We start from the raw sequence: 57671 nt of genomic DNA, 5'->3' as shown, positions 1-57671 counted from the left end.
TGCTCAGCCGGTGCCGGTCAGCGGTTGAACGTGTACACCGAATGTGCCTGTGCTATACATCGACGGCCGTAATCTTCGTCCATGCGTACGGGCACACCGGTGGAGCTGGCCGAGATCGCCGTGCTGCGCGACGGCCTCTCACCGCGTCTGTGCGGCACCAGCCCGGCACACACCAGGCAGCTCGCCGACCTGGCCGACGAGGTTCCACCCATCGTGGTGCATCGTTCATCGCTGCGCGTCGTCGATGGCATGCATCGGCTGGAGGCGGCGCGCGCACGCGGGGAACGCCTGATCGCCGTCGTCTACTTCGACGGGACGGACGAGGAGGCATTCGTCGCGGCGGTACGGCTCAACGCCGTACACGGAATGCCGTTGTCGGCCCGGGACCGTGTCGCGGCGATGGAGCGCATCCTGGCCGCGCACCCGCACTGGTCGGACCGGCGCATCGCGACCGTGTGCGGGCTCGCCCCGAAGACCGTTGCCGCGCAGCGGCGGCGGTCGGGCAACGACCGGAGCCGGCTGGGCATCCGGATCGGCCAGGACGGCCGCCGGCACCCGCTCTCCGCGCAGGAGGGCCGCCGGATCGCGACGGAGATCATGCGAAGCCGGCCCGGAGCGAGCCTGCGCGAGGTCGCCCGCGAGGCGGGAATCTCCGTGGGCACCGCCATGGACGTGCGGCGCAAGCTCGCCGCGCAGAATGCGGCGAGCCCGGCCGAGCCGCCGGCTGGGCCGGGCTCCGAACTGGACGTCGGGGCGCGGTTGGAGCGTCTGGTCCACGATCCGTCGCTGCGGTACTCCGAGCGGGGTCGGGCACTGCTGAGGCTGGCATCGACCACGCTGGCCTTCATCACCCAGTCCGACGGCGTCGCGGAGAACGTCCCGGGCCACTGCCGGGACTCGCTGCGCGCTATCGCGGAGACCTGCGCGGGCGGCTGGCGGGAGTTCGGCGAACGGCTGGCGGAGTAGGTGTCAGCAGTTCTCGATGTACCAGATCGGGTCCCAGTTGTACACATACTTGATGTTGTCCGGCTTGATCTTCTCCCAGACGACGTAGTAGTCGTCAAGGAAGTACGTCGTCACCCCGCCGGTCTGGTTGTCCAGGAAGTAGCCGGTGCCGTTCCAGTTGGAGAGCGCGTAGTCGGTGCAGATGGTGAAGTTGAACTTCTTCCACTTGGACTTCGTGGGGTCCCACGCGAGCGCGCAGAAGGTCCCGAGCGAGCAGCTCCAGGCGGCGTTGGGCGTCACGAGGGAAGTCGTGACGGACGGAATGGTGGTCGGCGAGACCGCGGCGAGAGCCTGAGCCGGCGCGCCGGCCGGTGCCGGCGGCGCCTGCTGGACGGTCCCGGCGGCGCCTGCCGCGGCGGGCTGGGCGGGTGCGGCGGCGTGGGCGGGCGTGACGGCGAGGACCGCGACAACAATCCCCGTGACAACACCGGCCACGCCGAGGGTCGGGCGCTTGGCCACGAGATTCCTCCTGCATGGACATCGATGAACATTGTCAGTCCATAGTAGACATTGCCGAAGTCCGGCGCCGGCCGATTCGCCGCAGGTTTCGGCTGGAGTGGATTCTGGTCGGCTGTGCCACGGTGCTACCCGTTCTACGGTGAGCTGGTGCGCGTACTCATCGTGGCGGCGCCGATGCTCGGGCATGTCTTCCCGCTCGTACCGCTCGGCCGGGCGCTCGAGGAGGCAGGCCACGACGTGCTGGTGGCGACCGCCGCCGAGGCGCTGCGAGTGCGGGGTGCTGACGATCGCACCGGCCAGCGTGGCCGGTACGCGCGACGGCTGGCCGATGCGCGCCGAGCCGTACGGTGCCGACCAGCCGTTGCCCGGCTGGCTCACCGAGCGGCCGCCGCGCGCCCGCGTCCTGGTCAGCCGCAGCACCGTGCCGCAGCCCGGACCGGACCGGCTGATGAGCCGGGTGATCGACGCGGCCGGCCCGGTCGACGCGGACTTCGTGCTGATCCGGCCCGATCGGCGGGCCGCCGCCCGGCGGCACCCGCCCAACGTCCGCGCCACCGACTGGCTGCCGTTGCCCGCCGCCCTCGCGGTCAGCACCGCGATCGTGCATCACGGTGGCGCCGGCTCCACCCTCGCCGCCCTGCACGCCGGCGTCCCGCAACTTGTCGTCCGCGGCGCCGGCGACCGCAGGCACAACGCCGACCTCGTCGCGGCGCGTGGCGCCGGCCTGGCGGTCGACGACCGGGAGATCAGCACGGCGGTGCTCGACCGGTTGCTCAACGATGCGGCGCTGGCGCAGGCGGCGCGGCAGGTCAGCGCCGAGGTGGCCGCCATGCCGGACCCCGCGGACCTCGTACCGCGCCTGATCGGGCTGGTGCCCGGCCAGGGCTGATCTTCTCCGAGCGGGTTCAACCCGAGACCCGCTCGAACCGCACGCGGCTCAGCCATCCCGGGTAGTCGCTGAGCACGTACAGCTCGCCGTGCACGTCGGCGGCGATCGCGGTCGGCTGGGTGGGGAAGTTGCCGATCGTGGCGGTCTCGTAGCTGCCGTCGCGGTTGGGGCGCACGGCGTACACCCGGGGCGCGCAGTAGTCGCTCGCGATGTACGTACCCCACGCCTCGGGGGTCCGGGACCCTCGGTACACCACGCCGCCGATCACCGAGCAGCTCTCCGTGAGGTAGTGCTCGTACTCGAAGACCGGGTCGACGTACCGCACGCCCGGCCGGCATTGCGCCTGGTCGAACACCGGGGTGCCCTCCTTGCAGGACCAGCCGAGGTTCGCGCCGCCCTGCCACGGGCGGATGTGGTTGATCTCTTCGACCAGGCCCTGGCCGACGTCACCGATCCACAGCGAGTTGTCGGCCTGGTCGACGGAGAACCGCCACGGGTTGCGCAGCCCGTAGAGCCAGATCTCCGGCCGCGCGCCCGGCGTCCGGACGAACGGGTTGGTGGAAGGAACGCAGTAGGGCTTCGCACCGCAGGCGCGGTTGACGTCGATCCGCACGATCTTGCCGAGCAGGGTGCGGAGGTCCTGGCCGGACTTGAACGGGTCGTTCGCGTGGCCGCCGTCGCCGGTGGACCAGTAGAGGTAGCCGTCGCTGCCGAACGCCACCTGCCCGCCGTTGTGGTTGCCGTACTCGGCGTGCTCCTGGGTCAGCAGCACCTGTAGCCGTTCCGGTGCGCCGAGGGGCAGGCGGGCCAGGGTCAGCGCGCCGGCCGGCAGGCTGGTGTAGGCCACGTAGACGATCCCGGTCCGGGCGAAGTTCGGCGCGGGTGTGATGCCGAGCAGCCCCCGCTCGTTGTCCGACGATTCGATGCGGGCGGTCAGGTCGAGCACCGGCTCGGCCGCCAGGCCGGTGTCGGGGTGGTAGACGCGGACGGTGCCGCTCTTCTCCGCGATCAGCATCCGGCCGTCCGGCAGCCCGGTGATCGCGATCGGACGCTGCAGACCGTAAGCCACCTGTTCGGTCACCACGGTCAGCTCGCTGAGTGGCACCGCGCGGCTGCCGGGTGTCCCGGCCGCGGCGGTGCCGGCCGCCGACACCGAGGCCAACAGCAGCGCGGACAGGGCCAGAACTCGCAGGCCGGCCAGCATGGCGGCCGGGCGACGACGACGTCGCGACATGTTCAGCTCCTTGAGCAGAGTGGCGGACGCGAGATGGGAGCGCTCCCACAGTACATCGATTCCTGCCAATGTTTAACCTTCGATGTCACTCCGCCGGGTGATACGGGTGAGCCGGTCGCCGACATAACTTGTGGAGTGGTCAAAGCTCCCATATCGACATTACGGCGACCACCGCCGATCGACCCCGAAATGGTGCGTCCCCCGCGCTGCGGTGATCTGAGAGGCTGAACTCGTGGCAGAGCCGTTTCATGCACAGCATGCCGGCCTATGCACCATCCGCCGGGACGGCCCGGTTCTGCGGTTGGTCGGCGACATCGAGCAGGAGAACTGGCGAGAGGTCGCCGACCGCATCGCCGCCGAGATCCGCGACGGAGTGTCCCGCCTGGATCTGACGCAGGTGAGGTTCTTCGGCGCGGCCGGCGTCCGGGCGCTGATGAAGGGCTGCGAGGCGCGGCCCGGCGGTGTGACTCTCCACCTCAGCTGCGCGCCGGTGGTGTTCCGGGCGTTGCAGATCTGCGGGCTGCTCACCATGGGCGGACTGGTCGTCGAGGCGCAGGCGGACGAGCAGGCGCCGCCGCCGGAGGCCGGAAGATGACGACGTGGCCGGACCCGCCGGACAGGGAGATAGTCGAACCACTCGACAACGCGTACGAGCACGCCGCGTTGATCATCGACTCGGATGACGCGGTGCGCGCCCGGCTCGTGCCGGTTCTGAACGACCTGCTCACCCGCGGGTCGGTGGTCCTCATGATCGTCAGCGCCAAGGTCGAACTCCTCGTCCGGACCGAGTTCGGCGCGCTGAGCGATCAGCTGGAATGGAGGGAGACGAGCTCGTTCTACCAGCGGCTGGGCTTCGCGTACGAGGAGTTCCGGCGGTACACGGCCGAGCAGCACGCACAGGGCCGGCGCGTGCACATCGTCGCCGAGCCGGACATCGCCACCGAGATCGACCCGAGCAGCCCGGTCGACCGCGCCGCCGAATACCTGTCCTACGAGGTGGTCTACAACGACATCATCGCCCCATACGACTGCCCACTCACCTGCATCTGGGACGCCCGCCGCCACTCGACGCTGATCATCGAGAATGTGCGCCTGCTGCACAACCACGAGATAGTCGACGGGGGAAAGCTGGTGCCCGTCCAGCACGTCCCGGCCCTCGACTACCTCGCCCGCCGCAACGAGATCCCGTTGCCGCCGCCACCGGCCGACACCGACCTGGACTTCGCACTGTCCAGCCTCGATGGGATCGGCGCGGTGCACACCGCCGTGCGGTCCTGGGCTCTGCGGCAGGCATTCTCCGACGCCGCGGCCGTCGACATCGTCACCGCGGTGGCCGAGGTGGCGACCAACGGCATCGTCCACGGCGACGCCCCCGTCAACCTACGCGCCTGGCGGCACACGAACACCCTGGTCGTGCAGGTCGACGACGCGGGCGGGCGTCCACTGCCGCCCCTCGCCGGATACCTCGCACCCGACGAGCATCCCGACACCGGACGGGGCATGTGGCTTGCCCGGCAGCTCTCGGACGTCGTCAAGGTCCACACCGGCGGCGGCATCACCTCGGTCCGGCTGCATTTCCCGTACGACGTGACGCACCACACTCCCGTCTACTGACCGCCCGCCCGCGCCGCTGAACCACTTGAGCCGCCTGTGCGTGAACCTGGAGTGAACCGGAAACGGGTGGCCGGTCTTGACGGTCTGCGCGGCCTTTGCGCCCTCTACGTGATGTTGTTCCACTGCTGGGCCTACACCTTCCGCGGTTTTCCCCGCTATCGCGGCCCCGACTGGCTGAGCTGGCTCGGCTTCGGCCGGCTCTCCGTGGTGCTGTTCCTGGTCCTGTCGGGGTTCTCGCTGGCGCTGGCGGCCGCCGGCAACGACTGGCGGCTGGGCAGCCTGGCCCGGTACGCCCGGCGGCGGGCCTGGCGAATCCTCCCCGCCTACTGGGCCGCCCTGGCGTTCAGCCTGGCCATCGCGTGGACCGTGGTGCGCCAGCCACACTCCGCGGAGCCGACCGCCGGGTCGGTCGTGGTCTACACGCTGCTGCTCCAGGACCTGTTCGCGGTACCCACCCCGAACGGCGCGTTCTGGTCGATCGGCGTGGAGGCGCTTCTGTACGGCGTACTCCCGCTGCTTCTGGTCCTGTGTCGCCGGTTCGGCCCGGCGGCGATGCTGGCCGTAGTCACCCTGCCGGTGATCGTGATCGGCTTCGTGGTCTTCGACGGCTCACCGCCGAAGAGCGAGAACTGGATGGCCCCGCATCTCGTGCCGGCCTTCGCGGCCGGCGTCGTGGCGGCGGGCGTGGTCGCGGCCGGCGACCGTCTCCGCCGCCTGCCGTGGGCCGTGCTGTCGCTGCTGGCCGCGATCCCCGCCGGAGCCCTCATCCTGCATCAGGGCTCGCGCTGGATGGTGAACCACTACTACTGGGTCGATCTGGCGGTCGTCCCGGCGATGACCATGCTTCTGCTGGCAGTCGCGAGCGGCCGGCCCGCCGCGCTGATCCGGTTGCTCGACTCGTCGCCGTTGCGGCGGCTTGGCTCGTTCTCGTACAGCCTCTATCTGATCCACCTGCCGATCGTGGTCGCGATCGCCCTGAAACTGGTGGCACCGCGGCTGGGTCACGGAGTCGCCGCGTTCACGGTCACGACCGTGCTCGCCGGCGGCCTTTCGCTGATCGGCGCGTGGTTCTTCGCCAGGGTCTTCGAGGTGCCGTTCCGCTCCTGGGCGGACGTCAGGACGCGATCCGGGAGCGGGCACCTTCCCGTCGCCCCGATACGCCCGGAAGTTGCGGTCGGCGGGCCCCGACCTGGTTCTCGACCGCCCGGTCGGGGCCCGCTGCTCTACAGGGAACGCTGATACGAGCGGTAGGCGCGTGCCGCCAGCCAGGCCATCAGGATCGCCAGCGCCGACAGCAGCGCCATGCGCTCGAGCACGATGCCCCAGTCCGGGGTGGCCTTCAACGCCTCGCGGCCGGCCACCGCGGCCCAGTCCACCGGGTTGAAGCGGGCCACCCTCGCCACCCAGTCGGGCATGAGGGCGGGCGCCATCATGATCGAGGAGAGGAAGGCCAGGGGCAGGACCAGGAACTGGGAGACGGCGATGAGCGCCTCCTGCTGGTGGACCACCAGCGCGATCGCGTTGGACAGCGCGGCGAACACCACCGCGATCAGGACCGCGCAGGCGAGCACGATCAGCAGCCCGGCGTAGCCGCCCGGGTAGCGGGCGCCGGCCACCAGGCCGGTGGCGAACATGATCAGCGACTGGACGACGGTGACCAGCGCCTGGTGTGTCAGGCCCGCGGTGACCAGTGCGGAGCGGCGGATCGGGGACGTGAGGGTACGGTCCATCACCCCGCGCTCCATGTCCTGCACGATCGAGGTGCCGCTCCACCCGGCCGACATCATCGCGGTCATGATCACGACGCCGGGGGTGAGGTAGTCCAGGTAGTTCCCGCCGCCGAACCCGGGCAGCTCCGCGACGCGGCGGAAGAGCTGGCCGAACAGCAGCAGCCAGATCATCGGCTGGACGAGCGTGAACAACAGGTACGCGGGCTGGCGGGACAGGGTACGCAGGGAGCGGCCGGTCAGCAGCCGGGCGTGGGTCAGATCGAGGGTCACCGCAGCACCGCCTCTCGGTCGTTGCCGAGCCGGTCGGCCTCGACGAAGCTGCGGCCGGCGTGATGCAGGTACACGTCGTCAAGTGACGGCCGGGCGACGCCGACCGAGGCGAGCTCGATCCCGGCGGCCTCCAGCGCGGCCAGCACGCCGGGTAGCACGGCCGCTCCGTCGGCGACGCGAGCCTGAAGTGCCCCGCCCTCGCCGACGACGGCGCCGAGGCCGGGGACCGCCCCGATCACGGCGCGAGCCCGGTCGGCGTCGGATCGCCGGGCCAGGGCCGCCCGGATGGTGTCCCCGCCCAGCGCGCTCTTGAGCTGGTCGGGAGTGCCGGCCGTGACCACCCGTCCGGCGTCGACGATCGCCAGCCGTGAGGCCAGGTGGTCGGCCTCCTCCAGGTAGTGGGTGGTGAGCAGCACGGTCAGCCCGTCCTGCCGGGCCAGCCGCGCGATCTCGGCCCACAACTCCCTGCGCGCCTCCGGGTCCAGGCCGGTGGTGGGCTCGTCCAGGAACAGCATGCGCGGCCGGTGCATGAGGCCCATGGCCACGTCGAGCTTGCGCTGCATGCCGCCGGACCAGGTGCCGGCCAGCCGGCGGCCGGCCTCGGTCAGGCCGAATCGCTCCAGCAGGCCGGTCGCGCGGGAGCGGGCGTCCCTGGCCGACGCGCCGTGGATGCGCCCCTGGAGGACGAGGTTCTCGAGGCCGGTCGCGACCGGGTCGAAGCCCGGCTTCTGGGAGACGTACCCGATGAGCCGCCGGACCTGTTCCGGGTGCTGCACCACGTCGATGCCGTGTACCCGGGCCCGGCCGGTGTCGGGCCGGCTCAACGTGGTGAGAATCCGGACCGTTGTCGATTTGCCGGCGCCGTTGGGGCCGAGCAGTCCGAAGACGGTGCCGGGTTCGACGGTGAAGCTCAGGCCGGCCAGGGCATGGACCGCTTTCGCGCCCTTCCCGTACGTCTTGCCCAGCTCCACCGCCTCGATGGCGGGTGCCGCTGCGGGCATCGTGCTCTCCTTCCGGTGAGGGAGCCGGCCGGGCCGAGAGGGGCGGTGAGCTACCGTGTTGCTGCGGGCACGCACGGTGGCCTCGGCCGTCTCGGTCGACGACTCCGGTGTGTCATTCCGTGGCCGCGGTGTTGGCGCACCGCGGCCACGGTTTTGCGAACTTCAGGATTCGGTCACGAACAACATGCGTGCGACCAGGATCATCATGGCCACCAGGCCGCCGACGATCGCGAGCCACGACCACAGCCAGCCGACCGTCAGGGTCAGCAGGACGAACGCGGCGATAGCGATCAGCCAGACGACCAGGGTGTAGATGCCGAACCTGGCGGCGGCCGAGGGATCGTCGGCGAAGCGGTTGCCGACCTCGGCGTGCGACTCGGCCATGCGCATCACCCACTGCTTGTGCCGGTTCGTCTGTGTCGCTCCGAGGTAACTCAGGAGCCCGATGCCCGCCATCGCCAGCGCCGTTCCGGCGACGACCCAGGCGAGATCGGCTCCGCGCAGGTAGAGCCAGCCGCAGGCCAGCCCGGCCAGCGTCACCGCTGTCCCCACGCCGTACCCGGCGGCGCGGCCGGTGGGCATCGGGTGGTTGCTCGTGGTCTCCTGGCGCAGCGCGTCGGCGGTGATCGCACCGGAGGCCAGCGCGATGACGAGCGCCGCAACGGCCTCACCGGCCGCCGGAACACCGCCGGCCGTCGCGGCGAGCGCCAGCACGGCGAGGCCGGCGACGCCGGCCACCGACAGGAACACGGTCCGGAGCACGAAAGCCGGGCGCGGACGGACGCGGAGGACCGCATTCATCGCGTACGCGGAAGGCTCTGTGCCGTCGATGATCGTGTGGATGTCGCCGAACTCCTCGACGGCGCGGCGCGCGGCGGCGCCGCCGGAGAGCCCGTCGGCCTGCAGTTCGAGGGCCCGGGCGACCAGGTTGGCACGGACCTCCTCCTTCAGGTCCTGCCGTTCGGGGGTCATCTCGATGCCCGCGAATGCCTCGTCGAGCAGGCGGTGAACGTCCGCGGTGTCGTTGGGGTTGGTCACGATGATTGCCTTCCGGCGTTACGGTCCAGCTCGAGCAGGGTGTCGATGAGGTCGCGGGTGAGCGCCCAGGCCGCGACGTTGCGCCGGTGCACAGCACGGCCGGCGTCGGTGATTCGGTAGTACTTGCGCCGGCCGCCCTGGCTCTCGTCGCCCCAGTAGGCCTCGATGAGTCCGTCCTTCAGCAGCCGGCGATACGTGGCGTACAGGGTCGCCTCTTTGATCTCGTGCTTTCCGCCGGTGGCGTCCCGGATCCGCTTGAAGATCTCGAACCCGTAGCGATCGTCGCCTCGCAGCACCGCCAACACGATCGTGTCGGTGTGGCCACGCAGCAGGTCCGCCGCGAGAACGTCCTCCTCTGGCCGTTTTTCTATCACGGCAACTACTGTATCAGGCACAGTAATTGCCGTGATAGAGGTGAGGCTCGTGATGAGCCGGCGGGCCGGACTGGCTGAGCTGGCTCGGGTTCGGCCGGCTCTCCGTGGTGCTGTTCCTGGTCCGGTCGGGGTTTTCATTGGCGCTGGCGGCCGCCCGCAGCGACTGGCGGCTGGGCAGCCTGGCCCGGTACGCCCGGCGGCGGGCCGGGTGAGTCCTCCCCGCCTAGTGGGCCGCCCTGGCGTTCAGCCGCGAAGGCCGGCACGAGATACGGGCGTGGTCGCGGCCGGCGACCGTCTCCGCCGCCTGCCGTGGGCCGTGCTGTCGCTGCTGGCCGCGATCCCCGCCGGAGCCCTCATCCTGCATCAGGGCTCGCGCTGGATGGTGAACCACTACTACTGGGTCGATCTGGCGGTCGTCCCGGCGATGACCATGCTTCTGCTGGCAGTCGCGAGCGGCCGGCCCGCCGCGCCGATCCGGTCGCTCGACTCATCGTCGTTGCGTTGTCGCGTCCGGCGGCAGGCTGAGCCACATCGGTCGGAGCCGGTGCTCGAGTCGGCTGTGATCGGCTTCGACCCGGTTGTTTGGCGTACCGTGCGACATCCACGGCAACGGTACTGCCGGACTAACTTCCTGCGTTTCGCAGCCTATCGGCCACTCGTTCAGCGGCTTTGCGACCAGCCTTTTGCCGGATCAAGCCCTCCTTGGCGACTCCGCGGATCTGCGCAATTGTCGCGGAGGGCCCAGCCTCACTGAGATGTACCGTGACGACGGTTGGGTTCAGATTCATGCCGCCAGCGCCTACCATCGCTCGCAGTCTGTTCCCATCGACGGCCAATTCTTCGTCGACCGGGGTACCGAGTTCGGCGAGAATGCCTCGGGTGAAGGTGATGGCATCTGCGATCGGCAGCGCCAAAGTGATATCCGTCTCGAATATGTCCGCACGCATTCGGCGTGCGGCGAAACCCGCTCCCCGGGCAGTGGACCCGGTGCCGATTGAACCCAAGCCTCGGGCCAGCAGTTCGGATTCTTCTGAGGTCAGATCGTGGGTCATTGTGCGTTCCTAGCGGATGTTGTGCCCTCTCAAGGAGGCGCTGACCAAGTCGCAGTTCGGATCATGAGGGACGTCAGGTACCTCAATCAACGGGTGAGCTCACGACCACCAGCTTGGTTTCCGCCGGCTGGTCGAAAGCCTACAGGTGCTCATTGAGGCGATCTTGATGATGCTCCGCAGTCCGACTGACCGCGCGAAAATACACGCGTTCATTCCGTGGGCGACATCGTACGGGCATTCGGCTGCCTCCGTTGCTGAAATCCTCTTCTGCGTCAAAGAGCCCGGCCGTGGGGTGGATTCGTGACCCGGGCGGTCGCCCTGTCAGTAGGCAAGAACATTTGGCAGAAGGCCGTCGACCGGGCGCCCACATGAGGAGCAGCGCCCGCGGTGTTCGCGCAACCGCGTGCACATAGACCCTGTTTGTACAGGTCAAGCTGCACTGAGGCCAACGCTGGGCCGTCGGGTGGGTGCATGCATGCGGGCTCCCTCGAAGCCGGTCGTTCCGACCTTCAGATGCATGTGATTCACGTCACAGCAATTCGGGCAAGCGACGGCAGTGACGCCGACTGTGGATGAAACTCTGCCGCTTCTGGGCCTCCGCACGATGCTGGATGACCTTTGGTGTTGATCGGCTCAAGATCGACTCATAAGCTCCCCGGGCGCTGGGCTCCATCAGCGCCGTCATCGACGCTTGAACCAATGAGAGGTTTTCCTTGACCATGCCAAGATCTCCCTTGTGGAGGACCCGATCCCAAGGCTGGCTCGGGAAATCTCTGAGCATTCTCGTTTTCAGTGCCACGGTGCCTGTCGTTATCGTCGGCGCGTCTGGTGCGGCATCGGCGGAATGCGCCACGCTGGCCAAGCCGGACGTGAGATCTGCGAGCAAGCTCGCTCGTTCGTGCGGCAAACCCGTGTCGGTGGAATCAGTACGCAATTTCACATATCGCCTGATGGCGAACGTTGACGGTTCGTTTACCAGCACCGAGTGGACAAAGCCTCACTGGATGCGTAAGAGCGACGGTACCTGGCGCGATGTGGATACGACATTGCGTAAGAACGTCGACGGCTCGGTGTCGCCCATCGCTTCGCCGTACCCGGTCACCTTGTCGGGCGGCGGAGACTCGATTCTGGCGAGGCAGGTGAGCAACAAGCAGGAACTCGTCTGGAACTGGACGGCGGGTACGCTGCCCAAGCCCAAGCTGTCTGACTCGACCGCCACCTATGCCGAGGTCCTGCCCGGCGTCGACCTGTTGGTACAGGTCGACGGCTACGGCTTCTCCGAGGTGCTCGTCGTCAAGAATGCGGTAGCTGCGCGCAATCCTGCGCTGTCTCAGGTCAAATTCGCCTTGTCGGGCGATGGCCTTTCCGCGGCGGGTCTTGCCGGTACGGCGGGCAGCGTCAACGCGGCCATCAGCGAGAACTTCACCGTGGGCGAGGCCTACATGTGGGATTCCGCGCGATCCGACGTGCCCATGCCGACCTCCGCTCCCGCCTCGGACGTGAAGGACGCGACGATCAGTGACGCCGGCGGGCCCGGCAACGGCGCAGCTCAAGCGGTGGTCCCGATGCGTATGGACGGCACCACTCTCGTCCTGTCGCCCGACACCGCCATGCTGACTTCGCCGGTCACCAAGTTTCCCGTGTACATCGACCCCAAGTCCAGCGCGCCGGTGCGCTCTTACTGGACGATGATCAATAGTGGTCACACGACGCAGTCGTACTGGAACTACGACCGCAGCAGCCATGCGAAGGTCGGCAACGCCGGCGACGGCACGAACATGTACCGGTCGCTGTTCCAGTTCTCCACCTCGGCGTGGAAGGGCAAGACGGTCACGGCTGCGGAGTTCCACGTCGACCTGGAGCATTCATGGTCGTGCAGCAATACCAGTACCCAGATCCACGTCCTTTCGAATGCCACGATCGGGTCCGGCAACACGTGGTCGAACACCTCCTCGTCGACGATCTGGGGTTCGTCCCTCGACACGGCGTCGAATGAGAACTGCGACGACGCGAGCGGTGTCGACACCGAGTGGCAGTCCGCGGCGCTCACCTCTGCCGTCAACGGCAAGGCGTCGGCAGCCAGCATCGTCGTCGGCCTGCGGGCTGCCGACGAGTCATCGGCCGCCAACGGCTGGAAGAAGTTCGACGAGACGTCCGGAGCCGGCGGCGCGCAGCTGTCGGTGACCTACAACACTGCCCCCAGCGCGACTAACCTGGTCCTGGACGGGGTGGCCTGCAAGACCAGCAGCAGCCCGGCAATCTTGTCGACGCTGGGATCACCCGCTCACAACCCGGTCCCCAAGTTGACCGTCACGGATGCTGAGGGCGACAAGTCGACCGTCACCTTCACCTACCCCAAGGCCGGTGGCGGAACCACGACCTCGTCGGTGGCCAACGTGACGAGCGGGGCCTCTGCGCAATTGGTCGGCGGGATTCCGGCGGCGAACATCCCCTCGGGTACGACCGTGTACTCCTGGTCGGTTTCGGTCACTGATGGCGTCAAGGCGTCTGCGGCAGGGCCGTGTTACTTCAGGATCGACAACACGATTCCCGCACCGCCGACGGTCACCTCCGCCGACGGCGTATACGTCGACGACGATGCGCTGCACGGTGGCGTGGGAAAGCCGGGCAAGTTCACCATCACTGGAACCAAGGGCATCAACAAGTACGTATGGGGCCCAGGCCCTGCCAACCCTGCCAACACGGTGACGACGACCGACGGCGCCCCGGTCACGGTCTCCTACACACCCACCGTAATGGGCAGCAACTCGATCCAGGTCATCGGCTACAACGCGGCCGGTACCGCGTCCGCGATGGGCGGGAAGTCATTCCTGGCCAATGGCCCGGCGGCCCCGACCGACGTGTGGGCGCTCGACGGCGACGGTAGTGACTCGGCGTCCGGTGCTCGTCCGCTGACCACGACCGGGGTCACCTGGACGCCCGATGGCCGCAGCGTCGGCGCGAGCGTCGCGACGTTCAACGGGACGTCCTCTGCCGCGACGGCGGCCACGTCCGTGGTGACCGACACGTCGTTCGCGGTCTCCGCATGGGTACGCCCCCGTGCCATCAACGGCGCGAATGACACGGCCATCGTGTCGCAGGACGGAACAGACGCCACCGGGTTCACCCTCGGCATGCGCTCGGTAAGCGGAGCAGCCCGCTGGTCGTTCCTCATCAAGGACACGTCGGCGCAGACCAGCACCACCCGCGCCGCCTATTCCGCGACGGCGCTGACCAGCGCCGATGTCAACCGCTGGGTGCTGCTGGTGGGTGTGTATGACATCTCCGCCGCGCAGCTGCGGCTGTACGTCAACGGAACGCTTGCGGCCACCACCACCTCTGGCGCGACGCCCTGGAAGGCAACCGGCAAGTTCGTGGTCGGGCGGGGGATGTCCAGCGGCGTTCCGGGGCTGTGGTTCAACGGTGACGTCTCCGGCGTACGTGTCTGGGATCGTGTCGTCTACCAGAGTGATGTCAACGATCTGGGCACGGCTTCGCTGGCCGGTGACTGGACGCTGAGCGATGCCGGCGGCTCCGACAACACCACACGGCACCCCGTGACGTTCTACAACGGACCGACACCTGCCTTCGACGAACTGAACGCCACGCCGGCGCTCGGCTTCGACTCGGCATTGAAGCAGTTCGGTCTCGCATCCGGTCCTGCGGTGCGTACCGATACGTCGTACTCGGTATCGGCGTGGGTGCAGCCCGCCGTGGTGTCCACCACGTCCGCGAACGGCTACATGACCGCGGTTTCCCAGGACGGAACACAGACCTCAGGTCTGCAACTGCAGTTCCGTTGGGACATCGGCACGCCCGACACCGCACAGTGGTGCATCACGGGCCGATCCACGGACGTGAGCAGCCACAGCGTCAGCCCGCCACCACCGGCAACGCCGATGGCATGTGCCCGGATTCTCAACGGCACGACGGTGCTCACTCCTGCGGCGAACACCTGGACACACCTGGTCGGTGTTTATGACGCGAACGCCGGTGCGCTCAAGCTCTACATCAACGGCGCTCTCCAAGCCACTACGCCCTATACGGCGACGTGGAACGCGGCGGGCCAAGTCATGATCGGCGGTCGGCGAGACACCGGTACGACCGGTGGTCGTGGGGATTACTGGCACGGCGCTCTGGACAGCGTGAAGCTCTTCAACGGGTCGCTCACCGACGCTCAGATCACCAACTTGTACCAGTTCGGCGACGCCTTCTACCAGAACAACTGACACACCCCTTTCCGGCTGGGCCGCGTCCGTCAAACGGCGCGGCCCAGTCCATAACCTCCCCACGCGGCCCAAATAAAAGGGCGAACTTGCGGGAGTCTCCAATTCGCTACCCGGGCGGGATTCGTTTCACAGCCCCTCGGTTTTGACGAATCCGCGCTAATCCGCACGTGCAGGCTGTCCTCCCAATGAACGGCGTGCATCTGTCCGCCGTACAAATCCCTCGGATGGAAGAGGAAGTAGTGGACCCAGTGAGTTCGCGCTATCGAACTGTGGCCCGTGGCATTCTCACCGCTGGGCTCAGCGTAGCCCTGAGCGTGTGGGCCGGCGGTGCTGCGCCGGCCTTTGCCGATGTCAGCAAGCCGGCGAAGCTGACCGCGGAAAAGACCCGCAGCGTTTCGCCTGGTAAAGCGAAGAAAGCAAAGAAGGCGCCGGCCGATCCCGCGGCCGCGGCCGCGGTCGAGAGCGCTCCGCCGGTCGACTGGCCGGTCGCCTCAGACGCAACGGTCTCGTTGGCCTCGGCATTGTCGGGCAGCGCCAACTCCGGGGTCCGGGTCGGCGCTACCCCGGTGAGCGTCGGCGTACCTACTACTCCAGGCAAGCGTGGCGCCACGTTGTCGGCGGGTGCCAAGGCGGCTGTCCCGTCGTCGGTGCGCGTCAAAGTCCTTGATCACGCCACGGCTCAGAAGCGCGGGCACGCACTCATGCTCGAGGTGGGCCGCGCCGACGGGAAGGCGGACGCCGGCAAAGTCAATGTGTTCGTGGACTATGGCAAGTTCCGCGAGGCATACGGTGCAGGCTGGGCCGACCGGATACGCCTTGTCGAGTTGCCGGCATGCGCCACAACCACGCCGGCTGACGCGTCCTGCCAGCCGATCACTCTGCCCTCGGCCAACGACACCGCCACCTCCACGGTGACTGCTACCGTCGAGCTCGCCCCCGCCGGCCCGGCCGGAGCGACTGAAGCTGCCCCCACCGCGCGGGCCCTGGCCGCAGGCGGCGCCGTTTCTACGCTGGCGTTGACCGCCGGTCCCTCCGGCTCGGCCGGTGACTTCACCGCTACGCCATTGAAGGCCTCCTCCACCTGGAGCGGCGGCTCGCCGTCCGGCGACTTCACCTGGTCGTACCCGCTGCGCGTGCCGCCGCTCGCCACCGGGCCGCGGCCCGACATGGCGCTGAAGTACTCGTCGCAGTCGGTGGACGGGCAGATGGCTTCGTCGAACAACCAGCCCGGCTGGATCGGTGAGGGCTTCTCCTACCACCCCGGATCGATCACACGCAGCTACAAGGCCTGCGCCGACGACATGGGCGGCACGGCCACCAACAAGACCAAGACCGGCGATCTCTGCTTCGGTAGCTGGAACGCGACACTGTCGATGCCGGGCCACTCGGGCGAACTGATTCGCGACGACACCGACGGGCACTACTCGCTCAAGGACGACGACGGCTCCAAGGTGGAACGGCTGACCGGCGCCACCAACGGCGCCAACGGCGGCGAATACTGGAAGATCACGACGTCGGACGGCACCCAGTACTTCTTCGGACTCAACCGCATCGCCGGTTGGGCAACCGGGAACCCGACCACCAACTCGGCATTCACGGTGCCGGTGTTCGGCAACAACCCCGGCGAACCGTGCTACAACGCCACCTTCGCCTCAGCTGCCTGCAACCAGGCATGGCAATGGAACCTGGACTACGTCGTCGATACGCACGCCGGCACGATGTCGCTGTGGTACACCCAGGAGACCGGCAAGTATGCCAAGAACCTGACCAGCAGCTCGATCGCGTCGTACACGCGCGGCGGTTACCTGACCCGAATCGACTACGGCACCGACCAGCGCACGTCGGGCAAGGACAGCGACCTGTCCACCACCAAGGCTCCCTACAAGGTCGACTTTGCCGTAGCGGACCGCTGCGTGACCCCCGGGTCCACCTGTACCTCGAGCACACCGAACAACTGGCCGGATGTGCCGTGGGATCAGAACTGCACGTCGACCACTTCATGCACTGACTACTCACCGACGTTCTGGTCACAAAAGCGGCTGGACAACGTACAGACTTCTGTCTGGAACGCGTCCACGACCGCCTACGACGCGGTGGAGAAGTGGACGCTGCACCAGACGTATCCCGACCCGGGCGACACGACCCGTGCCGGCCTGTGGTTGTCGTCGATCTCGCATTCGGGCTTGTACGGCAGCACCGTCACACTCCCCGATGTCAAGTTTGCCGGTATCCAGCTGCAGAACCGAGTGGACACCGCAACAGACAACACGCCGAAGATGAACTGGTGGCGGATCTCGTCGATCACCACCGAAACAGGCGACCTGATCGGCGTCAGCTATTCGACCCCGGATTGCACGGCCGGATCCACACCAGCGCCAGACTCGAACAAGTCGCGCTGCTACCCCGGCTACTGGACCCGCGCCGGCGAGACGAAACCCCGGATCGACTGGTTCCACAAGTATGTCGTCACCGCTATCTCAGAGAATGACCAGACCGGCGGCGCTCAGCGCGTCTTCACCTCCTACACCTACGGCACACCAGCTTGGCACTACGACGAGGACAACGGGCTGGTACCGGAATCACGCAAGACCTGGGGTGACTGGCGCGGGTACGACTGGGTCACCACCACCGTCGGTGACACCGGTGACCCGCAGACAAGCACCAAGGTGCACTACTTCCAGGGTATGAACGGCGACAAGACCTCAACCGGAACCCGGTCGGTCCAGGTCACCGACTCGACCGGTACGAAGGTCGACGACGAAGACATGTACGCCGGGATGAAGCGCGAGTCGTTCACCTACAACGGGCCGGGCGGTGCCGAGGTGTCCGGCGTGATCGAAGACCCGTGGAAGTCCGCGGCCATCGCGACTCGGACCGTCAACGGTTTCACCGTGTCGGCCTACCGCACCGGCACCGCGGCCACCCGCTCGCGCGTCGCCCTCGACGGTGGGCGCGGAGCGCGGCGGACCGAGAGCGTCTACACGTTCGACGGCTACGGCATGCCGACGCAGGTGTGGAACAAGGGTGACCTCGCCGTGACCGGCGACGACACCTGCGAGATCACCACCTACAACCGGAACACCACGGCCAACATCCTGGAGACGGTCGGCCGCATCCAGAAGTACGCCAAGCCCTGCGGCACGAACCCGGCCAGCCAGGACGACGTCATCTCCGACGTCGAGAACAGCTTCGACAACCAGGCGTACGGGACCGCGCCCACCAAGGGCAACATCACCAAGGTGCAGACCGCCAAGGTGTGGACCAGCGCCACCAACATCACCTGGCTGACCACCTCCGCCAGCGTCTATGACGCTCTCGGCCGAGTCACGGACGCCACGGATGTGCGGGGTAATCACACCCTGACCGCATATACGCCGGCCACCGGCGGGCCCGTCACCTCCGTGAAGATGACGCAGAACCCGCTCGGCTGGACGACCACCACCGAGCTCGCGCCCGGCTATGGGCTGACCACCGGTGCGGTCGACGAGAACAACAAGCGGACCGACACCACCTTCGACGGGCTTGGCCGTCAGACCGCGGTCTGGTCGCCGACCCGGGCGAAGGCCACCCAGACCGCCAACTCCACCTTCGACTACCAGATCAGCCAGACGGCACCATCGGTCGTCACCACCAAGGTGCTCAACGCGGTCGGCAACTACGTGCCGACCTACAACTTCTACGACGGGTTGCTTCGGCCACGTCAGGTGCAGGAGATCGCGCCCGGCGGCGGTCGCACCGTCACGGACACCTTCTACAACTCGGTCGACGAGACGGTCAAGACCAGCGGTCCTTACTACAACGGGGCGGCGCCGGGCACGACGCTGTTCCCGACACCCATCGACCAGAACGTTCCCATGCAGACGGTCACCGCGTTCGACGGTGCCCGCCGGGAGATCAACACGTCTGTGCTGTCGATGGGGATCACGCAACGGCACACCACCACGGTGTACGGCGGCGATCACACCGATGTCACCCCGGTTGCTGACGTGGAACCCGCGTCAGCGGGAACTCCGACATCGACGATCACCGACGCGCTCGGCCGAACCGTGGAGACTCGCCAGTACCCGGGCACGACCGTCTCGGGAACGCAGTACAACAGCACGAAGTACGGCTTCAACCAGAAGGGAGAGAACACGACGGTCACCGACAGCGCCGGCAACCAGCGGAGCTACAGGTACGACCTGCTCGGCCGGAAGATCAGCTCTGCGGACCCGGACTCCGGCACGACGTCGGCCACCTACAACGACGCCGGTGACGTCACCAGCACCACCGACGCGTTGAATCAGACGCTGTCGTACGACTACACCCTGCCCGCCGGATACGCCGACCCGAGAGGCCGTAAGACCGCGTTGTGGCTTGGGGCGATCGGCACCGGCACCAAGCTCGCCACCTGGACCTACGACACCCTCGCCAAGGGCCGGACCACGTCGTCGAGCCGTTGGGCCGGCGCGAGCGAGTACAAAACCGCGATGCTCGGCTACAACCACCTCTACCAGGCGGCCGGCGCCACCATCACCATCCCCGCTGCCGAGGGAGCGTTGGCCGGCACCTACACATTCAGCGCGACCTACAACCTCGACGGCACGGTCAACAGCGAAAGCATCCCGGCGACCAGCGATCTGCTCGCCGAGACGCTCAACTACGCCTACGACTCGACCACGGGACGCGCCTACAGCCTGAAGACCAACTACGGTGGCGTCACGAAGCAGATCGTGCTGTCCACCCAGTACACCAGCTTCGGCGAGCCGGCGGTCACGACCTTCGCCGACAGCAGCACGGCGCCGTGGGCGCAGCAAGCGCTGACCTACGACCCCGCAACACGCCGTCTGGCCGGGGCCAAGACCCTCAAGTCGACCGCTTCGAACATCGTCGGCGACGTCCATTACACCTACAACGCGGCCGGCGACATCATCTCGTCCGCTGACACACCCAGCGGCGGCACGGCGAACACCCAGTGCTACACCTTCGACGGGCTCCATAGGCTCACCAGCGCCTGGACGCCGAATTCCGGTGAGTGCGCCACGACGCCATCGGTCGCCGGCCTGGGGGGTGCCGCCCCCTACTGGAAGGCGTGGACCTTCGACGGTACGGGGGTCGCGGGCTCGACCGGCAACCGCCTGACGGAGACGACGCACACCGCCGGCGGCGACACCACTGTCACCTCGGCATACAGCCAGCCTGGTCACCCACATGGTGTCAGCGCGACCACGACCACGACCGGTGGCACTCAGACCGGGACGGCGAGCTACGTCTATGACGCCAACGGCAACACGACCAGCCGCCCGGGCAGCCGGGGTCAGCAGGCCCTGCGCTGGGATGCCGAGAACCACCTCAGCTCCTTGACCGACAGCAGTGGCACGCATTCATACGTCTACAACGCCGATGGCAGCCGTCTGCTCGCGCGCGATCCATCAGGCGCGACGCTGTACGTCGGATCGGTGCAGCTGCGGTTGACCACCAGCACGGCGGCCAAGACGGCGCAGCGGTACTACACCTTCAACGAACGGGCCGTCGCTCAGCGCACCGCCGCAGGCGTGCAATTCCTCACCGGCGACCCGCACGGAACCAGCCTCATCGCAATCGACAATACCGCCACTCAGGCAGTGACCAAGCGATACCAGGACCCGTACGGCAACAGTGTCGGCACCGCGGTCGCCTGGATCGGCACCAAGACCTTCGTCGGCGGAGATCAAGATCCGACGGGGTTGGAACACATGGGTGCCCGCGAATACGACGCAGGTCTCGGCCGATTCATCAGCCGTGACCCCGTCTTCGATGCCACCGACTCCCAGCAGATCAACGGGTACGCCTATGCCAATAACAACCCCATCACCAAGAGTGACCCCTCAGGCTTGATGCCGATCATCGATGCATACGGGTCGACGCCCTACATCAAGCCGGCAACTCAGTACGAGAAGCCAAAGGGATCCGTCAGCGGAGGCTCCAGCAACTACGCGCGACCGAAGCCGCCGTTTATCGGACCCGTGCGGCCGGCGCCGACGTTCCGCGCGAAACCCCCGCTTCCCGGACAGCTGTTCTACAGCTGCGCTACCAATCCCTGGGTCAGCGACGGAGCTTCCGGCGTCGGTAAGGTCACCGACGCCATGACCGGCCTCGAGAAAACCCGAGAGAATCTGGAGAAGGGGCTCAAGGACCTTCCGACGAAGCAGCAGCGCTCGGCCGCACTGCAGGGCCGTAACTGGATGCGAGACGAGAAGGGCGCGCTCTGGACCCTGTCAAAGGGCAAGTGGGCGAAGTACGGCAGCAATATCGGCCATGGTGCGATGATCATCGGTGCCGTCTCCACCTACGCCGAAGAGATCGAGGAAGGCAAATCGCAAGGGCAGGCCATCACGGCTGGTGCTGCTTCAGGCCTTGGTGGTTGGGCTGGTGCTGAGGTCGGTGCCGTCTGGGGTGCATCGCTGGGCACGATGGTCTGCCCGGGCGTGGGCACAGTGATCGGCGGCGTCATCGGTGGCGTGGCCGGTGGCATCGCCGGCGGTTACTTCGGCCAAAAGCTGGTTGACCTGTCCTGGAAGCACCTATTCTGATGCGCTGGAAATTAACTTGCCCCTGGCGGGCAGAGGGGAATGCGTTCCATGAATGTTGCTGAGTCCGCAGATTCCCAGGTGCCGATGATCGTTTCGACTGCCATCCTGGTGTTCATTCTGCTCGGGAATCTCTACATCCTTCCCGGATGGTGGGCCGGCACCCGGTCGGTTTTCCTGGGAAAGCATCACGAGCGGACGCTTGTCGCGGCGATTCTGGTCATTTCTTCGATGCTTGCCATCGGCGCCATCGCAACCCTGGCAGATAACGGTTTCATCGGTGAGACCCTGACGCGAATATTGATCGGTGTGCTGGCCGCAGTGGTTGTGCTGTCAGCCATCAGCGCCCTATCACTCTATTGGTTCAACCAGCCGAAATTCCTCGTCCCCCCGCGTTTGCGGAGGGAGCGGGGAAGGTGGCGACAGAACCGCAAGGGTTAGGGTAAACAGCAATTCCGGGCCGTGTCACTGGAACTTCAGTGGCACGGCCCGGTGCCGTCCCGTAGTACTGAAACGGCGCAAAACCAAAATTCCGACGGATTGAACGACGGCCGTGCTTTTGCTTGCTGAGGTGATCTCAGCGACTTTGCGGTAGGTATTTGTCTACCACCGCTGGATCCGCCGGCATCGTGGGTGTGTGCGCGCCGGAGCCCGGAATGGGCAGTCGGCAGATCACTCGGGTGCCGGTCGGCGCGTGCGGGGTGATCGTGGCGGTGCCGCCGAGTTCGGCGCAGCGTTCCCTGATGCTCGTCAGGCCCATGCCGGGGCGGTAGTCCGGCGGCAGCCCGCGGCCGTTGTCGCATACCTCGACGTGGATGTCCTCGGCGCACCAGATGCGCACGTCGCAGACCGATGCCTCGGCGTGGCGTACGACGTTCGTGAGGGCCTCGGAGACGATGCGGTAGGCGGCGACCTCGACCGACGCCGGCAGGCGGTCGGCGCCGAGGGCGCAGTCCAGGTTCGTGCGCACGCCGCCGCCGAGGCTGGCCACCATCTCGCGCACCGCGGCGTCCAGGCCGAGGTGGTCCAGGATGATCGGGCGCAGCCCGTCGACGAGCCGGCGGATGTCCTGGATGACCGAGCGGTGGATCTCGGCGAGCTCGGCGAGGATGCGGTCGGTCGCGCCGGGGTCGGTGCGGATCAGTGAACGGCTGAGTTCTAGGCGCATCGACGCGGAGGCGATGGTGGGGCCGAGGCCGTCGTGGATCTCCCGGCGCATGCGGCGGCGTTCCTCTTCGAGCGTGGTCACCTTGCCTTCCAGCGAGCGCTGCAGGCGTGCCGCGAGCAGCAGGCTGTGCGCGGTGGCGCTGACCTGTTGGGCCAGCCCCTGGAGCAGGCGGCGGTCGGAGGTCCCGAACGGCTCCCGGTCGGGCCCGGGATCGAGCACGAGGCGCCCGATCCGCTCGCCCTCGTGGACGAGATCGATCGAGGTCGGCGTCGGCCCGGGCCGGCCGTGGCCGCTGGAGACCAGGTCCAGGCCGGGCATCTCGACGGCGGCGTGGGAGAGCCGCAGGGTCCGTACCAGGGTCGCGACGAGCTGGTTCAGCACCACCTCGGCGGATTCCGCCGACCCGAGGCGTTGCCCGAGCTGTCGCAGCACCTCGTACGGATCCTCGCGCTCGCCGTAGACGAGCCGGCTGACCACGCGGCGCAACGAGGTGCGCGCCGCCGAGAACGACAGCGCCATCACGAGGGCGATGAGCACGGGCACGGGGTGAAGCTCGGCGTCGAGGCTCGCGCTGATGCCGGCGGCGGCTCCTAAGTAGACGATTATGAGGCCGGCGGTCACCAGCCCGTATATCAGCGAGCGGCGCGGGATGATCTGGATGTCCCACAACCGGTAGCGCAGGATCGTCACGCCCTGTAGCAGCTGCACCGGCACATACATCAGGGTGAAGTAGTCCCAGCTGACCAGCGGGCGCCCGGTGATGAGCTCCGGGATCCGGCCGAGCAGCAGGTACCCGGTGGCGAGCGCGGCCACGCCGTAGCTGATCAGCCGCATGCGCTGCCGCTCGACCGGGTCGCGGGTGAGCACGTAGCTCACCACGAGCGCCGCCAGCACCAGCACCGGGAAGAGTGCGGCGGCCGGCACCGATACCGACACGAGCAACCAGGACCGCCGCAGGCCGGCCGATCCGGGCAGCATCACCGCGACCGCGCCGGCATAGGCGAGGAACGGCAGGGCGAACCCGCCCGCGACCAGCCACGGCCGCCGGCGCAGCACGGGCCACGGCCGGGGGAACGAGGCGACGAACAGCAGCATGCACGCCCACACCAGGCAGTTCGCCACCTCCGCGACGGTGGTGACCCACAACCGGCCCGTCGCGACATCGATGACCTGGGTTCCGTACCAGAGCGAGGACGAGTAGCCGATGAACTGGAGCACTCCGAGGCTGTACAGCGCGATCGCGGCCGGGTCGCGGGGGCGCCGCGCGATGAGCAGCGACCCGAGCAGCATCGCCATGCCGACGTACGGCAGGGCGGCGGCGTGGTGTGCGACGAGCGTCCAGAACGGATAGTCGGTGAGTGTCACGGGCACGCTGATCCGCGACCCGTCGCGTATCACGTCGTAGACGACCTCGTCGCCGATGCGGGGTGCCGGTCCGTCCGGCGCGGCGGCCGTCAGTGGGCGGCCGTCGACGGCGGTCACGAGATCCCCGGCACGCAGCGCGCGGCCCGTGCCGACGGCGTCGGCGACCTCGACGGCGCCCGGGTGCCAGGCGTGTGACGCGGTGGAGACCACGCTGCCGTCGGACGGATGTCCGGCCCGCGCCGCCCAGAGCCAGCCGAGCGCGAGCACACAGCCTGCGAGCGCGACCACCATCCGTACGGCCCAGGCGCGCTCGGCGCGCGGACCGGTTGGCGGTGTGCCGGGGTCTGCCATCGCTCCTCCAAGAGGGATGTGTGCCAACATCGGGGAGGTAGCGCCACTGACGTACGGCTGGAGGACTCGTGCCCGAGAGCGGCCCGGACGAACGCCTCCTACGCGTACTGATCGCCGACGACCACCCCATCTTTCTTGCCGGGATGCAGTTGACCCTGGAGAGTTACCCGGGTCTGAGGTGTGTCGCGGCGGTGACCACCGGCGCGCAGGCCGTACGGGTCGCGCTCGCCGAGCGTCCGGATGTGGCCGTGCTGGACATCAACATGCCTGATCTGTCCGGTGTGGTGGTTGCCCGGGCGATCGCCGCGGACGCGCCCGGTGTCGGTCTGCTGATGCTGACCATGCTCGACGACGACGAGTCGGTGTTCGCGGCGTTGCGGGCGGGTGCCCGCGGCTACCTGCTCAAGGGGTCGACCCCGGACGAGGTCGTCGCGGCGATCCGGGGCGTGGCGGCCGGCGGTGCCATCTTCGGGCCGAGCATCGCCGCGCGCATCGTCGACTACTTCACCGCGGGCCCGGCGGTGTCCCGCGGCGAGGCGGCCGGCGGGGCGGCGGCGTTGCCCGCGCTGTCCGAGCGCGAGCGGCAGGTACTGACGTTCCTCGCCGACGGCGAGTCGAATCCGGCGATCGCCGGCCGGCTCAATCTGAGCCCGAAGACCGTGCGCAATCATGTGTCGACCATTCTCGCCAAACTGCACGTCGCCGATCGACGCCAGGCGATGCTGCGCGCCCGCGACGCTGGCCTCGGCTCACCCCGTGCGGGGTGAGCCGAGGGCCGGTTCATCGGTTGCCGGTGGCTGCCGCTCTGCGGCGTGAGAGGGCGTCGACGCTTGCGGCCAGCAGCAGGATGAGGCCGGTCACGATGAATTTGACGCCGGAGCTGTAGCCCATCAGGCCCATGCCGTTGTCGATGACCGCGATGACGGCGCCGCCGATGACGGCGTCCATGACGCGGCCTTTGCCGCCGAAGAGGCTGGTGCCGCCGATGACGGCGGCGCCGACGGCGTAGAGCAGGACGTTGCTGCCGCCGGAGTTCGGGTCGACGGAGTTGGCGCGGCTGGCCGCGATGATGCCGCCGACCGCCGCCATGAAGGAGCCGATGACGAACACGGAGATGCGGATCCGGTCGACGGGGATACCGGCACGGCGCGCGGCTTCCTTGTTGCCGCCTACCGCGTACACGTGTCGGCCGTAGGTGGTCCGGCCCAGGATGAAGGTCCAGACGATCAGGAAGACCGCGATGATCGGGGCGACGATGGGTACGCCCTTGACCGAGCCGCTGATCAGCGGGTTGATGCTGCGTTCCTGGGTGAGGACCGCGACCGCGGAGAACAACAGGATGGCGAGGCCGCCGATGCGGGCCAGCACGACGCCGATGGGGTCGGTGACCAGGCCGCGGGTGGCGCGGCTGCGGACCTGGGCGAATTCGACCAGGGCGTAGCCGGCGACGGCGGCGATGGCGAGGATCCAGCTGACCGCCACGGTCATGTTCTTGTTGGCCAGGGCCAGCACGAACGGGTCGCGGATGGAGATGTTCTTACCGCCGCTGAGCAGGACCAGCAGGATGCCTTGGAAGGCGAGGAACGCGGCGAGGGTGACCACGAACGACGGGATACCGACCTTGGAGACCAGGAAGCCGAGGATGAAGCCGATGACCAGACCGGTGGCCAGGGCGGCGGGGATGGCGGTGTACCACTGCCAGCCGTGATCGGTCAGCAGGATCGCCATCACCGCGCCGCAGACGCCGCTGGCGTAGCCGGCGGAGAGGTCGATTTCGCCCAGCAGCAGGACGAAGACCAGGCCCATCGCGATCAGGGTGACCGCGGCGCCCTGGGAGAACAGGTTGGCGAAGTTGAGGGCGCTGAAGAAGGTGGGGCGGGCGATGCCGAAGATCAGGCAGAGCACGATCAGCCCGAGGATGGCGGGCAGGCTGCCGATGTCGCCGCCGCGTACCCGGCCCCAGTAGTCGTGCAGGTGGCTAGCGAGGGTCGGCTTGACCACCTGGACGCCGGCGCTGATCGTGGTCGGCGAGCCCACTTCGACGTGGCCGGCGGTCGACGGCTCGGACACCTCTGGGCCGAGGCCGGGTTGAAGATTGCTCATCGGACGGCTCCCGGGGGCGTGATGTCGATGATGTCGCCGTTGAAGTCGGAGGGCTTCTCGGGGGGCAGGCCGAGGTTGCCGCTGCGCCCGGAGGTGATCAGTTCGACGATCTGGGAGTGCGTCACGTCGGCGGTCTTGACCTGTGCCGTCATCCGGCCGAGGTAGAGCGCGGCGATCCAGTCGGACACCGCGACGACGTCGTTCATGTTGTGCGAGATCAGTACGACGCCCAGGCCGTTGTCGGTCAGCCGGCGCACGAGCTCGAGCACCTGCGCGGTCTGCGCGACGCCGAGGGCGGCGGTGGGCTCGTCGAGGATGACGACGCGGCTGTTCCAGAGCACGGCCTTGGCGATGGCGACGGTCTGTCGTTGGCCGCCGGAGAGGCTGGCGACGAGCTGCCGGAGTGATTTCACGGTACGCACGGAGAGGCCGGCCAGGGTGTCGCCGGCCATCTGTTCCATGGTCGGCTCGTCGAGCACGATGCCGCGTACTTTCTCGCGGCCGAGGAACATGTTCTGGACGATGTCGAGGTTGTCGCAGAGTGCGAGGTCCTGGTAGACGACTTCGATGCCCAGCGCGGACGCGTCCCGGGGGCTGTGGATGGCGACCTGGTTGCCGTCGAAGATCACCGTGCCCGCGTCGATGGTGTAGATGCCGCTGATGCATTTGACCAGCGTCGACTTGCCGGCACCGTTGTCACCGACGAGTGCGGTGACCTCGCCCGGATAGACGCTGAGGCCGACGTCGTGCAGGACCTGTACGGGACCGAAGCTCTTGTCGATCCCGCGCAACTCCAGAAGAGGTGTCGCGGCCACGGTGGTACTCCTTCGCTTAGTGACCGGGTGTCTCGTCCGTGGCTCGGCCACTCGCGATCGGGTGGAGGGACCCGACTTCGGCGCCGCCCACGCCCGCAGGGATGGGCGGCGCCGAAGTCAGCGGTCGGAGAACTGGCCCGTCGACAGCTGCTGGGTCAGCTGATGCCGTTGTCCGTGCAGAGCTTGGCGAAGTCGGCGGTGCAGAGCTCGGCCTTGGTGACGAAGCCGTCGGCGACGACGTCCTTGACGCTGTCCTTGTAGATCGCCTTCGGGACCAGCAGGACCGCGGGAACGGTGGCCTTCGACTCCGGGTCGGTCACGGTCTGACCGGTCTCCTTCTTCTCGCCCTTGGCCAGGCCGATGGCGAGCTCGGCGGCCGCGTCGGCCTCCTGCTTGATGGCCTTGTAGACCGTCATGCACTGGTCGCCCACGAGGATGTTCTGCAGACCCTGAACGGTCGCGTCCTGGCCGGTGACCGGGACCTTGCCGTTGAGGCTCTGCTTCTTGAGGACCGAGATGACCGCGTTGCCGAGGCCGTCGTTGGCGGCGAGCACGCCCTTGATGTTCTTGTTCTCGGTCAGCATCTGCTCGAAGATGGTGCCGGCCTGAGCGTTGTCCCACTCCGGAACGGACTGGTCCGGGCCCTTGACGTAGTCACCCGAGTCGTACTTGGGCTTGAGGACCGAGTCGTAGCCCTCCTTGAACAGGGTGGCGTTGTTGTCGGTCGGCGAGCCGTTGAGCTCGGCCACGACGGGCTTGCTGGCCTTGTTGTCGGTCAGGCACTTGACCAGGCCCTCGCCCTGGAGCTTGCCGACCGCCACGTTGTCGAAGCTGACGTAGTAGTTCGCGCCGCCGCTGAGGGTGAGCCGGTCGTAGTCGATGGTCGCGATGCCGGCGGCCTTGGCCTTGTCGAGGACCGCCTTGCCGGTTCCGGAGTCCAGGTTGACGATCATCAGCACCTTGACGCCGCTGGAGATCATGCCGTCCGCGATCGTCTGGAACTGGGTCTTGTCGCCCTGCGCGTTCTGGATGTCGACCGGCACGCCGGCCGCGTCGAACGCCGCCTTCAGGTACGTGGTGTCCGCCGTGGCCCAACGCGCCGAGCTCTGGGTGTCCGGCAGGATGACGCCGACCTTGCCGACCGACGAGCCGCCGTTGGTGCCGCCGTCGGTGCCGCTGTCGTCACCGCACGCGGCCATGCTGCCGGTGGCGAGCAGACCCGCTGCCGCCAGGGCGAAAAGTCCCTTACGCATTTCTTGGTCCCTTTCAGTAATCGGACATTCGACTGAATTCAGTAGCGCCCATCGCCGAAAGTTTCGGTGCTGGGAATGCTGAGAGGGGGATGGTTTGTTGTGCTCGGCAACATTTTCTCATCATGACGCTCAGCGCAAGCATTGGCGCGAGTGGATCTTGTTCCTTGGAATAACAATCTGGCAACACGGGGGCCGTGCCGCGTTTCACCGCGCACCACACGAATTGCGCATCGGCGGGCGTCCCCCCGGGTCGGCGATGTCGCCTTATAACGGACGACCGCCGGGTTCGCCTATCGGCCGGTTCGCCGGAGACGGTGGACCGACTCGTCCGAAACATTTCGAAGCAAGGGGGTGCCCACCGAGATCGGCGGACACCCCCTTTTGCCTACGGCCGGCTCACCAGAGGTATTCGAACCTGAACTGGGCGCCCGTGTCGCCCGAGCTCGGGGTGCCGGGGGAGGCGGTGATGTTGCCGTCGGAGTTCACGTGCCAGAAGTTGCCGGCCGAGTCCTTGAGGTTGTAGGTGGTCGCCGGCTGGCCGACCGCCTGCACCGGGCGGATGCCCTCCCAGTCGCCGGCGGCGGCTCCCCGGGTCATGACCTTGTTCCCGTCGTTCCGGTTCACCTGCACCCACTGGTTGCCCGGGTTGCGGGAGAGCAGGTAGTAGAAGGGGACCTGGTCGCCGGTGTTGAGCCCGAACTGCTCCCACAGCCCGATGTAGCTACCCGTCGCCCTGAGCTGGCTGGTCGCGCCCGGGCTGCTGACGTACTGGTTCGTGCCCACCGACTTGAGCGCCACCAGGTTGGTCTTGTTCTGCGCCATGCACCACCCGGGGGTGCCGGAGGTGCTCGCGGCCCCCTCGGCGGAGCGGGAGGTCAGCAGGAACTTCCCACGAGCGTCCGTCACCAGGCACTCCGAGCGCAGCTTGCGGTTGCGGGAGTCCGTGTTGACGCCGTCGTGGTAGACGAGCACCAGGTGCGCGCGGCCGCTGGCCTCCTTGACCTCTTCGATGGTCGCCTGGTTGGTCCACTCGCTGTCGCTGCCGCACATGATGATGCCCTGGTAGGTCCACGGGCCGGTCACCGAGCCGGCGGTCGCGTAGGCGATGACCGACAGCTCCGAGTTGGGCTGGCCGGGCTGCTGGCAGACGGCCGGGGTGAACTCGGGCTTGGCGGCGAACACCATCACGTAGGGCCCGGGCAGGCTGTGGTTGAGACTCGACTGCCAGTTGCTGGTCTTGAAGATGGAGCCGCCCTCGAGGTATGGACGGTGTACCTCGGTGCCCACGCCGCCGCCACCGCCGCCCACCTTCTCCTTGACGCAGTTACCCATGTCGGCCTCCAGCGGGCCGCCGATGCTCAGCCAGGCCTGACTGGGGTCGGTGAAGCCGGCGTCGAGGGCGGTGTGACTGGACATGTGGCGCAGCGACATGCCGCCACAGGAGTCCTTGTCGCCGTCCGCCCACAGCAGATACTGGCCGGCGGTGCTCGTGGTGGTGGGGTCGCTGCCGTCCACGAAGACCTCGGGGTCGGACATGTAGCCGACGCCGGCGATCTGCTTCACCTTGACCGTGTTGTTCGGGATGTTGGCGTTGCCGTACCCCGAGATGGGGTCGGTGGAGCTCGTGACGAAGATCTTCGAGGAGTACTTGTCGTTCTTGTTGGTCAGATCAGGGGTGTACAGGTAGTAGTCCTGCGGGTTGATCGGCCCGACGGGGTTCTTCACCCGGCGCACGGCCGGGGCCCACAAGTGTTTGGTGCCCGACCTGCCGATCGTGGCCTCGGTGAGCGCCACGGCCGACGCGGTCCAGTTGAGGCCGTCGGGGGAGAAGTAGCCCATCGTCTGGCTCATCGGGTAGTAGTTCTCCCCGGGGCCGTCCACGTCGAACGGGCCCTCGAAGAGGTCCTGCGACGTCACCATGCAGTAGCCCTCGACGCCGCCGCTGCGCCTGCACTTGAACGCGTGCGGGTCGGACGAGTTGTTCGAGGTGGCGAACGTCGGCCCCGGGGGGTCCGCCGCGGCGGCGTCCGGCGCCAGGAACGCCGCGGCGGCGATCCCCAGTCCGGTGGCGAGGATCGCGGCACCCAGTCGGCGGGGGGCGAGAATGGCCCCGGCGAGCTGAAGTCGTCTGCTTCTTTTCATGATGCTCCTTGGCCGGTGCCGCCATGAGCGGCACAGAGTCGGGCCGGAATCAGCAGTGATGACCCGCAGCTATCCGCGATGCCTGGTGAACAACGGAGCGTTGGGGGCTTGTCCTACCGGCCGGTTCGAATTTGTTGTGGTCCACAACATCCGACGTCGGTTAACCGTAGGTATCCCGCTGGCGGGCAGGCAATGGGGCACTGGACCCGAAAGTTCCAGGACGCTACCGGTACACCTGTCACCGGTCCAACTCTCCGGAAAGGGTGGCGCTCAGCGGCGGCCGGGCAGCGGAACCTTCGCCCAGTCGGTGTCCGTCGCCAGGTAGAAGCTCGGGTACGCCGGCTGGTTGTAGGTCGTCTGCTGGCGAGCCACCTCGACCCGGTACTGCGGGTCGTGCATCAGGGTGTACAGCTTGTGGCCGGTCAGCTCGGTACTCAGGTAGATCCGGATCGCCGAGCTGTCGGTCGTGCGCATCAGCAGTTCCTCGCGCCAGTCGCCGAAGATGTCGGCGATCAGGCCGGCGTTGCCCTTGGTGCCGTTGTTGGCGCGGGTGCCCTCGGCGGTCAGCAGCCGGCCGCGCTTCCAGTCGTCGATGGTCGGGGTGACCTCGAGCGCGCCGTTGAGGATCTGCGTGGTCAGGTCGCCCGACCAGCGGATGCTCTGGTTGGTTCCGGGGATGGTGGTGCCGATGACCTCACCCTTCACCGTGTACAGGCCGAGCGAGTCGGTGCCGCCGGGCAGGCTCGCCCAGGACTCGATGCCGCGCTGCTCGGGCAGCACGTCACCGATCATGGCCCGGCCGGTGTCCCGGCCCGAGTACTTGCCGAACAGGACCTGGCCGGTGCGGGCGTCGCGCATGGCCATGCCGTACGGGGCGAACGTGGCGCCCTCGTGGGCCGTGAAGATCTCGAGACCCGGCCGGTCCGGGTCGATGTCGGTGACGTGCATGGCGTCGCCGTGCCCGAGCCGGACGTTCTGGCCGGGTGCCGCGCTGCCCTCGGGCAGCACGTCGAACGACGAGTACAGCACGTCGCCGTTGTCGTCGAGGGTGGCGCTGCCGTAGATGATCTCCTGCTTGCCGTCGGCGTCCACGTCCGCGACGCTCAGCGAATGGTCGCCCTGGGTGGTGATCGTGCCCCACTTGGGGCTTGTGCCGTCGCGACCGTGCGGGCCGTCGTTGAACGGGTTGGTCATCGGCGTCCAGCCGCTGTCCACGAACCAGTTCTCGACCAGCCGGCGACCGTTCCAGCGGTACGCGACCAGGGTGGTCCGGGTGTAGTAGCCGCGGGCGAAGATCACCGACGGGTTGCGGCCGTCGAGGTAGGCGACGCCGGAGAGGAAGCGGTCCACCCGGTTGCCCGGTTCGATGCGAGCCATCGCGTAGTCGCCCCACATGAGACCGTCGTCGTGGCGTCCCGGCTTGTAGTGGATGGTCTGGAGCTCGCGACCGGACAGGCCCTCGAAGACGGTGAGGTACTCGGGGCCGTCGACGATGAAGCCCTGGAAGGCGCGCAGCACGTTACGGGCGCTGCGGGACGGCGCGTACACGTCCATGAAGTAGTCGGCGAGCTCCGTCGCGTCGGTCTCGCTGAGGGGGTACGGGTACCTGGGTTCGATGCCGAACGCCTGCTCGAGGGTGGCGGGCCAGTGCCCGGCGACCACCTCGGGGTGCCGGTCCCAGCCGCGGAACATGTCCACGATGTGCCGGTGGTAGCCGGCGGCGCTGAGCCGGTAGTCGTCGGTGTTCCGGTAGCCGGCCAGGACGTCGTCCTTCGGCATGGTGATGTACTTCTCGGACAGCACGGCGCCGTCCCCGCCGTACCTGATGATTTTGGTGCCGGGTGCGGTCTTGATCATCATCTCGGCGCGGCCGTCGCCGTCGAAGTCGTAGACCGGGAACTGCGCGTAGTGCGCGCCGGCCCGGACGTTCACGCCCAGGTCGATGCGGTACAGCAGGGTCCCGTCGATCCGGTACGTGTCGACGAAGACGTTGCCGGTGTAGCCGACCTGGGAGACGTCCTTGGAGTTGGACGGGTCCCACTTGACGATGTACTCGTACTGGCCGTCGCCGTCCACGTCGCCGACGCTCAGGTCGTTGGCCGAGTACGTGTACGCCTCGCCGACCGGGGTGACGCCGTCCGCGGGCTTGCGCAGCGGCAGGTCGTACCGGCCGCCGCCGGTCCACGGCACGACCGCCTTGCCGCGCGGTCCCTCGTGCCCGTCGCAGACGGCGGCGACCTGGTACTTCGAGGTAGCGGTGCCGGCGGCGTCGAGGTAGTTGGTGCTGTCGGTGACCGTCGCGATCCGCCGGCCGTCCCGGTAGAGGTTGAAGTTCGCGCCGGTGACACCGGTCGCCGACGCGCCGGTGGCCTCCTGCCCGAGCAGCCGCCAGCTGACGAAGTTCCCCTCGGCGGTACGGGCGGCGACGAGTCCGCGGTCGAGGCGTTCCAGGGCGGGACCGGGCGGGGCCGGGCGGGGAGACGCCTGCACGTCCTGGCCGGCCAGGACGAGGCCGACGACGGCCGCCGCGGCGACGCAGGTCTTGACCAAACGTGTCTTGCGAGGACTCATCTGGGTCTCCACCGGACGTAGGTAAGCGCTTACCGCAGAGTTTGTATCGACATTGGTCTCTGGGTCAACCGCTACGGGCGAGTAGATGGATCGTTTCAGAGCCGCTGTAGGGCATTCACCCAATGGACGGATCGCCGGGTGCCCGGCAGGGTGTGCGCGTCAGCCGTACCCCCACCGCAAGGAGTCGTCTCGCGATGCGCCGACCGGCCGATCCGATCCCGCCCGCCGCCGCCGGCGCGCTCAGCCGACGGTCGTTCCTGGTCTTCACGACCGCGGTCTCCGCGTTGACGGTGACCGGATGCGGCCTGTTCGGCGAGGACGGCGACGGGCCGGTCGCCGACTCCGACGTCCCGTTCGGCGTGTGGCAGCAGCTGCGGGCCTCGGTCCGCGAGAGCCCCGACCACGTGGCGGCGGCCGCCGAGCGCGTGGTCGCCGGCCGGGACCCGGAGGCCATCCTCGCGTTCGTCCGGGATCAGATCGTCGCGTACCCGTCCGCGGACCGGCCGGCCGCCTTGACCGACGACACGCGGTGGGGCGTGCGCGGCACGCTGCGCGGCGGGGCCGGCTCCGCCCGGGACAAGACGGAGACCCTGGCCGAGCTGTACAGGCGGGCGGGCTTCCAGGCGGAGGTGGTGGTCGGCACGCTGGCCGACGACGTCGACATCATGAGCATCTTCCGGCCGGTGCGGCGCCCGTTCGCACCGAAGGCGGACCAGGGTTCGATCGACCGCTGGAGCAAGGCCATCGGGACGGCGCCGACGTCGACAGCTCAGGACCGCGCCGACGACGTACGCGATGACGTCGCGGCCGGCAAGGACCTCGCCCGGCAGCTGACCGAGGCGCTCGCGTCCCGGCGAGCGGCCGATCCCGGGCCCCCGCGTAACCGGCGGATACCGCTGGTCAAGGTCGTGGTGGACGGCCGGGAGACGTTCGCGAACCCGCTCGTGCCGGGTGCGAAGCTGGGGGAGAGCCACACCGGCGACCGGACGTCCCGGGCGTCGCGCGCGCGGCCCGGCATTCCGGTGCGCGTGCGGCTGTTCGCCGCGACGACCGCGGAGCCCGGCGTCGCGAGGCCGCTGATCGAGGCCGAATATCAGGCCGACGACCTGGTCGGGCGGCAGCTGATGGTGGCGTTCCGGCCCACCACCGAGATGGCCAGGCTGATCCGCCTCCGGCCGCGGGACGTCGGCACCTTCATCCCGATGCTGGCGGTGAACGGGCCCGGCCTGGACGCCGAGACGGCGAAGGGGCTGGCACACAGCGGCCCGGCGATAACGCTCGACGGCCAGGTGATCGAGGCCGGGGACGGCGCGGTGCTCGTCGACGGCGAACCGCTGGAGGTACCCGCCGAGGACGATGCCCGGGCCGGTGACCGGGTGGCCAAGATCGAGGTCGACGTCGCCGGCGGCACGTTCCCGGACATCTCCCTGCGGGTCAGCGCGGTGGACTCGGCGGGCAAGCCGGTGACCGGGCTGCCCGCCTCGGCGTTCGGCCTCGCCGAGGAGCGGACGAAGCTGGGCCTGCGGATGACCGCGAACAAGCCGCGGCCACCGCGGGTGATGCTGGTGCTCGACCGGTCCGGCTCCATCGAGACCGGCCCGGAGCCGGTCGCGTTCGCCACCGAACTGGCGCGCCGGTTGTTCGCCCGCAACCCCGGCGCGGCGATGGGCGTCATGGCGGTCAGCGGGACCTCGAGGGGCACCTTCACGCTGCGCACCCCGCCGGCCGTCGGCGCCGCGGTGGGCAGGCTGTCCAGCTTCGGCTCGAACATCTGGGAGTCGCTGGCGCGGGCCAACGAGTCCGGACCGACGGTCATCGTCATCGCCAGTGACTTCCAGGACCAGGAGACGCGCGCCGAGCGGCTGGCCGGGCTGCGCGCCCGCGTCGGCGCCGGTGTGCCCGTGGTGGCCATCGGCATCGGCGACGTGAACGCGGCGACGCAGGCGCAGATCGTCCGGTCGACCGGCGGGGTGGCCACCCAGGGCAGCGACGTCGACCGCACGGTCGCCGCCACCGACGCGTTCCTTCGCCGCCAGGAGATCCAGCCGTACCGGCTGCGGTACCGGGCGCCGCTCGACGGCCCGGCCGAGCGGACCGTGTCCCTCACCGTGGGCAAGGGCGTGACCGCCACCGCAACGTACGAGGTGCCGGCCGAGGCGGAGCGCGCCACCGGGTCGGCGTTCGCCGGCATCTACCTCGCGGTGCGGGTCGGAGACGAACGCGAGGTGGTGCGGGTGCTGGCCGGGGTCGACCGGGACCGGGCCGGCGCCGGTCCGGTGCCCGCCGCCGCGGTCGAGGAGGTACGCGGCCTGATGTTCGGCACCGCCCTGGTGTCGTTCGAGGGGGCGGCACCGTCGCTCGGCACCTGGCTCGACGACCTGCTCACCGCGCGCATCGGCGCGAAGCCGTACTGGGAGGCGGTATTCGCCGAGGACGAGCCGCGCATGGTTGCCGCGCTCGAGGCCGGGCTGCCGTTCCTGCCGTCGATCGTCCCGGCGCTGCATCCGCCGATGTCCGGGGACGGGGACCTGACGTTCGAGACCACACTGCGGGCGGTCCTGCACGTGGACCGGCCGCACTTCGGGACCAGCCGGGTACGGCATGCCGACGTGCTGCCGTACACCCGATGGTCGACCCTCGGCGCCGACCGGGTGGGCGCTTTCGATCGCACGCTGGAGCGGTCCGCCGAGCTCGCGGTCGCCGAGGGTGTCGCCTTCAAGACCAGCACGTGGGGCGCGCTGAAGGGCAAACGCCTGACCCTGGTCCCGAAGGGTTCGGTCGGCAGCGATCGGATCGCCGCCCTGCCCGAGGCGACCCGGGCACAGTGGCGTGCGCTGCTCGACGACTGGAACGACTATGACCGCCTGCTGCCCGCGGACGGCGCCCCGGTGGCGTTCTGGGCCGTCGACCCCGACACCGGCTCGGTGCTGGGCGTGCTCGCCGATGGCAGCGGCGGCGGGACGAGCAACGACGTCGAATGCCAGATCTCCATGGAGAAGGCCTTCCTGTCGTTGCTGGCCATCGCCGGCGGGTCGCTCGGCATGGGCGCCGTCGGCGTGTTCGTGGCCCTCGCCAAGGCCATCAGCGCGCAGATGTTGCGGTACGCGCACGTGATCGAGAACCTCGACAAACCCGGCGTCGCGGAGTTGGCCCAGCAGTCGTCGGAGGCCTTCTGGGACGAGGCCAAGGGCATCGGGTGCGACGTGATCAAGTCGAAGGTGCTCGACCGCCTCGGCGCCCGGGTCCTCGGCAAGGACCACGCCGGGACCGCCGGGTACGTCGACGGCTGGCTGGACGTGGCCGGCATGGCGATGCCGTGCCCGCCGTTGACGTCGATGGGTGACATGCCGTCCTGCTGAGGACCGGGTCCGCCGCCTCGGCGGCGGACCCGGGACCCGGCTATTGCTCGTCGAGCAGGTCGCGCAGCTCGCGCAGCGCCTCGCGGAGCCGGTCGGCGAACGTGTACATCATGTCGGCGACCGGGCGGGGCGTGCTGAGGAACAGGTTGAACCGGTCCGGCAGCAGCACGTACGCGATACCAATGCAGCGACTGCTGGTGGCACCGAACCCGAAGTAGCTGATGTTGGCCGACGGCGCCGAGCTGGTGCTCAGGTAGTCGTCGCGCATCGTGAGCCACCCCGGCGTCTCGTACAGCCGGGGCGCCTCGGGCACGCCGAGCGCGTCCCCACGCCACTTCTGAATCAGTTGCAGCTGCCACAGGTGCTGCTCCGGCGCCGCACCGGCCTGGCACTGTTTCGCCCGTTCGACATGCTTGTCGGCCGCGGCCCGGAACGCCGCCCGCCGCTGCTCGGGTGACGCGGCGGGGTCGTCGAAGGTGGACACGAACCGCTGCACCTCGGGGGTGACGACGCGCATCGCCTCGGTCCGCCCCCGCCGGTACTGGCGGGTGGCGATGGACTCGTAGGTGGCACCGGTGAAGCCCTTGGCCCGCTTGTGCGCGAGCTGGTAGGCCATCTGGGCGAACGCGTCCGGCGACATCCGCAGCCGCTTGACCTCGTCCACCCCGAACTCGTCGAAGGGCAGGGTCACGGTGGCGGTGTCCGCGCCGTACTGGGCGAACGACCGTGCCGCGGCGTCGACGTCGGCCCGCAGCGCGTCGTCGAGCACGAACGTGACCGGCTCGATCGCCGGCACGCCCTGCGCCGCCGCACCCGACTGCGCGGCGTGCTCCTCGGGCGACGCGCCGAGCAGCGCGTCGACGAAGCTGAGGATGGTGGTGCCGTCCAGCTCGCAGTGCTCGACGTTGATGCCGGCCGTGCCGTCGGCGAACACGATGAGCGACACCGCCTTGTCGAACCACCGGTTGCCGCTGTCGCCGTGCAGCAACTGATCGCCGGCCGCCAGGTCGTCGGCCGGCGTCAGGTCCTCCAGGCACACGCAGAACAGCGCCGTCTCGATGGTGTCGAGACTCGCCGCGTTACCGGGGTCCAGCGCCGCCAGCCGGTCCCGGGCCGCCGCCCACTCGGCCCGGGCCATCGTGGTGAGATGACCGACCGCCGTGTCCGTCGCGGCCCGGGCCGCACCGGCCTTCCGCACCTCACGCAGGCCGGCCGCCAGGTCGTCGAGGGAATAGGGACGCCCGTCCGGACCGATCACGTTCATTTGGTACGCGTTGCCGCGCTGGAACACCACGATGTGCCGCGCCGTCGACGGGCCCTGCCACTCGTCGCTGTACGGCGCGCGGACGGTGTCCTGCACCGGCCCCGGGATGCGGGTGGTGGAGAACAGGAACTTGTGCTGCGCCATCGACAACGGATTCCCGCGGGTCGCGATCGGCGGGATGCGTTCGTCGTCGAGCTGGGCCTTGTAGTTGACGGCGGCGGCGATGAGCCCCGCCGCGCGCTCCACCTGCGGCTCGGCGAATCCGTGCAACGGCGCCTCGCGGAACAGGAAGAAGAAGTTGGCGTTCAACGCGATCCGGTCCCGGCGACCGAGATAGCGTGCCGGCCAGAACGCGTCCAACCAGCTGTGCGTTGCCGGATCCGCGTCGTACCGCACCAGATCGGCGTGCAGCTTGGGCCCGGGACCGTCGGGCCGTCCGAACTCCCGTACCGCGGCCTCGGCGTCGGCGAGCTCCTCCTGGTTCAGCAGCGGCGCGGACCACTCGAGGAACCGGGCGCAGGTGTCCTCCAGCGCGGGCAACGGCACCCGCGCCAGGGTGTCCTCGTTCTCGAACGTGCTCACTCGGTCTCCTCGAATTCGGTGCTCATCGGGCGGCCTTCTGGGTCATCGACTCGTCGACGTCGAAGGTCAGGGGGTCGGGAGTGCCGACGGGCCGGGAGACGTAGAGCTGAGCGTGCAACCAGCCATCGGTCTCCAGGCCCTCCGGATCGACACCGGCGGCGGACATCGTCTCGAGCACCTGCCGCTGTTCCCGGTCGGACGCGAAAAGGCGCTGCCGAAACGTCCGGTCCACCCGCGTCGTCTCGTAGCCGAGGTCCGCCAGGCGATCGGCGATCGGCGCGAACGGGAACATCCGCAGCACGAAATGCGCCATCCACGGCCGCCGGTCCCGGCGGGCGCCGGCCACGCGCACGAGCGTCCGGCCGGTGACGTAGCCGAGGCATCCGGTGGAGATCACGATGTCGGCGTCGGCGAACAGGGCGCGCTGCCTCGCCGTCGGTTCGCGCGTCTCCAGGTCGGCCTGCACGGCGTCGTCGAGGAACCCGGCCGCCGACGCGTACTCCAGCGCCGGCCGGGACACGTCCAGCCCCACGAACCGGGCCGGTGACCCGTGCGACCGGACCAGCTCACGATCGCGCTCCAGCAGCTCCTGCCGGGTCAGCTCGGTGTCGGCGTAGCGATCGTACAGGTCGTCCATTGTGGCGTCACAGCGCAGCAGCGCCGCGTTGACGCCGTAGGAGCAACCGACGTCGACCACGGTCGGGACCGCCACCTGCCGCGATTCGCGATACTGCCCGATGATTTGCTGGAAATAGGGTTTGGCGAGTTGGGGAATGCAATAGTCGAGCTCACGCAGGGTGGTGAAATAGGCGCGGGGATCGGGCTGCGTGTAGATGCCTTCGAGGGAAACTTTTCCGGTCCGGTCGAAACGCACGGGGCTCCTCGCGATTATCAGTCCAGCAACTGGTCGACCCGCACGGCTTTGCGCTCGGCGTCGAGGTGCGCGGGCAGGACCCGGCCGAACAGCTGCCGGGTACGGGCGACGCTGCCGATCACGCCGGGGCGTTCGGAGTAGGCGAAGATCGCTGAGTGCCGGGCGGTGGTGCCGCGTACCGCGCTCACCCGGTGCAGCGCGTACCGGCCCTTGAACAGCTGGAGATCACCGGGGCGCAGGGTCAGTGCCTGCACCGGCGAGCGGTCGGCGTCGGTGAGCACCGAACGGACGGCGTCGAAGTTCTCCGCGCCCGCCGAACGGATGTTCGGGCAGTACTCGAAGACGCCGCCCTGCTCCGGCTCCTGGGTCAGCATGCTCACGGTGAACTCGTTGGTGTCGAAGTGCCACGGGTGCTCCATGCCGGGCTGCACGACGTTGAGCACCAGGGCGGACAGCGGGTCGGCGAGCTCGTGCAGCTCCGGCAGTTCGAAGCAGGCGGCCACGAAGCGCACGAAGGACGGGTCGGTGTACAGCCGGTGGATGATGCTGTCGGTGGGTATCCGGTCGCGCGGGACGAACGCGTTGCCGCGCTGCATGACGATGCGGCCCGGGTGATCGGCCGGCAGGTCGGCGTCGAACGCGATGTTGTAGACGTTGGTCTCCTCAACGTCGTAGTACGCCAGCGGGGCGACCCCGGCACCCTCTCGCCGCAGCGCGTCCCAGCCGCCCGGCAGAATGAACGCCGGCAGCACGCTGCATCCGCGTTCGCGCAGTTCGGTGCGTGTCCGGGAAACGACGCGCTCCCATGCGTCGCTTCCCGGGTCGGCCAATGGATAGCGCACGGTGTCCACAACATTCATTGGGGCGGGACCCCTCCTCAATGGTGGCAGCTTGAAGAAATGGGGAATCCTAACAAGATTCACCGGCGTCCAGTCCCATTGGTTACATTGTTCACAGCGGCCGGGCCGCCCGTGGAATAGCTAGGCACCCAGCGAGAGCGCCAACGCCTCATCGAACTTGGCACGGATGCGCGCCGCGGCGGCGCTGTCGGCGGGAACGAGGATCTCCAGCACGGACCCCCAGGCATGCCGGGCGGCGGGCAGGTCGCCGGCCGCCCGGTGGGTGTCGCCGAGGTGATCCAGGAGAATCGACTCGCCGGGCCGGTCCCCGAGGTCGCGGACCAGCTTCAACCCCGATCGGTAGCAGGCCACGGCCTCGCGGTACTGGCCGAGGTGGTGATGCACGAAGCCGATGCTGTCCCAGGCGCTGGCCTCGCCGTACCGGTTGTTGATCTTCTGGTTGAGCGCGAGCGCCTCCCGGCACTGGATCAGCGCCTGCTGGTAGTCGCCGGCCGCCGCGTACGACCAGCCGATCGCGCCCCAGGCGTGCGCCTGGCCAGCCAGGTGACCGGCGAGGCGGTACAGCTCAAGGGCGGACTCGGCGTAGCGGCGGGCCTCGTCGTGTGCGGCCTGCTGCTCACGGAGCCAGCCGAGCTTCATCAGCACGCTGGCCTGGCCGGCGGGGTCACCCTCGAACAGATCGTGTGCCCGGCGCAGGTGCGCCAGCGCGTCCTCCCGGCGGTTCAGCCGTACGTATGCCTGCGCCAGGTCGCGGTGCGCGCGGGCCTGCCGGGTCCGGTCGCCGAGGCGTTCCGCCGCGGCCAGCGCCGAGCCCTGCGTGTCGGCCAGTTCGGGGGAGTAGCCCTGCCAGTCGAGGAAGACGGCGATCGCGGCCGCCAGCCGGCAGGTGTAGTCGTCCAGCCCGCGCGCCACGGCCAGATCCACCGCCGCGACCAGCACCGGATGCTCGACGGCAAGCCAGGCCAGCGCCGACTGCCGGTCGGCGAACCGCTCCGCCTCGATCCCCGGCGGGGCACCGGTCACCCCGGCGCCGTCGCGGTGCGGGTCCAGCGCCTGCGCCGCCGCGTCCGCGCTGTGCAGGTAGTAGTCGAGCAGCCGGCGTACCGCCTCGTCCCGGTCCGGCTCGGCGTCGCGTTCCGCGACCAGCTCCCCGGCGTACGCCCGGAGCAGGTCGTGGCAGGTGAACCGGCCCGCCGAGGGTTCGGTGAGCAGATGCGCCCGGGCCAGCTCGGTCAGCCCGGCGCGCGCCGCGCCGGCCGCAACCCCCGCCAGGCCCGCCGCCGCGGTGATCGACACCTCCGGGCCGGGATGCAGCGCGATCAACCGGAAGAGCCGCTGGGCGGCCGGGCTCAGCACACGGTACGAGGCGTGGAACGCGGCCCGCACGTCGGTGGCCGGGTCGTCGCTGCCCAGCGCGTCCAGGCCGACCCGGGCCTCGCGCAGCTCGCGCGCCAGCGACGCGAGCGAGAGGTCCGGGTTCACCGCGACCCGCGCGGCTACCACGGCCAGGGCCAGCGGCAACCGCGCACAGCGTTCGATCAGGTCCGCCACCGCGTCCGGCTCGGCCACCACCCGTTCCCGGCCCAGCCGGCCGGCCAGCAGGGCCAACGACTCCGCCTCGGTGAGCATGTCGAGCCGCAGCGCCCGCGCGCCCTCGCCGGCGACCAGGCCGGTGAGCTGGTTACGGCTGGTCACCAGGGCCAGGCAGCCGGGCGAGCCGGGCAGCAACGGCCGGACCTGCTCGGCGTCGCGGGCGTTGTCCAGCAGGATCAGGACCCGCTTACCCGCGAGCAGGCTGCGGAACAGGGCGGCCTGCGCGGCCAGGCTCACCGGAACCTGCTGCGGCGGCACGGCGTACGCGTCGAGAAAGCCGCGCACGGCCTCGTCCGGGCTCAGCGCGGTACCCGCCGGGTCGAAACCGCGGAGGTTGACGTACAGCTGCCCGTCGGGAAACCGGTCGGCGACCCGGTGCGCCCAGTGCACGGCCAGGGCGGTCTTGCCGACCCCGGCGGTGCCGGACACGGCCGAGATGACCACGGCCTGCGAGGTGTCGCCCCCGCCGATCGTGTCGAGAGTGGCCAGCTCGGCGTGCCGGCCGGCGAACGCGGCGATGTCGGCCGGAAGCTGCCGCGGCGGGCGGTAGCCCGCCCGCGGAGCGTCGCGCCTCGCGGCGGGATCGGCGAGCAGGGCCGGGTCCTGCCGCAGGATCTGCTGTTGCAGGGCGTCGAGGGCGGGCGTCGGCTCCACGCCGAGCTCGTCGCCGAGCCGCCGGCGGATCTGGGTATAGCAGTCCAGCGCCTCGGCGGCCCGGCCGCAGCGAAAGAGCGCCAGCATCAACTGGCCGGCCAGCCGTTCCGCCAAGGGCCGCGCCGCCACCTCGGCGGACAGCTCGACAAGTACCTCGGCATGGCGGCCCTGCGCCAGTTCGGCGTCGAAGCACGCGCTCAGCAGGGTGAGGCGCTCGCGTTCGAGGGTCTCCCGGGTGCTGGTCGCCCACTCGCCGCTGATGCCGGCCAGCGGGGTGCCGTGCCACAGGCTCAGGGCCTGGCGGTACCGCCCGGCGGCGACCGCCGGGTCGCCCTCGCGGGCGGCGGCCTGCGCCTGCCCGGCCAGGGCTCGGGCCTGGTACAGGTCGATCTGCTCGGCCGGCAGGTCCAGCAGGTAGCCGGCGCCCGTGCGGTGCACGGCCAGACCAAGGGCGCGGATCTGCGACAGGTACTGGTAGAGGGCGTCCCGGGTGGAACGGGGTGCGCTCTGCCCCCAGACCCGGTCGATCAGGCTCTCGATCGGTAGCGGCTGGCCGGGGCTGAACGCGAGCACCGCGAGTACGCAACTCTGCTTGGCGGGACCGGCGGTGACGAAGTCTCCGTCCGCGGCAACCTGTATCGCACCCAGCACGCGCACGCGCAAACCTGACCCCCCGAGCGCCCGGCTCGACCTCCGCCGTTCAGTGAACCAGGTTTCGGAATTCGTGCCCAGTGGTGGAGACCGCCCGGTTTTAGATCCGCTACCAGATCGACCAAAGGCCCACCGGCCATCCTGGGCGGTGCACCTGATCTACACATGGGAGGGGCGGAGAAGGTGCGGAGCTGTGCGGTCGGCTGCGGGAGCGGGCGGTCGTACCGTGGCTTCCGACTATCGGGGGGCCGGCCGCCGGCAGCCGCTCGCGACTCTCGCCGGACTGTCGCCCTCAGCTCACGGACGGCGCCGCGCGCCGTCCGTACCGCGTCGGCGATCTCGTCGACGCTACCGGCGTGCCGCCGGATCTCGGCCGGCGGGAACTGCAGGAACTCATGGGGAGACGCCGCATCGACATCGCTCACGATGCTGTCCCCATGAGCACCTCTAGGTTCGAGCAGCTCAGGGCGGCAACCTCGAGGTTGGACGCGACCGCCCTCCTGCGGAAACCCCGCCGCCGCGGCGGATCGGGCGGCAGAGCGAGGCCATCGAGCGCGGGCGCATTCGCGAGGTCTGTGGGTCACCGGCTGACGCGCCGGTTGGGTACTCTGCGGATCTTGTCGCGCCGCATCGATCATCATCGGGGAATCCGTGTCGCCTTCGCTTCGTTCAACACTCGCCGCTGCCGGCGTCACCGTCCTCGCCGTCGCGTGCGCGTCGACCCTGGCGGCGCCCGCACAGGCGGCCGCGGCCGGGACCGCCAAGGTCACCGGTGCGCGTACCGTCGCCTTCACCGCGGCCGGCGGCAAGTCCAACCGGGTCCGGGTCACGGTCTCGGGGCGGAAGATCACCGTCGATGACACCGTGGCCGTCAAGGCGGGCAAGGGCTGCAAGGCGGTCAAGAAGGACAAGACCAAGGTGACCTGTACCACGACCAAGGCGATCGGCCGGGTCACGGTGTCGCTGGGCGACCGCAACGACACGTTCGCCGCGAAGGCCGGTGTCGCCGTCACCGTCTCGGGCGGTACGGGCAATGACACCATCGCCGGCGGCAGCGCCGGTGATGCCCTCAACGGCGGGGCAGGCGACGACCGCGTGTCCGGTGGGGCCGGCGCGGACGTCATCGCGGGGGATGCCGGCTGGGACACGCTGGACGCAGGGGCGGGCGACGACAGGCTCTCCGGTGGCGGGCACGGCGATGTGCTGGTCGGCGGCGCCGGGGCGGACGTCCTCGACGGTGGCGCGGATGAGGACCGGTTGAACGGTGGCGCCGGTAACGACGTCCTGCGCGGCGGCGCGGACCTCGACATGTTGGCGGGCGGGGCCGGCGCGGACACCCTCGACGGCGGCGCCGGCATGGACTGGGCGACCTATGCCGACCATCGCAACGCCGTGACGGCGGACCTGGACGGCGCCGCGGGTGACGACGGCGAGTCCGGTGAGCGCGACACCATCGGGCCGGACGTCGAGAATCTGCAGGGTGGCTCCGGTGGCGACACCCTCAGCGGTAACGGCCTGGAGAACCAGATCTCCGGCGGGGCGGGCAACGACCGGATCGACGGCGGCGACGGGCCGGACTACCTGGACGGCGAGGCGGGTGCCGACGTCATGGCCGGTGGGCCGGGCCAGGACAAGGTGCTGTACACCTCGCATCGCGGACCGGTCACCGCGGACCTCGACGGGCAGCCGGGCGACGACGGAGAGCGGGGCGAGGGCGACACCATCGCCGCCGACGTGGAGGAGATCGTGGGCGGTCCCGGCGCCGACACGCTGACCGGCAACGACGCCACCAACCGGCTCGAGGGCAACGACGGCGACGACGTCCTCGACGGCGGGGGCGCATACGACCTGATCGAGGGGGACGAGGGCGACGACCGGCTCGTGGGCGGCGACGGCGACGACGAGCTGGACGGCGGCGTCGGTGCCGACACGCTCGACGGCGGGACGGGCCGCGACAAGGTGTCGTACTGGCACCGGACGGCACCCGTCATCGTCGACCTGGACGCGGCCGTACGTGACGACGGCGAGGTCGGTGAACGCGACACGATCGCCACGGACGTCGAGGTCGTCGAGGGCGGTGCCGGCAACGACACGCTCACCGGGAACGACGGCGACAACGGTCTGTTCGGGGGCGACGGCAGGAACACCATCGTGGGCGGCGCCGGGGACGACGTGCTGCAAGGCGCCTACGGGACCGGTGCGAGCACCGTCTCCGGCGGCGCCGGCGACGACCGGATCTGGGGCGGCTACGGCAACGACACGCTCAACGGCGATGCCGGGGACGACGTCCTCGACGGCCAGGACGGCGCGGACGTGCTCAACGGCGGGCCGGGCCGGGACCTGGTGTCGTACTTCCAGCGCACCGTCTCCGTGACCGCCGACCTGGACGGGGCGAGCGGCGACGACGGTACGGCGGGCGAGCGCGACACCATCGCCGCGGATGTCGAGGACCTCGAGGGCGGGTCCGCCGACGACACGCTGCGAGGCGGCACCGGCGCCAACAAGCTGCTGGGCTGGTACGGCGACGACGACATCGCCGGCGGCGACGGCGACGACGACATCGACGGCTACTACGGCCGCGACACGGTACGCGGAGACGGCGGCGACGACGTCCTGCGGGGCGGTCCCGGCCACGACGCCCTGACGGGTGGCTCCGGCGACGACAGCGCGCAAGGTGGCGAGGACGACGACGTCCTGCGCGGCGATGCCGGCAACGACCGCCTGTACGGCGACTTTCAGGGTGACCTGATCGGCATCGGCGGCCCGGACGAGCTGTGGGGCGGCTCCGGCGACGACACCATGTACGGCGCCGACGGCGACGACACCCTGTACGGCCAGAACGGCACCGACGTCCTCTCCGGCGGACGCGGCGACGACGTCCTGCGCGCCGAGCCCGGCAGCCGGCTCCTGGAGGGCGAGACGCCCGGCAGCGACGAGGTCCAGGACCGCGCGAACGGCGGCGCGAACGGCGCCGCGCCCACGGGTGACAGCTGCTTCGTCCGGGCCGGCGGCACCACCACCGGCTGCGAGACCATCCTGGCCGACTGACCCGGCGAGGGCTCGTGATCTCTTCGTGACCTGGATTCCCGAACAAAGGCGCCGAGGGTCGCATCGAACTTGGAGACAGACCAAGAGAACATGCGATCGGAAGGCACCACACATGCGCACCATTCCCCTCGCCGGAACGATCCTCTGCGTGGCGCTGGCGACCGGATGCACCAGCTCCGTGCCGCACGTCGACGGCACCGTGAGCCCCAACCCCACCGTCTCCGCGGCGCCGTCGGTGCCCGCGCCCGCCACGTCGACGCCGGTCTCGTTCGCGCCCGTTACCTCGAAGGCGCCGGCGGTGATCGGGCCGTTCGGCGTCGGCGCGCTCAAGCTCGGCATGACGCGCGAGCAGGCGGAGGCGACCGGCCTCACCGCCGGATGGACGGCGACGAACACCGGCTGCTCGCACCCGACCCACCTGCTCGGCGCCACGGGTGAGAACGCCGGCAACGACGGCCTGGTCTATTACAGCAAGAACCGGGGCATCGAGATCATCGACGCGCACCCCGGCCTGAGCACCCCGGAGGGCATCAGGATCGGCAGCACCTTCAAGGCGATGCGCAAGGCCTACCCGTCCTGGAAGGACGTCACCGGCGCCGACCAGGACGGCTCGGTGGGCAGCGGGCGCGGCGCGGTGCCGGTGCCCGGCAACCCCAAGGCGGTCTACCGGATCGTGGTCAGCAAGTCCATGGTGGTCGAGCTGACCCTGCAGTACCACGACCAAGCCTGCTACGAGTAGCGGAGATCGGGCTCGGCGGTGCGCCGAGCCCGATCAGCTGGCAGGGATCAGGACCGCAGGAAGGTCAGGAGATCCGCGTTGATGGTCTCGGCCTGGGTGGTGGGCATGCCGTGCGGAAATCCCGGGTACGTCTTGAGCGTGCCGTTCCGCACCAGCCGGGCCGACAGCGGCGCGGAGTCCGCGTACGGCACCACCTGGTCGTCATCGCCGTGCATGACCAGGACCGGCACCGTGATCTTCTTGAGGTCCTCGGTGAAGTCGGTCTGCGAGAACGCGACGACGCCGTCGTAGTGTGCCTTCGCGCCGCCCATCATGCCCTGACGCCACCAGTTCTGAATGATCGCCTCGACGGGCTCCACGCCCGGCCGGTTGAAGCCGTAGAAGGCGGTCGCCGGCAGGTCGCGGTAGAACTCGGACCGGTGGCCGGCCACCTGGGCCTGAATGTCGTCGAAGACCTTCTTCGGCAGGCCGCCGGGGTTGGCCTCGGTCTGCACCATCAGCGGCGGCACCGCGCTGATCAGGACCGCCTTGGCGGCCCGGCTCTGGCCGTGCCGGGCCAGGTAGCGGACGACCTCGCCGCCGCCGGTCGAGTGGCCCACGTGTACGGCGTCGCGCAGGTCGAGGTGGGCGGTCAGTGCGGCCAGGTCGTCGGCGTAGTGGTCCATGTCGTGACCGTCGCCGGTCTGCGTGGAGCGGCCGTGCCCGCGACGGTCGTGCGCGATGACCCGGTAGCCGTGCCGCAGGAAGAACATCATCTGGGCGTCCCAGTCGTCCGACGACAGCGGCCACCCGTGGCTGAACACGATCGGCTGGCCGGAGCCCCAGTCCTTGTAGAAGATCTCCGTGCCGTCAGTGGTGGTAATCGTTCCCATGTCGCCTCCAAGGGGCACCGGCGCCGAGTGGCGCTGTGTGACAATGACTGCCGTGGCTGGTCTGTCGTTGTGGTCGGAGAACTCCTTTCTGTCTATCGCAAGTCGCGGATCGGTGCTGTCGATCGGTTCGGCCGGTTCGGTGCTGAGCGTCGGCTCGGTCGGCTCCGCGCTGTCGGTCGCCTCCGTGGGATCAACCCTGTCCGCCTTCTCCGCCTCGTCGGTCCTGTCCGTCGGCTCGGCGCTGTCGGCCCGGTCGCGGTGGTCGCTGCTGAGCAGCGGCGGTGATCGCGATGTGCTGGCACGTCGCGTGCCGTCACTACCCGCACTGCTGGTGGTCGGCGGCGCCGGGCTGGCCGTGCTCCTGGCGACTCTCGGGCGCAGGGGCTAGAACGGCGATCGGGCGAAGCCCGGGCGTGCGACCATGTCGGGGTGAAGCCGAGGCAGACAGCGGTCTGACGTGAGACCGGTAGGCGCCGCTGCCGCGTGGGCCGAGCAGCAGGTCGCCACAGTCCGCGACGATCCGGCGGCGCGGATCGCCCTGCTAAGTCGCTGCTACCACGGCCCACTCGGCAGAGCCCCGCGGCACTTGCCGTTCCGCCGCGCGGCGCTGTCGTTCATGCGATGGCAGTTCCGGCGAGGACTGCTGCGACCGCCCGCCGGCGACCGTCCCGGCAGTCCATGGTGGCGGGCGGTCAACGAGCGCATCCTTCGAGACGGCTGCGAGGCGGTGGCCCTCAGCGGCGACCTCACCGGCCCGGCCTCCTCCCGGACTGTCGAATTCTGGATGTCCTTCGCCGGTAGGCCGACCGCCCGGACCTGGTATCAGGCACACAACGGCAGCGTGGTCGCCGCCTACCTCGCACACCGCGACCTGGCGGAGGCGGAGAACGAGGCCGAGCGCTTCTTCATGAACGTCGTGCTCTGCCGGGTGCTGTACGCACACGCCCTCGTCGCCGCCCCGCGGATCTCACTGGGCTGGCTGGGCCCGCTCGCCCCGCTCCTCGGTGACCCGAGGCTGGGCATGACCGGCATCTTCCTACAGCTCTCCCGCGTCCTCCCGGACGAGTACCCGCTCCGCGACACGGTCCGCACCTACCTGAAGGACGAACTCGGATTCGGCCGGCTCCTGGACTACGGGGTGATCACCCCGAGGTTGCGGCAACTCTATGAATGGTCGGCTCACGAACTCGAGGCACCGGCCCTGCTGGACTGCATCCGGGACGGAGCCCTCACCTACGCATGGCCGTTCGAGGATCGCGGCGTCTGGCAACCACCGAAGTCGTTCCTCATTCAGCTGGCCCATCGAGCGCTGCCACCGCCACGACAACGCCGTTGAACGCTTTCGCCCTACCAGCCTCGGGTCGTGGGCTGCACGAGGTCAGGGCCGCCGAGGTGCGGTGTCGGAACGTAGCCGGGATGGGCGGGAGGGAGCGCTGCCAGGCACGCCGCGGAGCAGGCATTGACCAGCATCGGCAGTACGTCCGTAGCGACCGCCAGGGAGATCCATCGCTGGTGCAGTTCCCGATCGACCGGGCCGGCGCACACGCCGCAGGTGCCGACCGCGTCCGCGCCCCATGTTCGAGGATCGAGCTGGGTGAGGTCGGCCTCGGCCGCGGTGGTCACCGGGCGCAGTCTCGGAAACGGCGGCCGGAACTTGAAGTTGCCGTACAGCACGCGCGTGCTGACCGTGCTGTCCCGGAGCCTGAGGCATCGGGTCAGCTCGTGCGGGTACCAATGCAGCCGGCGCGAGGTGTATGGCTCGAACACCTCCAGGCTGGTCATCGCCCCGATCTCCGGTGGGATTCGCACCAGGTTGGTGCCGTACAGGACGAGGTGCCTGACCTCGGTCAGTGTGGCGATGGTCGGCGGCAGGGTGATGATCTCTCGACGTTCGGCGGCGCTCAGCTCCACGAAGGGCTTGAAGACGGTCCGGCCGTCGGCCGCGGCCTCCTCGATCAGCGCCAGCAGGCGCTGCCAGCCAAGGCTTTCGGTGTTCTGACGTTCGGCGTGGAAGGCCACGCTCGCCGGCCGCTTCGCCGCCGAGTTCCCCACGCACCGGCAGAAGTCCCGCGCCGGCTGATCGCCCGACGGCCCCACAGCGTCGGCGAACCGGTTCGTAAACACTCGTGGCGGTATCCCCGTGTCACCCATGGACCCGGAGGCTACTCACGTTCGGAATCGGAAGCGGACTCGGCGGTGCGCCGAGCCCGCTCGTGCATGTCACGACCCGGGAGTGCCGATCAGTAGGCCGAGGCACATCTCGTCGGCGGTGCCGTCGCCCCACACCACGTAGCGCGGCGGGAGTTGACGGAGTTGCGGTAGCAGCTTGCGCAGGCCGGCGTCGTGGGTGCAGGTGACCCGTAGCTTGTCGCCCTGCTTGAGGTGCACCGGGGTGGCCAGCGGCCGGAGGGCCTGGTCGTCGAAGTTGTACTTCGGGATGTCCAGCAAGGTCTTGGCGGCGGCGGTACCCGGGTTGAGTTCGATTTTGATGGACCGGCCGAGCAGATGCATGTGCCCGGCCGCGGCGTAGACGGTGGCGGCGCCAGGCATCGGGTAGTCGCAGTGCTGGGTGTCTCCGGCGACGGCCCGGCCCGCGCTGCACTGTTGGAGGAGTGCGTCCTCCATGCCGCCGACATCGGCGCCGAAGCGGCGGCCGACGTCCTTGACCGCCGCGGCCCGGTCGCAGAGTGGGCCGCTCTCCTGCTTGGTGCAGGGCAGCTCGATCGGCCCGGCCAACTGGAACGTCTCCAGTGGGGTCGTCGCCGCGGTGTCGGCCAGGCGCAGCCGGATGCTGGACCGATCGGTGGCGCCCGACTTTCCGCCGGTCGCCAGGAGGTTGTAGTGCACCTGCATGACCAACTGGCTGCCGGGTGGCATCTCGTATCCCAGGTGTTCGCCGAGCAGCACCTCGTTCGCTCCCGGCGCCCAGTGGGCCACCCACGCGTCGTCCTGTACGCCCGAGTCGCCGAAGCACTGCCAGCCTTCGCCGGGTGTGCTCTCGTCGAGTGAGCGAGCCTCGGCGACGTCCGCCGGAGCGATCCGGAAGAAGATCGCGTGATGCACGATGTCCCCGTTCTGCGGCAGGAACTGGCTGCCGGTCAGGGACGCCGCGGTGGTGAGCTTCGGATCCACCAGGAAACAGCGGTACTCGTCGGTGCCGCCGCCGGGCGCGACCGGCGTGTACGGCTGGGGCATCGTCAGGGTCACGAAACGTTCACCGGCTCGCAGCGGCGCCTGCGACGGCGGCGGGGCGTGCCCGTGGCCGCTCTCCGGCTGGTGCGACGGCACGTCGGCCGCCGGTTCGCCGGTGGTGCCGCCGCACGCCGCGCTCGCCGCGGCCATGGCCAGGACGGCCATCACGGCCACGATTCGCTTGCCTTTCCCCGTCGCGGGTCCCACGGGTGCCTCCCTCGCCGTCGGCCCGCGCCCAGCGCGATCGCCGGACCTCGGGCGGCTCGAGACGACGCCTTCCGGCGTCCCCTCCCGGATTCTCTCCGCCGCGGGGGCGGCGCACATCCGGGATCGTCTCTGGGTGCCTTCCCCCGCCCATCCCAGGGTGCCTTGCATTTCCCGCACGGTCGTGCTTTTGTTGGTGGGTGAGCAAGGGCGAGGAAACCAGGACGGCGGTGCTCGACCATGCCATGGAGGTCGCGCGCCGCGTCGGGCTGAGCGGCCTGACCATCGGCTCGCTGGCCGAGCAGGCCGAGCTGTCCAAGAGCGGGCTGTTCGGGCACTTCCGGTCCAAGGAGGCTTTGCAGCTCCAGGTGCTGGAGTATGCCCGGGCGCGTTTCGAGGAGGCCGTTGCCCGGCCGGCGCTGCGCGCACCGCGCGGCGAGCCCCGGCTGCGTGAGCTGTTCGACCGGTGGCTGGCCTGGGACGCGCTGCCCGGTGGCTGCCCGTTCGTCGCCGCCGCGACGGAGTTCGACGACCGGCCCGGCGCCGTGCGCGACCGGCTGGTCCGCGACGAGCGCGACATGTTCGAGACGATCGGCGCGGTGTTCCGGTCCGGTCTGACCGAGGGGCAGTTCCGTGGCGACGCCGACCCCGACCAGTTCGCACAGGACTTCTACGGCGTGATCCTCGCCCGCCACCACATGCTGCGGCTGCTCGGCGACGAGCGCGCCGACGGCCGCGCCCGCAGCGCCTTCGAGGCGCTGCTCGCCGCCGCCCGCACCAACCCGTCCGACTGACGCGACCCGCACCGACCGAGAGAAGGACACCCCGGTATGACCGCCACTGCCGATTCGCGTACGCATAAAAGCACGACCGTTCGTTTCTTTAAGGCTCCGCCGCCGGTGCGGGCGGCGTTCGCGGTGCTGAACCGCGCCGCCCCCGCGCTCGCCGCCCGCTGGGCCGAGCACATCTGGTTCACGCTGCCGGGAGCCGCCGCCCCGGCCCGGCCGGTTCCGGTGCCGGGCGGCCGTACCTTCACCGTCCGCGCCGAGGGGCTCGACGTCGCCGGGCAGGTGTGGGGCGAGGGTCCGACGGTGTTCCTGATGCACGGCTGGGGCGGCCACGCCGGCCAGTTGGCCTCGTTCGTGACGCCGTTGGTGGACCGCGGACACCGCGTCGTGGCGTTCGACGCGCCCAGTCACGGCCGGTCCGGCCCCGGCGCGTACGGGCCCCGGTCGTCGTCCGTCCCCGAGTTCGCGGCCGCACTCACCGCGGTCGTCGCCGAGTTCGGCCCGGCCCGCGCCGTGATCGCACACTCGATGGGCGGCACCGCCACCGCGGTCGCCCTCTGCGACGGCCTGCCCGCCGGCCGGATCGTGCTACTGGCCCCGATGGCCAGCCCGGTGTCGCACGCCCGCGAGCTCGCGGACGTGCTCGGCTTCGGCGAGCCCACCTACCGGCGGCTGATCGCGCGCGTCGAGCGCCGCGTCGGCGTACCGATGCACCACTTCGACGTGCCGGAGCTCGGTCGCGCGGTCGCGATGCCGCCGACCCTTGTCGTGCACGACCGCGACGACAGGTACACCCCGGTCGCCGGCGGCGCGGCGATCGCGGAGGCGTGGCCCGCGGCGCGGCTGCACGTCACCGAAGGGCTCGGGCACCGGCGGCTGCTGCGCGACCCGGACGTCGTGGCCGAGGTCGTCGACTTCGTCACCGCGTGAGGCGGGCCTGGGCCCATGCCCCGATACGGTCGAGCACCCGGCCGTCGACCGGCCTGGTGAGCTGACTCCGGTACCGCCACAGTCCCGGCGGTCCGGGGTCGCGGCGGAGCAGGTGGGTCAGGTCGTCCGGCACCTCGCCGTCGAACGGGCCGGTCACGAGCCGGCCGATGCGTGCCACGTCGGCCGGATCGACCTGGACGTCCTTGCCACCGGTGATCGCCGGCACCGGCCGGTCGATGCCGGCCAGGTCCGGGCGCGGGTCGTGGGCCAGGTACGGCTCCGGTGGAGTGCCCGACGACGAAGATCCGCTCCGGGTCCACCGCCGCGATCACCGATCTGGTGCAACCCCTGCGGGCGCGCAAGGGCGGCCGGCGGCGCCGCCGGACGACGTTCGCCATGGTCCTGCACCCCGACCCGGCTGTTCAGGGTGTCCGCTCACCGTTCTCGTGCGGGTCGCCGAACACCAGCCGGTCCACGAAGGTGGCCACCACGGTGTCCGGATCCGTGTCCGCCTCGATCGAGGTCGTCAGCATGTCGAGCAGCAACCCGTCCAGCGCGTAGTGCAGTAGCGCGATCTCGTACGGCCCGCCGGCCAGCCCGGTCGTCGCGTGATAGGCGACGTCGTCGCGGTAGCCACGGCGCAGCGTCTGCCCGAGACTCGCCGCCAGCCCGGGCCGCCGGGCCGCCTCCAGCCGCAGCTCGATCAGCGCCCGGGTCAGCTCAGGCTGCCGGGTGGTGCGCTCGACGATGTAGCGCATGTAGTCGATGAACAGCTCCCGGCTCGGCGCGCGGGCGGCCAGCTCCGCGATGACGGCCTCGTCCGGGGCGAACCGTTCCATGATCCGCTCGCCCAGCGCGCCGAGCAGCGCGTCGCGCGAGCGGAAGTAGTTCGACGCCGTGCCGAGCGGGACACCGGCCTCGGTGTCGACGGCGCGGTGGGTGAGCCCTCGGGCGCCGCTCTCGGCGAGCACCCGGAGGCCGGCGTCGGCGAGTGCGCGGCGGCGGTCGGGGTTGCGGGCCATGCCTATCACGGTAGCAGGAACCACTACAGCTGCCGTACACTCGAACCACGACAGCCATAGTGGTTAACTTTCGAGGAGCCCGCATGCGAAAGCTCGTGTACTTCGTGGCCACCACCATCGACGGCTACATCGCCGCACCGGACGGGTCCTGGGACTTCTTCGGCGCACAGGACGTCGCCATCCAGTTCATGGCCACGCGCTACCCCGAGACCGTGCCCACCCAGGCACGCGCGCCGATGGGCATCGACGCGCCCAACCGGAACTTCGACACGGTGGTGATGGGCCGCAACACCTACGAACCGGCGCTCAAGGCGGGCATCACCAGCCCGTACGCGCACCTTCAGCAGATCGTCTTCTCCCGGTCGATGACGTCACCGGACCCGGCCGTACGCGTCGTCGCCGACGACCCGCGCACCGTCGTCGACAAGCTCAAGCAGGAGCCCGGCATGGACATCTGGCTGGCCGGCGGCGGGAACCTGGCCGGCCGGCTGCTACCCGCCGTCGACGAGCTGGTGATCAAACTGAATCCGGTGGTCGCCGGGTCCGGCATCCGGCTCGCGGAGACCGGGTTCGACCCGCACCAGTTCGCCCTGCTCGAGACGACGCAGTTGACGAGCGGCGTCATGGTGCTGCGGTACAGCGCCAGCTAGCCGACGCGGCTGAGTTCAGGGCGTGGCGCGGTCGCGGTAGGCGCGGGGGCGGGGCTCGGGCGGCGTTCCGCTCACGACGCGGTCGCGGCCGGCGTGTTTGGCGGCGTACAGGTTGCGGTCGGCGGCGGACAGGGCCGCAGACTGGCTGCGAGGGTACGTCTCGCCGGCGCCGGCCACGCCGATGCTGACGGTGACGGGCAGCCCGCCGGTGGTGGCGTGCCAGCCGTGGTCGCCGATGGCGCGCCGGATCCGGTCGAGCCGCCTGACCGCCAGGTCGACCGGGGTGGCGCGCAGCACGAGGAGGAACTCCTCGCCGCCGAGCCGTGCGACGAACCCGTCCGGTGCCACGGCGGCCAGCTCGGTCTCGAGCAGCTTGGCGACCTGCACGAGTACCTGGTCGCCGACGTCGTGGGACAGCTCGTCGTTGATCCGCTTGAAGTGGTCGATGTCGCAGACCGCCACGCTCAGGTCGGGGTCGGCCGCGATCAGGGCGGGCAGTTCCTCGTCGATGTAGCGGCGGTTCCGCAGGCCGGTCAACGGATCCCGGCGGGCCTGCTCACGGAACCGGGCCGCCTCCTCGCGGGCCTCGGCCACCTCGAACATGGTGTGCCGGATCAGCGCCGTCCCCTGCTCCTGCCGCACGCGCCACTCCTCGCGGGCGGCGGCGAAGACCTTGTGCGCGGCGAACGCCTCGGCGTGCTCTCCGCGTACGGAATGAAGTTCGGCCTGCTCCTGGTGCACCCGGACCAGGACCTCGGGAAGGTCGCGTGCGACGCACAGCGCGCGGGAGGCGTCCAGGCTCGCCTGGGCGCGGCCGGTCGCGCCGAGACCTCGCCGGGCGCGGGCCAGCGTCACCAGGTAGTGGGCCAGATCGTTTGCGGAGTCGATCTCCCCGGCCTCGTGCCGGGCGATGCACGCCAGCATCGTCTGTTCCGCCTCGGCGAACTCGCCGTTCTCGATCTGGATCGCGCCGATGGTGTCCAGCGCGACCGGGTCGAGGTCGAGGCCGTGCGCCGCGGCGTGCTCCCGCATCCGGCGGGCGACGTCCCGCGCGCGCGGGAACTCGCCCGCGACGTGCTCGGAGCTGGCCCAGTTGTTGAGGACTCTCATGAGCCGCTCCCATTGCCGCAGCTCCCGGGCCAGCGTCTCGGCCTGGCGGTAGCGCAGCCGCGCGGCCTCCATGTCGCCGTTGAAGGCCAGCCCGTCGGCCAGCCTGACGCGGTACCAGACCTGCATGTACGCGGTGGCGGTCCCATCGAGCAGCTCGACCGCGCTCAGCGAGTGTTCCAGGCCCTTCGCCGTGTCGCCGGCCAGCTCCTCGATGGTCGCGCAGGCGGCGTGAACGCGGGCCCGCAGCCGCCGGTTCCCGTGCGCGGTAGCCCACGCCTGTACGCCGTAGACGGCCCGTGCGGCACCGGCGAGGTCACCGGTACGGATGAGCATGTTGCCCCGGCAGACGCGGGCCCGCGCGAGCAGGTGTCCGTCGCCGAGGGCGGCCGCCTGCCGTTCCAGCTCCACGGCGGTGGCATAACTGGCCTCGGCATCCGTGACGTGCTGCTCCTCCAGCACGAGCAGGGCGGTCGACAGCTCCTCCGCGCCGGCCATGCCGCCGTCCAACGAATCCACCCCCAGCCGGTTCACCGATGTCACATCGGGCTCAGGCGACCGTGGCTGAGCGATTCCGGCGGCACCGTGAGGCGACGCACGGGCAGTGGCCGACCACGTCATCGTTCGTACTCCTGCCCGGTCTCCGGTCTCCGGTAGGTGCCGATCAGGAGGACGACGCTCAACAGCAGGACCCACACCGGCATGATCAGTTCTGCCCACGGCGCGAAGCTGGAACCGATCAGCAGGGTCAGCCCGAGGAGGAAGCCCAGAAGCGCCAGCCAGCGCGGCAGCGACGCGGATCGAAGGGCGATGGTCGACGTCGAGATCATGAAGACGGCCGCCATCTTCACGGCGTAGATGCTGGTGAGGACGTGCGCCGTGGTCCGGGCGAGGTCGGCGCCGTCGTTGCCGACGGTCCCGTCGGTGTAGGTCACGACCAGCGCGGCCCAGAGCGCCATCGAGGTGTAGAGCATCGCCAGGAACAGCAGGCCGCTGCCGAGGAAGACGGTGGCGAAGAGCCTGTCCTCGCGTTCGCCGACGTTGTCGCGGATCACGCCGATGAACCAGAGGAACGTGATTCCGGCGTACGGTGCCAGGTTCAGCGCGAGCCGGATGGAGTTGCGCCGTGACGCGTCGTCCAACAGGGCGTCTGTGTCAGCCGATCCCGGGGGTACGGCGAGCCGGACGAGGATGAGCATCGCGCCCAGCAGCAGGGCGAAGGCGATGCCCGCGACCGCCGCCGCGCGCGGCGCGGTGAGCACACGCCGGATCGCCCGGCGCATCCTGGCGTGCGGCGCTGGCCGGGCTTCGCTCACGTCAGTCCTGGAGTTCGGTGATCCAGCGCAGGGCGCGCAGGCCCGGTAGGAAGCAGTATTCGCCGCCGCGGGTGGCCACGAAGCTGGGCAGGTTCTTCAGGCGGCGGCGGATCGGTTTGTCGGGGATGGTCACGGTGCCGGTTCCGTCGTGGTGTCCGGCGACCGGGTCCTGTTCGCCGGGGTAGCCGATGAAGTTGCCGTCGTTCACCCACTCGGCCTTGATGAATTCGAACTGCCGGTCGAGGTGCGCTCCGGTGAAGACGCCGATCAGGCCCCTGTCGGCGCCGTCGTCCTCCGTGACGCCCTCCGGCAGCGGCGGGCCGTAGGTGGTGCCGCGGCGGATGAGGCGGTGCATCCGGGCGTCGCCGATGATGTCGGCGTCGCGGGGGTTGACCCGCCGGATGTGCGCGCCGGCGGGGCACCGCAGGCCGTGCTTGTCGTTCTCGCGGTACAGGAAGTCGTTGTTGCGGTGCGGATCAGCGCCCAGTTCCCGGTCGTCGTGGTCCGGGGCGAGCGTCAGCGGCGCTCCGCTGGGCCAGCGCCCGACCATCTTCGCCGCCAGCAGCGCCTCGTCCTCGGCGCCGGAGCTGTTCGCGCGCAGATGTTGTCGCCAGGCCGCGACCTTGGTGTGAATCTTGCGAACGGCGACGTAGGTTCCGTTGTGACCCAGCACATCGGGGCTGGGCATGGGCGGCAGGTTCCCGGTCTCGTCGGGGTAGCCGAGGATGAACTCGCCGGCCTTGATCGGAGTTTCC

General features: G+C 69.5%; 43 protein-coding genes (1 of these 43 only partly in view). 18 read left to right on the top strand and 25 right to left on the bottom strand.

The window, feature by feature from the left end; all coding sequences use genetic code 11:
• Window positions 1-81: 81 nt before the first annotated feature.
• Entirely contained in the window at window positions 82-966 is an 885-nt protein-coding gene (locus tag BJ971_RS27255; RefSeq protein ID WP_184996043.1) for a ParB/RepB/Spo0J family partition protein, read from the top strand.
• Between the two features lie 3 nt (window positions 967-969).
• On the opposite strand, the gene BJ971_RS27250 is transcribed toward BJ971_RS27255, so the two are convergent.
• Window positions 970-1464, bottom strand: a complete 495-nt coding sequence (locus BJ971_RS27250; RefSeq protein ID WP_184996042.1) for a hypothetical protein — start codon at window positions 1462-1464, stop codon at window positions 970-972.
• Between the two features lie 277 nt (window positions 1465-1741).
• On the opposite strand from BJ971_RS27250, the gene BJ971_RS27245 reads away from it, so the two are divergent.
• On the top strand, window positions 1742-2353 hold the full coding sequence (locus BJ971_RS27245) for a glycosyltransferase (protein ID WP_184996041.1): 612 nt from the start codon (window positions 1742-1744) through the stop codon (window positions 2351-2353).
• A gap of 16 nt (window positions 2354-2369) precedes the next feature.
• Here the strand turns inward: BJ971_RS27245 and BJ971_RS27240 are convergent, their stop codons facing one another.
• The gene (locus BJ971_RS27240; protein WP_239087436.1) at window positions 2370-3656 is read right to left on the bottom strand and encodes a PQQ-dependent sugar dehydrogenase; all 1287 of its coding nucleotides are present in this window, start codon (window positions 3654-3656) and stop codon (window positions 2370-2372) included.
• A 163-nt stretch (window positions 3657-3819) separates the two neighbouring features.
• Here BJ971_RS27240 and BJ971_RS27235 point away from each other — a divergent pair, with 163 nt between their 5' ends.
• From BJ971_RS27235 to BJ971_RS27225, 3 genes are all read left to right on the top strand, one after another.
• Window positions 3820-4182 (top strand): STAS domain-containing protein, encoded by a 363-nt coding sequence (locus BJ971_RS27235; RefSeq protein WP_184996040.1) that lies wholly within the window; start codon window positions 3820-3822, stop codon window positions 4180-4182.
• Window positions 4179-5201: an ATP-binding protein gene (locus BJ971_RS27230; protein WP_184996039.1), complete on the top strand. Its 1023-nt coding sequence runs from the start codon at window positions 4179-4181 to the stop codon at window positions 5199-5201. Before BJ971_RS27235 ends, BJ971_RS27230 begins: the two co-directional genes overlap by 4 nt.
• Before the next feature lie 66 nt (window positions 5202-5267).
• Window positions 5268-6440 carry an acyltransferase family protein gene (locus BJ971_RS27225; RefSeq protein WP_184996038.1) on the top strand — a complete coding sequence of 391 codons (1173 nt, stop codon included), beginning with the start codon at window positions 5268-5270 and terminating at the stop codon, window positions 6438-6440.
• Here BJ971_RS27225 and BJ971_RS27220 read toward each other — a convergent pair.
• The 4 genes from BJ971_RS27220 to BJ971_RS27205 form a co-directional block, all read right to left on the bottom strand.
• The gene (locus BJ971_RS27220; RefSeq protein WP_184996037.1) at window positions 6425-7201 is read right to left on the bottom strand and encodes an ABC transporter permease; all 777 of its coding nucleotides are present in this window, start codon (window positions 7199-7201) and stop codon (window positions 6425-6427) included. The genes BJ971_RS27225 and BJ971_RS27220 overlap by 16 nt on opposite strands.
• Entirely contained in the window at window positions 7198-8202 is a 1005-nt protein-coding gene (locus BJ971_RS27215; RefSeq protein ID WP_184996036.1) for an ATP-binding cassette domain-containing protein, read from the bottom strand. Before BJ971_RS27215 ends, BJ971_RS27220 begins: the two co-directional genes overlap by 4 nt.
• A gap of 162 nt (window positions 8203-8364) precedes the next feature.
• Window positions 8365-9240, bottom strand: a complete 876-nt coding sequence (locus tag BJ971_RS27210) for a permease prefix domain 1-containing protein (RefSeq protein WP_184996035.1) — start codon at window positions 9238-9240, stop codon at window positions 8365-8367.
• A complete protein-coding gene (locus BJ971_RS27205; protein ID WP_239087437.1) occupies window positions 9237-9614 on the bottom strand; it encodes a PadR family transcriptional regulator in 378 nt (125 codons plus the stop codon). Before BJ971_RS27205 ends, BJ971_RS27210 begins: the two co-directional genes overlap by 4 nt.
• A 755-nt stretch (window positions 9615-10369) precedes the next feature.
• Between BJ971_RS27205 and BJ971_RS27200 the strand changes: the two genes are divergently transcribed.
• Window positions 10370-10612 (top strand): hypothetical protein, encoded by a 243-nt coding sequence (locus BJ971_RS27200; RefSeq protein ID WP_184996034.1) that lies wholly within the window; start codon window positions 10370-10372, stop codon window positions 10610-10612.
• A gap of 583 nt (window positions 10613-11195) precedes the next feature.
• On the opposite strand, the gene BJ971_RS27195 is transcribed toward BJ971_RS27200, so the two are convergent.
• Window positions 11196-11387, bottom strand: a complete 192-nt coding sequence (locus BJ971_RS27195; RefSeq protein ID WP_184996033.1) for a hypothetical protein — start codon at window positions 11385-11387, stop codon at window positions 11196-11198.
• A 79-nt stretch (window positions 11388-11466) separates the two neighbouring features.
• On the opposite strand from BJ971_RS27195, the gene BJ971_RS42320 reads away from it, so the two are divergent.
• The 3 genes from BJ971_RS42320 (at window position 11467) to BJ971_RS27180 (ending at window position 21884) form a co-directional block, all read left to right on the top strand.
• Entirely contained in the window at window positions 11467-14895 is a 3429-nt protein-coding gene (locus BJ971_RS42320; RefSeq protein ID WP_184996032.1) for a LamG-like jellyroll fold domain-containing protein, read from the top strand.
• Between the two features lie 224 nt (window positions 14896-15119).
• The gene (locus BJ971_RS27185) at window positions 15120-21446 is read left to right on the top strand and encodes an RHS repeat-associated core domain-containing protein (protein ID WP_184996031.1); all 6327 of its coding nucleotides are present in this window, start codon (window positions 15120-15122) and stop codon (window positions 21444-21446) included.
• 48 nt (window positions 21447-21494) lie between these two features.
• Window positions 21495-21884 (top strand): hypothetical protein, encoded by a 390-nt coding sequence (locus BJ971_RS27180; RefSeq protein ID WP_184996030.1) that lies wholly within the window; start codon window positions 21495-21497, stop codon window positions 21882-21884.
• A 136-nt stretch (window positions 21885-22020) separates the two neighbouring features.
• Here the strand turns inward: BJ971_RS27180 and BJ971_RS27175 are convergent, their stop codons facing one another.
• Entirely contained in the window at window positions 22021-24327 is a 2307-nt protein-coding gene (locus tag BJ971_RS27175; protein ID WP_184996029.1) for a sensor histidine kinase, read from the bottom strand.
• Window positions 24328-24395: 68 nt separating this feature from the next.
• Between BJ971_RS27175 and BJ971_RS27170 the strand changes: the two genes are divergently transcribed.
• A complete protein-coding gene (locus tag BJ971_RS27170; protein ID WP_203709290.1) occupies window positions 24396-25094 on the top strand; it encodes a response regulator transcription factor in 699 nt (232 codons plus the stop codon).
• Window positions 25095-25107: 13 nt separating this feature from the next.
• On the opposite strand, the gene BJ971_RS27165 is transcribed toward BJ971_RS27170, so the two are convergent.
• The 5 genes from BJ971_RS27165 to BJ971_RS42315 form a co-directional block, all read right to left on the bottom strand.
• On the bottom strand, window positions 25108-26430 hold the full coding sequence (locus BJ971_RS27165) for a sugar ABC transporter permease (RefSeq protein WP_184996028.1): 1323 nt from the start codon (window positions 26428-26430) through the stop codon (window positions 25108-25110).
• Complete coding sequence (locus BJ971_RS27160; protein ID WP_184996027.1) at window positions 26427-27245, bottom strand: ATP-binding cassette domain-containing protein; 819 nt, start codon at window positions 27243-27245, stop codon at window positions 26427-26429. Before BJ971_RS27160 ends, BJ971_RS27165 begins: the two co-directional genes overlap by 4 nt.
• A gap of 155 nt (window positions 27246-27400) precedes the next feature.
• The gene (locus tag BJ971_RS27155; RefSeq protein ID WP_184996026.1) at window positions 27401-28498 is read right to left on the bottom strand and encodes a sugar ABC transporter substrate-binding protein; all 1098 of its coding nucleotides are present in this window, start codon (window positions 28496-28498) and stop codon (window positions 27401-27403) included.
• Between the two features lie 396 nt (window positions 28499-28894).
• Entirely contained in the window at window positions 28895-30640 is a 1746-nt protein-coding gene (locus tag BJ971_RS27150; RefSeq protein ID WP_184996025.1) for a glycoside hydrolase family protein, read from the bottom strand.
• A gap of 270 nt (window positions 30641-30910) precedes the next feature.
• Window positions 30911-33211, bottom strand: a complete 2301-nt coding sequence (locus tag BJ971_RS42315; RefSeq protein WP_184996024.1) for a rhamnogalacturonan lyase — start codon at window positions 33209-33211, stop codon at window positions 30911-30913.
• Between the two features lie 194 nt (window positions 33212-33405).
• Here BJ971_RS42315 and BJ971_RS27140 point away from each other — a divergent pair, with 194 nt between their 5' ends.
• Window positions 33406-36570 (top strand): vWA domain-containing protein, encoded by a 3165-nt coding sequence (locus BJ971_RS27140; RefSeq protein WP_184996023.1) that lies wholly within the window; start codon window positions 33406-33408, stop codon window positions 36568-36570.
• Window positions 36571-36610: 40 nt separating this feature from the next.
• Here the strand turns inward: BJ971_RS27140 and BJ971_RS27135 are convergent, their stop codons facing one another.
• From BJ971_RS27135 to BJ971_RS27120, 4 genes are all read right to left on the bottom strand, one after another.
• Complete coding sequence (locus tag BJ971_RS27135; RefSeq protein ID WP_184996022.1) at window positions 36611-38416, bottom strand: choline/carnitine O-acyltransferase; 1806 nt, start codon at window positions 38414-38416, stop codon at window positions 36611-36613.
• Between the two features lie 22 nt (window positions 38417-38438).
• A complete protein-coding gene (locus BJ971_RS27130; RefSeq protein ID WP_184996021.1) occupies window positions 38439-39290 on the bottom strand; it encodes a class I SAM-dependent methyltransferase in 852 nt (283 codons plus the stop codon).
• Between the two features lie 17 nt (window positions 39291-39307).
• The gene (locus BJ971_RS27125; RefSeq protein WP_184996020.1) at window positions 39308-40150 is read right to left on the bottom strand and encodes a HalD/BesD family halogenase; all 843 of its coding nucleotides are present in this window, start codon (window positions 40148-40150) and stop codon (window positions 39308-39310) included.
• A 120-nt stretch (window positions 40151-40270) separates the two neighbouring features.
• Window positions 40271-43054: an AfsR/SARP family transcriptional regulator gene (locus BJ971_RS27120; protein ID WP_184996019.1), complete on the bottom strand. Its 2784-nt coding sequence runs from the start codon at window positions 43052-43054 to the stop codon at window positions 40271-40273.
• A 645-nt stretch (window positions 43055-43699) separates the two neighbouring features.
• On the opposite strand from BJ971_RS27120, the gene BJ971_RS27115 reads away from it, so the two are divergent.
• Both BJ971_RS27115 and BJ971_RS27110 read left to right on the top strand, forming a co-directional pair.
• A complete protein-coding gene (locus BJ971_RS27115; RefSeq protein WP_184996018.1) occupies window positions 43700-46096 on the top strand; it encodes a calcium-binding protein in 2397 nt (798 codons plus the stop codon).
• Between the two features lie 112 nt (window positions 46097-46208).
• A complete protein-coding gene (locus BJ971_RS27110) occupies window positions 46209-46835 on the top strand; it encodes a hypothetical protein (protein ID WP_184996017.1) in 627 nt (208 codons plus the stop codon).
• A gap of 47 nt (window positions 46836-46882) precedes the next feature.
• Here the strand turns inward: BJ971_RS27110 and BJ971_RS27105 are convergent, their stop codons facing one another.
• A complete protein-coding gene (locus tag BJ971_RS27105; RefSeq protein ID WP_184996016.1) occupies window positions 46883-47707 on the bottom strand; it encodes an alpha/beta fold hydrolase in 825 nt (274 codons plus the stop codon).
• A gap of 37 nt (window positions 47708-47744) precedes the next feature.
• Between BJ971_RS27105 and BJ971_RS41635 the strand changes: the two genes are divergently transcribed.
• A complete protein-coding gene (locus BJ971_RS41635; RefSeq protein ID WP_377884873.1) occupies window positions 47745-48095 on the top strand; it encodes a hypothetical protein in 351 nt (116 codons plus the stop codon).
• 69 nt (window positions 48096-48164) lie between these two features.
• Complete coding sequence (locus BJ971_RS27095; protein WP_184996014.1) at window positions 48165-49043, top strand: hypothetical protein; 879 nt, start codon at window positions 48165-48167, stop codon at window positions 49041-49043.
• Window positions 49044-49054: 11 nt separating this feature from the next.
• Here the strand turns inward: BJ971_RS27095 and BJ971_RS27090 are convergent, their stop codons facing one another.
• Together BJ971_RS27090 and BJ971_RS27085 are read right to left on the bottom strand one after the other, a co-directional pair.
• On the bottom strand, window positions 49055-49858 hold the full coding sequence (locus BJ971_RS27090) for a leucine-rich repeat domain-containing protein (protein WP_184996013.1): 804 nt from the start codon (window positions 49856-49858) through the stop codon (window positions 49055-49057).
• Window positions 49859-49927: 69 nt separating this feature from the next.
• Window positions 49928-51106, bottom strand: a complete 1179-nt coding sequence (locus BJ971_RS27085; protein ID WP_239087137.1) for a monooxygenase — start codon at window positions 51104-51106, stop codon at window positions 49928-49930.
• Between the two features lie 197 nt (window positions 51107-51303).
• Here BJ971_RS27085 and BJ971_RS27080 point away from each other — a divergent pair, with 197 nt between their 5' ends.
• Complete coding sequence (locus BJ971_RS27080) at window positions 51304-51897, top strand: TetR/AcrR family transcriptional regulator (protein WP_184996012.1); 594 nt, start codon at window positions 51304-51306, stop codon at window positions 51895-51897.
• A 105-nt stretch (window positions 51898-52002) separates the two neighbouring features.
• Entirely contained in the window at window positions 52003-52821 is an 819-nt protein-coding gene (locus tag BJ971_RS27075; protein WP_184996011.1) for an alpha/beta fold hydrolase, read from the top strand.
• On the opposite strand, the gene BJ971_RS27070 is transcribed toward BJ971_RS27075, so the two are convergent.
• A complete protein-coding gene (locus BJ971_RS27070) occupies window positions 52811-53047 on the bottom strand; it encodes a hypothetical protein (RefSeq protein ID WP_184996010.1) in 237 nt (78 codons plus the stop codon). The two genes, BJ971_RS27075 and BJ971_RS27070, sit on opposite strands and share 11 nt — an antisense overlap.
• 196 nt (window positions 53048-53243) lie before the next feature.
• Window positions 53244-53843, bottom strand: coding sequence for a TetR/AcrR family transcriptional regulator (locus BJ971_RS27065; protein ID WP_184996009.1), 600 nt, complete (start codon window positions 53841-53843; stop codon window positions 53244-53246).
• Window positions 53844-53926: 83 nt separating this feature from the next.
• On the opposite strand from BJ971_RS27065, the gene BJ971_RS27060 reads away from it, so the two are divergent.
• A complete protein-coding gene (locus tag BJ971_RS27060) occupies window positions 53927-54493 on the top strand; it encodes a dihydrofolate reductase family protein (RefSeq protein WP_184996008.1) in 567 nt (188 codons plus the stop codon).
• Between the two features lie 15 nt (window positions 54494-54508).
• On the opposite strand, the gene BJ971_RS27055 is transcribed toward BJ971_RS27060, so the two are convergent.
• The 3 genes from BJ971_RS27055 to BJ971_RS27045 form a co-directional block, all read right to left on the bottom strand.
• Window positions 54509-56119: a GGDEF domain-containing protein gene (locus BJ971_RS27055; RefSeq protein ID WP_239087138.1), complete on the bottom strand. Its 1611-nt coding sequence runs from the start codon at window positions 56117-56119 to the stop codon at window positions 54509-54511.
• A gap of 98 nt (window positions 56120-56217) precedes the next feature.
• Complete coding sequence (locus BJ971_RS27050) at window positions 56218-56916, bottom strand: hypothetical protein (RefSeq protein WP_203709087.1); 699 nt, start codon at window positions 56914-56916, stop codon at window positions 56218-56220.
• Window position 56917: 1 nt separating this feature from the next.
• Window positions 56918-57671: the 3' portion of a Dyp-type peroxidase gene (locus BJ971_RS27045; protein ID WP_184996007.1), read on the bottom strand. Its footprint extends 569 nt past the window's final position; 754 of the gene's 1323 nt are visible here — the last part of the coding sequence; its start codon lies beyond the right edge, outside the window; it ends in the stop codon at window positions 56918-56920.

It is taken from the genome of Amorphoplanes digitatis (genome assembly GCF_014205335.1).
GTDB lineage: Bacteria > Actinomycetota > Actinomycetes > Mycobacteriales > Micromonosporaceae > Actinoplanes > Actinoplanes digitatus.
This window is presented reverse-complemented; position numbering and strand designations above follow the sequence as displayed.

Bases quoted from the DNA above. Each gene is read 5' to 3' on its own strand.
- BJ971_RS27195 (WP_184996033.1), bottom strand. From the start codon at position 11,387: ATGGTCAAGGAAAACCTCTCATTGGTTCAAGCGTCGATGACGGCGCTG.
- BJ971_RS27180 (WP_184996030.1), top strand. From the start codon at position 21,495: ATGAATGTTGCTGAGTCCGCAGATTCCCAGGTGCCGATGATCGTTTCG.
- BJ971_RS27175 (WP_184996029.1), bottom strand. From the start codon at position 24,327: ATGGCAGACCCCGGCACACCGCCAACCGGTCCGCGCGCCGAGCGCGCC.
- BJ971_RS27255 (WP_184996043.1), top strand. From the start codon at position 82: ATGCGTACGGGCACACCGGTGGAGCTGGCCGAGATCGCCGTGCTGCGC.
- BJ971_RS27125 (WP_184996020.1), bottom strand. From the start codon at position 40,150: ATGAATGTTGTGGACACCGTGCGCTATCCATTGGCCGACCCGGGAAGC.
- BJ971_RS27155 (WP_184996026.1), bottom strand. From the start codon at position 28,498: ATGCGTAAGGGACTTTTCGCCCTGGCGGCAGCGGGTCTGCTCGCCACC.
- BJ971_RS27185 (WP_184996031.1), top strand. From the start codon at position 15,120: ATGGAAGAGGAAGTAGTGGACCCAGTGAGTTCGCGCTATCGAACTGTG.
- BJ971_RS27230 (WP_184996039.1), top strand. From the start codon at position 4,179: ATGACGACGTGGCCGGACCCGCCGGACAGGGAGATAGTCGAACCACTC.
- BJ971_RS27090 (WP_184996013.1), bottom strand. From the start codon at position 49,858: ATGGGTGACACGGGGATACCGCCACGAGTGTTTACGAACCGGTTCGCC.
- BJ971_RS42315 (WP_184996024.1), bottom strand. From the start codon at position 33,211: ATGAGTCCTCGCAAGACACGTTTGGTCAAGACCTGCGTCGCCGCGGCG.
- BJ971_RS27150 (WP_184996025.1), bottom strand. From the start codon at position 30,640: ATGAAAAGAAGCAGACGACTTCAGCTCGCCGGGGCCATTCTCGCCCCC.
- BJ971_RS27200 (WP_184996034.1), top strand. From the start codon at position 10,370: ATGTACCGTGACGACGGTTGGGTTCAGATTCATGCCGCCAGCGCCTAC.
- BJ971_RS27065 (WP_184996009.1), bottom strand. From the start codon at position 53,843: ATGGCCCGCAACCCCGACCGCCGCCGCGCACTCGCCGACGCCGGCCTC.
- BJ971_RS27215 (WP_184996036.1), bottom strand. From the start codon at position 8,202: ATGCCCGCAGCGGCACCCGCCATCGAGGCGGTGGAGCTGGGCAAGACG.
- BJ971_RS27060 (WP_184996008.1), top strand. From the start codon at position 53,927: ATGCGAAAGCTCGTGTACTTCGTGGCCACCACCATCGACGGCTACATC.
- BJ971_RS27165 (WP_184996028.1), bottom strand. From the start codon at position 26,430: ATGAGCAATCTTCAACCCGGCCTCGGCCCAGAGGTGTCCGAGCCGTCG.
- BJ971_RS27140 (WP_184996023.1), top strand. From the start codon at position 33,406: ATGCGCCGACCGGCCGATCCGATCCCGCCCGCCGCCGCCGGCGCGCTC.
- BJ971_RS27105 (WP_184996016.1), bottom strand. From the start codon at position 47,707: ATGGGAACGATTACCACCACTGACGGCACGGAGATCTTCTACAAGGAC.
- BJ971_RS27110 (WP_184996017.1), top strand. From the start codon at position 46,209: ATGCGCACCATTCCCCTCGCCGGAACGATCCTCTGCGTGGCGCTGGCG.